The organism is Paenibacillus vortex V453 (genome assembly GCF_000193415.1).
In the GTDB taxonomy this organism is placed as follows: Bacteria; Bacillota; Bacilli; order Paenibacillales; family Paenibacillaceae; genus Paenibacillus_AQ; species Paenibacillus_AQ glucanolyticus.
The window spans coordinates 115344-173014 of record NZ_ADHJ01000023.1 but is presented as its reverse complement, the minus strand read 5'-3'; the positions used below and the strand labels follow the sequence as shown (position 1 = coordinate 173014).

The 57671-nt window shown below is 46.6% G+C and carries 51 protein-coding genes and 4 pseudogenes (2 of these 55 cut by a window edge); 6 read left to right on the top strand and 49 right to left on the bottom strand.

The genetic code is table 11. The annotated features are described in order from the left end of the window. The 8 genes and pseudogenes from PVOR_RS14420 to PVOR_RS14385 all read right to left on the bottom strand — a co-directional run. Positions 1-608, bottom strand: a pseudogene (locus PVOR_RS14420) (glycoside hydrolase family 2 TIM barrel-domain containing protein) (it extends 2861 nt beyond the left edge of the window). A 262-nt stretch (positions 609-870) separates the two neighbouring features. Next, positions 871-1639 (bottom strand): annotated as a pseudogene (locus tag PVOR_RS14415) (ABC transporter permease). Further along, entirely contained in the window at positions 1636-2388 is a 753-nt protein-coding gene (locus PVOR_RS14410) for an ABC transporter ATP-binding protein (RefSeq protein ID WP_006210030.1), read from the bottom strand. The pseudogene PVOR_RS14415 and the gene PVOR_RS14410 overlap by 4 nt, the downstream one beginning before the upstream one ends. 160 nt (positions 2389-2548) lie before the next feature. Continuing rightward, positions 2549-3518: pseudogene (locus tag PVOR_RS14405) on the bottom strand (ABC transporter substrate-binding protein). Between the two features lie 43 nt (positions 3519-3561). Beyond that, positions 3562-4584: a FecCD family ABC transporter permease gene (locus PVOR_RS14400; protein WP_006210028.1), complete on the bottom strand. Its 1023-nt coding sequence runs from the start codon at positions 4582-4584 to the stop codon at positions 3562-3564. 2 nt (positions 4585-4586) lie between these two features. Further along, positions 4587-5591, bottom strand: a complete 1005-nt coding sequence (locus tag PVOR_RS14395; RefSeq protein WP_006210027.1) for a FecCD family ABC transporter permease — start codon at positions 5589-5591, stop codon at positions 4587-4589. Between the two features lie 369 nt (positions 5592-5960). Then, positions 5961-6432: pseudogene (locus PVOR_RS14390) on the bottom strand (GNAT family N-acetyltransferase). A gap of 179 nt (positions 6433-6611) precedes the next feature. Next, entirely contained in the window at positions 6612-7025 is a 414-nt protein-coding gene (locus PVOR_RS14385) for a YugN-like family protein (protein WP_006210025.1), read from the bottom strand. A 128-nt stretch (positions 7026-7153) separates the two neighbouring features. Here PVOR_RS14385 and PVOR_RS14380 point away from each other — a divergent pair, with 128 nt between their 5' ends. From PVOR_RS14380 to PVOR_RS14370, 3 genes are all read left to right on the top strand, one after another. After that, positions 7154-7741, top strand: coding sequence for a TetR/AcrR family transcriptional regulator (locus tag PVOR_RS14380; RefSeq protein ID WP_234972901.1), 588 nt, complete (start codon positions 7154-7156; stop codon positions 7739-7741). Positions 7742-7779: 38 nt separating this feature from the next. Continuing rightward, positions 7780-9141, top strand: coding sequence for an MATE family efflux transporter (locus PVOR_RS14375; RefSeq protein ID WP_006210022.1), 1362 nt, complete (start codon positions 7780-7782; stop codon positions 9139-9141). A 369-nt stretch (positions 9142-9510) separates the two neighbouring features. Further along, positions 9511-11286 (top strand): hypothetical protein, encoded by a 1776-nt coding sequence (locus PVOR_RS14370; protein ID WP_006210021.1) that lies wholly within the window; start codon positions 9511-9513, stop codon positions 11284-11286. A gap of 77 nt (positions 11287-11363) precedes the next feature. On the opposite strand, the gene PVOR_RS14365 is transcribed toward PVOR_RS14370, so the two are convergent. The 20 genes from PVOR_RS14365 to PVOR_RS14280 form a co-directional block, all read right to left on the bottom strand. After that, complete coding sequence (locus PVOR_RS14365; protein WP_006210020.1) at positions 11364-14288, bottom strand: hypothetical protein; 2925 nt, start codon at positions 14286-14288, stop codon at positions 11364-11366. A gap of 177 nt (positions 14289-14465) precedes the next feature. Beyond that, complete coding sequence (locus PVOR_RS14360; protein ID WP_040680619.1) at positions 14466-15863, bottom strand: ABC transporter substrate-binding protein; 1398 nt, start codon at positions 15861-15863, stop codon at positions 14466-14468. Then, complete coding sequence (locus tag PVOR_RS14355; RefSeq protein ID WP_160163998.1) at positions 15850-16167, bottom strand: hypothetical protein; 318 nt, start codon at positions 16165-16167, stop codon at positions 15850-15852. Before PVOR_RS14355 ends, PVOR_RS14360 begins: the two co-directional genes overlap by 14 nt. 88 nt (positions 16168-16255) lie before the next feature. Further along, positions 16256-17233, bottom strand: a complete 978-nt coding sequence (locus PVOR_RS14350; protein ID WP_006210017.1) for an ABC transporter permease — start codon at positions 17231-17233, stop codon at positions 16256-16258. Between the two features lie 5 nt (positions 17234-17238). Continuing rightward, complete coding sequence (locus tag PVOR_RS14345; protein WP_419144511.1) at positions 17239-18348, bottom strand: efflux RND transporter periplasmic adaptor subunit; 1110 nt, start codon at positions 18346-18348, stop codon at positions 17239-17241. Continuing rightward, positions 18311-18439 (bottom strand): hypothetical protein, encoded by a 129-nt coding sequence (locus tag PVOR_RS32535; protein WP_268741793.1) that lies wholly within the window; start codon positions 18437-18439, stop codon positions 18311-18313. The genes PVOR_RS14345 and PVOR_RS32535 overlap by 38 nt, the downstream gene beginning before the upstream one ends. A gap of 14 nt (positions 18440-18453) precedes the next feature. After that, the gene (locus tag PVOR_RS14340) at positions 18454-19380 is read right to left on the bottom strand and encodes a carbohydrate ABC transporter permease (protein WP_006210015.1); all 927 of its coding nucleotides are present in this window, start codon (positions 19378-19380) and stop codon (positions 18454-18456) included. 38 nt (positions 19381-19418) lie between these two features. After that, positions 19419-20309, bottom strand: coding sequence for a carbohydrate ABC transporter permease (locus PVOR_RS14335; protein WP_006210014.1), 891 nt, complete (start codon positions 20307-20309; stop codon positions 19419-19421). Next, positions 20296-20514 carry a hypothetical protein gene (locus PVOR_RS14330; RefSeq protein WP_036642719.1) on the bottom strand — a complete coding sequence of 73 codons (219 nt, stop codon included), beginning with the start codon at positions 20512-20514 and terminating at the stop codon, positions 20296-20298. The genes PVOR_RS14335 and PVOR_RS14330 overlap by 14 nt, the downstream gene beginning before the upstream one ends. Before the next feature lie 527 nt (positions 20515-21041). Continuing rightward, complete coding sequence (locus PVOR_RS14325; RefSeq protein ID WP_006210012.1) at positions 21042-21809, bottom strand: hypothetical protein; 768 nt, start codon at positions 21807-21809, stop codon at positions 21042-21044. Then, positions 21806-22318: a sensor histidine kinase gene (locus PVOR_RS31760; protein ID WP_234972909.1), complete on the bottom strand. Its 513-nt coding sequence runs from the start codon at positions 22316-22318 to the stop codon at positions 21806-21808. Before PVOR_RS31760 ends, PVOR_RS14325 begins: the two co-directional genes overlap by 4 nt. Before the next feature lie 5 nt (positions 22319-22323). After that, a complete protein-coding gene (locus PVOR_RS31755; RefSeq protein ID WP_234972891.1) occupies positions 22324-23247 on the bottom strand; it encodes a HAMP domain-containing protein in 924 nt (307 codons plus the stop codon). Between the two features lie 3 nt (positions 23248-23250). Beyond that, positions 23251-23907: a response regulator transcription factor gene (locus tag PVOR_RS14315; protein WP_006210011.1), complete on the bottom strand. Its 657-nt coding sequence runs from the start codon at positions 23905-23907 to the stop codon at positions 23251-23253. 430 nt (positions 23908-24337) lie between these two features. After that, a complete protein-coding gene (locus tag PVOR_RS14310; RefSeq protein ID WP_006210009.1) occupies positions 24338-25750 on the bottom strand; it encodes a sensor histidine kinase in 1413 nt (470 codons plus the stop codon). A 2-nt stretch (positions 25751-25752) separates the two neighbouring features. Continuing rightward, positions 25753-26460: a response regulator transcription factor gene (locus PVOR_RS14305; RefSeq protein WP_006210008.1), complete on the bottom strand. Its 708-nt coding sequence runs from the start codon at positions 26458-26460 to the stop codon at positions 25753-25755. A gap of 94 nt (positions 26461-26554) precedes the next feature. Next, a complete protein-coding gene (locus PVOR_RS14300) occupies positions 26555-28759 on the bottom strand; it encodes a M1 family metallopeptidase (RefSeq protein WP_006210007.1) in 2205 nt (734 codons plus the stop codon). Positions 28760-28796: 37 nt separating this feature from the next. Then, the gene (locus PVOR_RS14295; protein WP_006210006.1) at positions 28797-29162 is read right to left on the bottom strand and encodes a YxeA family protein; all 366 of its coding nucleotides are present in this window, start codon (positions 29160-29162) and stop codon (positions 28797-28799) included. Between the two features lie 25 nt (positions 29163-29187). Continuing rightward, positions 29188-31119, bottom strand: coding sequence for an ABC transporter permease (locus PVOR_RS14290; RefSeq protein WP_006210005.1), 1932 nt, complete (start codon positions 31117-31119; stop codon positions 29188-29190). Next, positions 31106-31873 carry an ABC transporter ATP-binding protein gene (locus PVOR_RS14285; protein WP_006210004.1) on the bottom strand — a complete coding sequence of 256 codons (768 nt, stop codon included), beginning with the start codon at positions 31871-31873 and terminating at the stop codon, positions 31106-31108. The genes PVOR_RS14290 and PVOR_RS14285 overlap by 14 nt, the downstream gene beginning before the upstream one ends. 217 nt (positions 31874-32090) lie before the next feature. Continuing rightward, positions 32091-32615 (bottom strand): hypothetical protein, encoded by a 525-nt coding sequence (locus PVOR_RS14280; RefSeq protein WP_006210003.1) that lies wholly within the window; start codon positions 32613-32615, stop codon positions 32091-32093. Positions 32616-32828: 213 nt separating this feature from the next. Between PVOR_RS14280 and glsA the strand changes: the two genes are divergently transcribed. Beyond that, the gene (gene glsA, locus PVOR_RS14275) at positions 32829-33770 is read left to right on the top strand and encodes a glutaminase A (RefSeq protein WP_006210002.1); all 942 of its coding nucleotides are present in this window, start codon (positions 32829-32831) and stop codon (positions 33768-33770) included. A 75-nt stretch (positions 33771-33845) separates the two neighbouring features. Further along, entirely contained in the window at positions 33846-34454 is a 609-nt protein-coding gene (locus PVOR_RS14270) for a zinc dependent phospholipase C family protein (protein ID WP_006210001.1), read from the top strand. A 118-nt stretch (positions 34455-34572) separates the two neighbouring features. Here the strand turns inward: PVOR_RS14270 and PVOR_RS14265 are convergent, their stop codons facing one another. From PVOR_RS14265 to PVOR_RS14245, 7 genes are all read right to left on the bottom strand, one after another. Beyond that, positions 34573-35250, bottom strand: a complete 678-nt coding sequence (locus PVOR_RS14265) for a hypothetical protein (RefSeq protein ID WP_006210000.1) — start codon at positions 35248-35250, stop codon at positions 34573-34575. Positions 35251-35302: 52 nt separating this feature from the next. Further along, positions 35303-35605 carry a response regulator transcription factor gene (locus PVOR_RS14260; RefSeq protein ID WP_006209998.1) on the bottom strand — a complete coding sequence of 101 codons (303 nt, stop codon included), beginning with the start codon at positions 35603-35605 and terminating at the stop codon, positions 35303-35305. A 404-nt stretch (positions 35606-36009) separates the two neighbouring features. Continuing rightward, the gene (locus tag PVOR_RS31750) at positions 36010-36426 is read right to left on the bottom strand and encodes a hypothetical protein (protein WP_234972881.1); all 417 of its coding nucleotides are present in this window, start codon (positions 36424-36426) and stop codon (positions 36010-36012) included. Between the two features lies 1 nt (position 36427). Further along, a complete protein-coding gene (locus tag PVOR_RS14255) occupies positions 36428-39727 on the bottom strand; it encodes a non-ribosomal peptide synthetase family protein (protein WP_234972879.1) in 3300 nt (1099 codons plus the stop codon). A 46-nt stretch (positions 39728-39773) separates the two neighbouring features. Beyond that, on the bottom strand, positions 39774-41546 hold the full coding sequence (locus PVOR_RS14250) for a methyl-accepting chemotaxis protein (protein WP_006209997.1): 1773 nt from the start codon (positions 41544-41546) through the stop codon (positions 39774-39776). A 531-nt stretch (positions 41547-42077) separates the two neighbouring features. Continuing rightward, positions 42078-42227: a hypothetical protein gene (locus tag PVOR_RS30655; RefSeq protein ID WP_155984630.1), complete on the bottom strand. Its 150-nt coding sequence runs from the start codon at positions 42225-42227 to the stop codon at positions 42078-42080. Further along, positions 42190-43596, bottom strand: coding sequence for a helix-turn-helix domain-containing protein (locus PVOR_RS14245; protein WP_006209996.1), 1407 nt, complete (start codon positions 43594-43596; stop codon positions 42190-42192). The genes PVOR_RS30655 and PVOR_RS14245 overlap by 38 nt, the downstream gene beginning before the upstream one ends. Before the next feature lie 411 nt (positions 43597-44007). On the opposite strand from PVOR_RS14245, the gene PVOR_RS14240 reads away from it, so the two are divergent. Then, a complete protein-coding gene (locus tag PVOR_RS14240) occupies positions 44008-44445 on the top strand; it encodes a MarR family winged helix-turn-helix transcriptional regulator (RefSeq protein WP_200860827.1) in 438 nt (145 codons plus the stop codon). A 69-nt stretch (positions 44446-44514) separates the two neighbouring features. On the opposite strand, the gene ytxJ is transcribed toward PVOR_RS14240, so the two are convergent. From ytxJ to PVOR_RS14175, 14 genes are all read right to left on the bottom strand, one after another. Next, the gene (ytxJ, locus tag PVOR_RS14235) at positions 44515-44853 is read right to left on the bottom strand and encodes a bacillithiol system redox-active protein YtxJ (protein ID WP_006209993.1); all 339 of its coding nucleotides are present in this window, start codon (positions 44851-44853) and stop codon (positions 44515-44517) included. A gap of 115 nt (positions 44854-44968) precedes the next feature. Then, positions 44969-46684, bottom strand: a complete 1716-nt coding sequence (locus tag PVOR_RS14230; RefSeq protein ID WP_006209991.1) for a histidine kinase N-terminal 7TM domain-containing diguanylate cyclase — start codon at positions 46682-46684, stop codon at positions 44969-44971. 177 nt (positions 46685-46861) lie between these two features. Further along, positions 46862-47836: a hypothetical protein gene (locus tag PVOR_RS14225; RefSeq protein WP_006209990.1), complete on the bottom strand. Its 975-nt coding sequence runs from the start codon at positions 47834-47836 to the stop codon at positions 46862-46864. Further along, complete coding sequence (locus PVOR_RS14220; RefSeq protein ID WP_006209989.1) at positions 47803-48408, bottom strand: RNA polymerase sigma factor; 606 nt, start codon at positions 48406-48408, stop codon at positions 47803-47805. The genes PVOR_RS14225 and PVOR_RS14220 overlap by 34 nt, the downstream gene beginning before the upstream one ends. Before the next feature lie 306 nt (positions 48409-48714). Beyond that, positions 48715-49446 (bottom strand): class I SAM-dependent methyltransferase, encoded by a 732-nt coding sequence (locus PVOR_RS14215; protein ID WP_006209988.1) that lies wholly within the window; start codon positions 49444-49446, stop codon positions 48715-48717. A gap of 169 nt (positions 49447-49615) precedes the next feature. Further along, on the bottom strand, positions 49616-50068 hold the full coding sequence (locus tag PVOR_RS14210) for a hypothetical protein (RefSeq protein WP_006209987.1): 453 nt from the start codon (positions 50066-50068) through the stop codon (positions 49616-49618). A 180-nt stretch (positions 50069-50248) separates the two neighbouring features. Then, a complete protein-coding gene (locus PVOR_RS14205; protein ID WP_006209983.1) occupies positions 50249-51859 on the bottom strand; it encodes a gamma-glutamyltransferase family protein in 1611 nt (536 codons plus the stop codon). Between the two features lie 105 nt (positions 51860-51964). Beyond that, complete coding sequence (locus PVOR_RS14200) at positions 51965-52585, bottom strand: hypothetical protein (protein WP_160163997.1); 621 nt, start codon at positions 52583-52585, stop codon at positions 51965-51967. A gap of 57 nt (positions 52586-52642) precedes the next feature. Then, complete coding sequence (locus tag PVOR_RS14195) at positions 52643-53107, bottom strand: biotin/lipoyl-binding protein (protein ID WP_006209980.1); 465 nt, start codon at positions 53105-53107, stop codon at positions 52643-52645. A gap of 24 nt (positions 53108-53131) precedes the next feature. Continuing rightward, a complete protein-coding gene (locus tag PVOR_RS14190; RefSeq protein WP_006209979.1) occupies positions 53132-54010 on the bottom strand; it encodes a carbohydrate ABC transporter permease in 879 nt (292 codons plus the stop codon). A gap of 15 nt (positions 54011-54025) precedes the next feature. Continuing rightward, positions 54026-54907: a carbohydrate ABC transporter permease gene (locus PVOR_RS14185; protein WP_006209977.1), complete on the bottom strand. Its 882-nt coding sequence runs from the start codon at positions 54905-54907 to the stop codon at positions 54026-54028. Next, positions 54900-55115, bottom strand: a complete 216-nt coding sequence (locus PVOR_RS30355) for a hypothetical protein (RefSeq protein WP_006209976.1) — start codon at positions 55113-55115, stop codon at positions 54900-54902. Before PVOR_RS30355 ends, PVOR_RS14185 begins: the two co-directional genes overlap by 8 nt. Continuing rightward, positions 55084-56292 carry an ABC transporter substrate-binding protein gene (locus PVOR_RS14180; RefSeq protein WP_006209975.1) on the bottom strand — a complete coding sequence of 403 codons (1209 nt, stop codon included), beginning with the start codon at positions 56290-56292 and terminating at the stop codon, positions 55084-55086. Before PVOR_RS14180 ends, PVOR_RS30355 begins: the two co-directional genes overlap by 32 nt. A 253-nt stretch (positions 56293-56545) precedes the next feature. Further along, a protein-coding gene (locus PVOR_RS14175) for a hypothetical protein (protein WP_040680615.1) crosses the window boundary here: on the bottom strand, positions 56546-57671 show its 3' portion. It continues 17 nt past the right edge of the window; 1126 of the gene's 1143 nt are visible here — the last part of the coding sequence; its start codon lies off the right edge, out of view; its stop codon occupies positions 56546-56548.

The following is a 57671-nucleotide window of genomic DNA, read 5'->3' as shown; positions in this document are numbered from 1 at the left end:
GTCGATATGCAATGGGCGGCCGCTGCAACCTTCTCGGATCCCTCAGCTATCTTCCGACCTTCCTTCATGATGGTATGCTTGATAAACACATCAGCCATGGTGTTCACTTCCGTGTCGACTTCGACCTGCCATCCGCTTTCGTGCTGCTTGGTCGTGATATAAATGCCGTCCGTCACGATATGGCTCTGATCCCTGGTTTTGAGCCACACGTTACGATAGATGCCCGCTCCTGAATACCAACGGCTGTTCGGGCTTTGATGCACAACCTTCACGGTAATGACGTTCTCCCCTTCAACGAGCGCCTCCGTGATCTCGTGTTCGAAGGAAGAATATCCGTACTTCCATTCTCCCACCAATTGACCATTAACATAGACGGAAGAATCCATGTAAACGCCATCAAAACACAATAGCACCTGCTGGTTCTCTTTGCTATCCCACGACCATAACTTCCGGTACCACCCGATGCTGTTCTCATATAAATCCATGGTGTTATAGATCAGCCAGTCGTGGGGTACATCCACAGGTTTAAAGATCAGATTATCCGAATCCGTTACGTCCAGACTGCTTTTGGCAAACGTCCATCCGTCATTGAACAAGGCTTTTTTTATTCATGGATGCTGTACTCACTTTCTTCATTTATTGTGATGATGAGAAAACATATTAGCTAATTAAGGCAGTTGATTCTACTATATCATGTTGTTCTATTATCAGAACCCGTATCTGATAAGTTCTAAAGTTTTCAAAGGATTTTCTTTAAGCAAGAATATTCCTGGCCTTCAACGCAACAAAAGAAACCCCGCCGCAATCAGCAGCAGAGCTCCATGGTTGTTCCTATGTATTGCTTCCCAATAGGAATCAGTGCAGTTTGACTCATCGGGTTCCTTCAGGTATCGGCCTCAACTGCAATTCTTTTGTAAGCATCAATCGATAACTTAATATGCTCAAGAGCATACTCGTTATGGCAGCTGAACCCGTGAAGGAGAATACGATCAGAATTTGATAGCGAACGGCTTCCACCGGATCTGCCCCGGCTACAATCATACCTGTCATCATACCCGGTAATTGGACGAGTCCGACTGTTTTCATACTGTCGATTGTTGGAATCATGCTGAATTTAACAGCCCGCTTCCTCACATCCTGCATGGCCTGCGACGCTGTGGCTCCAAGCGAGAGCAGGACTTCAATCTCACCCTTGGAGGATTGAACCTCCCGCCGCATCTGATTCACGTATAAACCGGCTACGACCATGGCGTTCCCGATCGTCATCCCGCTAAGCGGAATGATGTACTGGGGTGTCGGTTCAATAATGTTCAAGCCAAGCAGCATCCCCATCATCAGCAGTTCGGTTGTCAGTATCGACAGCGCAATCCTCCACACGATCCCTCGACATCCCCGGAGCCCGCCGAGCCGCATTCCCATGCCGCCTACCCCAACTCATCACCGAGATGATCATAACCAAATAAATCACATGCTCCGTCCGGAAAATATACTGAAGCACATATCCGATAGCCAGGAGCTGAATGGCTGAACGTATCGTACCCGTCGCAATCTCTTTCTCCAAACCAAGCTTCTGCCATACGGAAATGAGCATGGTCGCGATGACAAAGAGAAGTGTAAAACTAAGCGCCAGTAATGTCATAGTGCAGCCTCGCTAGCCAGGAAACGCACAAATTGCCTTCCCGCTTCTGTTGCCGGCTGACGAAAAAAATCAATCGTTTGCTGATCTTCCAATAATGTGCCCCCGGACATGAACCAGGTCCTGCTGCTGGTCCGTGCTGCCTGCTCCAAATCATGCGTAACCCAGATCATGGTTGTTCCTTCCCTCGCCTGCCATTGTTGCAGCATGTGCTCCACTGCTCTTGCGCTAATATTATCCAGCGATGCGGTAACCTCATCAAGAAGCAGCACGGCTGGCCGCAGCAGCAGCGATCGAATGAGCGCAATCCGCTGCTTCTCTCCACCGGACAGCTCGCTGGCATTCTTCTTGCGATCCAGTCCAGCAAGTAATGTCTCTTCCAGCAATTGCTCGGCAAGCTGCACATCATACACCTCTCCATGAAGACGACTTGCCGTTCCCAAATTATCCTCGACACTGCCTGGCAGCATAACCGCTTGCTGAGCAACGTAACAAATTTCTTTTCTCCACAACCTGGGATCCTTCTCCCGATAGGAGATTCCCGCATAAGATATATCGCCCTGATCCGGCATATCCAGCAGCGCTAACGTCCGCAGCAAAGTGCTTTTTCCTTGGCCCGATGGGCCGATGACAGAGATGCACTCCGGCTGCTGAATGACAGCAGACACTTCTTCAAACAGATAAGGGGATTCCCTGTTGTCTTGGTTCCAGGAATGTTTTGCTAACCGTTGAATTTCCAGAATAGCCGCCAAAATCTAGTAACTCCTCTCATAATCACTCATTTGCCCCTCGCAACAACAAAAAGAGAGCGGGATGGCTCCCGCGCTCTGCGCTACACGTGTCATTCCTATCTACCTATAAAAGCTTATACGAATTCATTACCCCCGTAAAGTATAGGTTCCACTGGATTTATTACTTCGTAAACAATTGCTCTGCATCGTCCATGGCCATGCTCTGACCTAGTGAAGAGTAGTCCAACCATTTTTGACCGTCAAGCGTATACACATGATTGTTCTTTACGGCCTTCAGATTTTTCCTAGAGCGGGTTATTTTCCAGCTCGGCATAAACCTTTTTGGCATTATCATCATTGTTTACGATAAGGAAAATCGCATCGGCATCAAAGTCGGGGAGCACTTCCTTGGATATGACAGCGTACGGCTCTGAGGCAGAAATCTTCTCAACGCCGTTGGCTGGCTTCAGCTTCAAATCCTGGAACATAATAGGTCCAACCGGCCTGCCTGCACTTTGCACCCGGATCTCCTTGGCAGATACCCGGATTGCCATCGCTGTAGCATTTTCTCCCAATTCGCTTGCTATCAATTTACTAACCTGATCCGCCTTCTCTTCGTATTCTTTAATGAAAGCTTCCGCTTCTTTATCACGCCCAACAACGGCCGCAACGCGTTTCAGATGATCCTGCCATGTCCCCTCATCCAGATTGGTGCTAACCACCGGCGCAATTTTCTCCAGCTTCGAGCGTTCCTCACCACCGAAATGCTCATCGATAAAGATGTAATCCGGTTTCAATCCCAACACAGCCTCCATGTCGGAATCCCCGACTACGCCAAGCTTCGCACTGCCTTCAAGAAGATGCGCCACATGCGGCAGAAAGTCCCCTACTCCGCCTCCAATGGCAGATCCGGCAGGCTTAATTCCTAACGCCAGCAAATTATTCGTCATGTGTATCGACATCGAAGCGATTTTGGCATTCGGATCAACCTGCGTGACCGAATCCTTCTCCCCGGCTTTACCGCTATCCCCAGTTTCTTGCGCCGAAGATGAGCTGGCTGAGGTATTCACTGCCTCTGACGCTTGTCCGCCGCAGGCAGACAATATTCCTATACACAGTATAATAGCAAGGGTCCCGCACCATTTCTTCATCATCAATCTATACCTCCGTATGTAATGTTAGTTATAGTTGTACTTATTTTGTTGTGAACAATAAATATAGAAAATAAGGTCCCCCGACTGCGGCTACGACAACCCCTGCCGGCACCGCATTAGGCTGAAACAGGGAGCGGCCGATCGTATCAGCAGCGACCAAGATCACAAGCCCTGTCATGGCCGCTATGGGCAGAAAATGTCGGTGCTGCGGACCTACGAGCCGCTTGGCTATATGCGGCGCTGCTAAACCGATAAAGCCAATGCCTCCGGCCATCGATACGCTGGCACAGGACAAAGCCACGGCAAGCGCAAGCAGGATCAACCGGCTTCGGGTAACGGCACTTCCGAGGCTTGCTGCCGTTTCATCGCCCAATGTAAACAGATCAAGCGTCGCGGAACGATAATATATGATTGGAATTAGTACAACGATCCATGGAAATAATCCCCAGACGTTTACCCAATCTCTGCTCCAGACGCTGCCTGCCAGCCAGCGGGCAGCAAAGGTATATGTATCTTCATCTAATCGAAGAGAGAGCAGCAGCGTCATCGCACTAACACCTGCAGACACGGCGATTCCGACCAGTATCAGTCGAATGGGCAGCAGCCCCCTATAGCGGTCGTATGCAAATAAAAATATTACCAGTGCAATGACGGCTCCTCCCGCAAACGTAAACAGCGGAATCATCAGTGCGGCAGGTCCATCCAGTGAACGGAAGAATGAGATATAGGCAATCAACCCAAATGCCGCCCCGGCATTAATCCCTAGGATACCCGGATCAGCCAGCGTATTCCGCGAAACACCTTGAAATACCGCACCGGCAATGCCAAGGCCGGCTCCCGCCAGCATCGTAATGATAATTCGAGGCAGACGGTATTCGTACAGAATCATGCTCTCCTCCGCCGTGCCATAACCAATTAAAGCCTTCAGAACACTGGTAGGCGACAGCCGGATGGTCCCCGTGTTCAAGCTGATCAAGATGACGGTCAAGGCTACACCAAGCAAGACAATCGCAACACGGATTGTTCTTTTTCTTCTTAAGAGGAATATGGCCTTTCCATCCATGACTACAGATCACTCCTCTCTTTACGCGCAAGATAAAGAAAGAAAGGAACGCCGACCATGGCCACCATGGCCCCGATTGCGAATTCTCTTGGCGGATTGACCATACGTGCGGCAAAATCAGCCCATACCAGCAATATGGAGCCCAGAATGGCCGAGAGCATGATGATCTTCCTGTAATTCGCTCCCACAAGCCTGCGGGCGATATGGGGGACAATTAAGCCCACGAATCCGATCGATCCCGCGACTGACACAGAAGCTCCTGCTAGTACAACTGCAGCAGTCATTCCGAGAAAACGAACCCTGCTGGCTCGTACGCCCAAATTGGTCGCGGATTCATCCCCTAGTGACAAAAAGCTGATGGATCGCCCCATCATGCAGGCCCATATCGTTGCAATCAAAATGATAGGTACCAGCAGCTTGAGATGGGACCAGGTTACACCGGCTACACCTCCTGCATACCAGAAAGCCAGGTCCTGACTCAAAGCGAAATAAATCGCAATGCCCGTGCTTAACGACTGGAGTATAGCGGCAACGACAGCTCCCGCTATCGTTAACCGAATAGAGTTCAGGCCGCCTGGCGTTAGCGAACCCAGCAGCACGATAAAAACAGTAGTCATAGCTGCCCCTGCAAATGAAATAGCCATCAAGGCCGAATAAGACAAATTCGGTAAAAATGCAAAGCATAACGCCACCATGAAGGTAGAACCCGCGTTGATGCCCAGAATGCCGGTGTCGGCCATGGGATTGCGGGTTACCCCCTGCATGATTGCTCCAGCCACGGCGAACGCCATTCCGGTTATTGCTGCGCCTAATACGCGTGGCAATCGGATCTCATGAACGATCTGATGCGCCGTCAATTCCGCATCGTAATGCATGACGGCAGACCATACCGTGCCCATGGTGAGATCTTTAGCGCCATAGGAGACAGACATGAACAGGGTAAGCCCCAAGCACAGCAATGCAGCGAATAACAGCAAGATAAAGATGATATGTCTACTTCCACTCATAACAATAGATTTGAACCCCTTCTCTCCGTCCACATTGATCGATTCGTACCCAATATGATAATAATAATCATTATCATTGTAAACTATCTACCGAATATGTACATGATCTTTTTTAAGGATTGGAACTTGCAATCGTTCTTTGTGATGACCTGATGATTTCATATCCCTATTTCTCCAACCTTTTGAACTGAGAATCGTTATCATTTATATGTTCATTGTAGTTCCAGGCCCTTAGTAAGTCAATGAATTCCTCTATCAAAGAGATGCAGACTGTACCCCATTCATGGAACGCAAAAAAACCACTCCATGACCATGGAGCGGTTTTCCCATAACTGCAAAGAGAAAGGCCTATAATGTACATGATGGCGGTTATGATCCCGAAGAATTATCAGGCTGCAGATTGAGTTCCAGCCATTCATCCGTATCTTGAAAACCAAACTTCTTATATACCGGCCTACCTAGTTTGGAAGCACCGAGCCATATTTTCGAAATCCCCGCTGTTCTCGCCTCATCCACTAGTATAGATAACATACCTGGTTGCAATCCCCTGTCCGCGGTAATCTTCTCTCGTATACATATTCGTAATATAAGCCTTCTTGCCACTCTTATTCGAGTATGAAGGCGGGAAGTCATAGAACATGACGGCCCCCGTAGCAATGATCTCTTCGTTATCCTCTACGATCCACTCTATCAAAGAACCATCACTCATTTTATGGTTAAAAAAAGATAGCAATTCTGCATCGATATTCTGATAAGGCTCTATCCCCTCATCAATTAACTGCTTTTTCCTTAATTCGATCAATTGATGGATTTCATCCATGCTTGCTTTCCGATAATTCAAGCTCCCACCACCTCTGTATAATAAGCAGCCTCACCTTATCACTAAATCCTTATATATACGAACGGATAATCGAACTTATCTGTACGGAGTTTATCATATTTGAAGATCGAAGTCACCGGCAACAGCTTCAAACGTACAAAAGAGACCAAGCAAGCTTGATCTCTTAGCGTAACCTTACATTAATGCAGATACCCTGTTTCTACCTCGTTCAGCACATTTCGAGCCTGCTCCACCCACATATCATCCACAGTCGCGTCAGGGTCGATCGGTGATTGGAATTGATCAAATAGGGCACCTAACAGATGAGGTGCTGCGTGCTTATCGGTGCCTTTATTGTAAATATGACGGAACACGAACGGGCGTCCGAGTTTGATGGTCGCGTGACATCCTCCGCATTCACCATCCAGACTCCCCTTGGTTACGCGAAATGGAATCCGAAGCCACACCATCCGGTCCTGATCCAGCCTCTTATCCAGATAGCCATGCTTGTAATCCCAATTGCCGGCCAATGTAAAATCATGCTTGCATAAATAGGTGTCGATATTCACAAAACGGTCTTCGATATTCTCAAGCCTCGATTCCAAATTAATCAAATCGCTTACCTCCGGTTTTAGTTCTAGGATGGACGTGAATTCCAGGCTTTATACGGAGCGCCCCTGGGTCATTCTTGCTTTTTCAGCCCACACTTGTTATGATTACTGACGAACGTTCGTAAGGGAAGGTGATACGATTGAAAAGTGACGATATTAAGCAAGCAGCGCTCAGGCATTTCTCGACTCACGGTTATGAAGGAGCTTCTCTCTCAAAAATAGCTGAGGAAGTTGGACTGAAAAAACAGTCCCTGTATTCTCATTTTAAAAACAAGGATGATTTGTTTCTGCAGGTTCTGCGAGATGCGGGCGAAGTTGAACTGCAAACAAAGCTAACGTTTTTCAACAATCGGCAGGACCCGTCACCAGAAAAATCGTTGTATGCGTTTTTAGTTATGGTCAAGGAGCTGTTTCAGTTGGATGAGCGCATGAAATTCTGGCTGCGCATCTCCTTCTTTCCTCCGGAACACCTCTATCACCTGATCGGAAATGAAGTCCTCGCCATTGAGGATCAAGTGCGGAAGATGCTGGAGGCGAAGTTCGCAGAATGGATGAGCAAAGAGCAAATATTTGTGGAGAAACCCCGCATTCCCGCCAGTGCATTTATGGGCATTGTCGATGCTCTGATGATTGAATTGGTATATGATTCAAGCCCGGAGCGAATTAATGAGAAGTTAGAATCGGCTTGGACCGTCTTTTGGCGGGGCATTTCAAAATAAATCAAATTGTTATTCGCAATGAATTAGGAGAGTACATCATGTCAACCACGGAGCAACAGCAACAGAATATTCTTGATACACAGTCAACAGGGAAGGTATTCCTGCGTTATCTGATCCCCTCTTTAGTCGGGATGGTATTAATGGCCGTTAACATCGTTGTGGACGGCATCATGGTTGGAAACAAGCTTGGTGCCGCGGCTCTTGCAGGAGTCAATATTTCCGGGCCGGTATATACAATCTTCGTCGCGATGTCGATATTGATCGGGATCGGGGGAGCAACCCTTTATTCCCAGAGCATGGGCGCAAGGAACCCGGATCGGGCCCGCTTCATTTTTACCCATTCCGTTACGCTCATCTTATTGTTTACCATCGTTGTTGGTGGCATCGCGTTTTTATTCCATGGTCAGCTCGTTTATCTACTGGGAGCCAACGCGGAAACGGCTCCATTCGCATCGGACTATATGAATGTCTTTCTTACACTCGGATTTATCTTCACATTGGAAAATGCCTTGAGCATTTTCATCCGTAACGACGGGAATCCAACACTCGCCATGCTGGCCCTTATCGTTACGGCCGTCTCCAATGTTATCTTTAACTTTGTCATTCTGTACGTGCTTGAGCTTGGCATTCGCGAGATTGCTTTCGGCACCATTGCCGCAGCCTTCTTGGGGCTTTTGGTGTTAGGCACTCATTTTTTCAAAAAGAGCAGCAATTTGAAGCTCCAGAAATTCCGCTTCGATAAAAAGCTGTTTATCCTAACGCTCACTTTCGGTTTCCCGAGTTTTCTTGCGGAATTGGGTATTTCCGTCTTCACCATAGCCCACAACATTGTTTTCTCCAGACTTGCCGGAACCGAGGGTGTTGCCGCTTTCTCGATTGTTAATTATGTGCACGGAATTATGCTTTTGCTGTTCCTTGGCATGGGTTCTGCCATTCAGCCGCTTGTCAGTTATTATCATGGTGGTCAGAAGCATGATCGAAAGCGGGAAACGGTTCGAATTGCGACCTGGACTGCCATAGGTACGGGGGCAGCCTTTACGATGATCGGTCAAATAGCCGCAGCCCCCATTGTGAATATCTTCGGCGATTTCTCAGCCGATATTCAAAATATGGCCACTTCAGGGATTCGTATTTTCTTCATTGCTTATCTTGTTATGGGAATAAACTTTATTATGATGACCTATTTCCAATCGATCGGCAAGGTGAAAATGGCAGCATGGATCACGGCGGGCAGAGAAATCTTTTTCCTGCTTATCTTCTTATCGATCCTTCCCGCCTTATTCGGGATTCAAGCGGCGTGGCTGGCTGTTCCGATCTCGGAATTCGTCATGCTCATCACCATCATCATCTATGTGAAACGCCAAGGACATTACTTCGGTAAGCAGGGCACAATCTTATAAAGCAGGATTGTCGTCTCCCTTTTATTACAAGCCAAATTCTATGGAATCGATCGTAACCATAATATTCAAGGCAGCATGAAATTTTTTACTGCAAATTGTGATACTAGGGCAGACCAAGACTGCAAACCGCAACTTTATTCCTGAGCAGTTAGCCTTAAAATCGTTAATATTCATATAATTTATATCATTTAGTAAGATAATTCCAAATAAGAAGTAGTTCCTTTTATACCGATCATCCGTTCGATGCGTGGAATTCAGCTTGTCCCGTAAGAACAAGGGCTCATCTTTTTTTGAAACATCAATGCTATAATAACTCCGTTTACTAAATAGAGAATGGGTGGAGTTCTCACAGAGAAACGGAGGGAAAACATGAAGGTGAAAGGTTACCAGAATCTTGCCGGCCTGTTGGTTGTCATGCTTCTGGTGGGGCTTCAAACCCCGGCATACGGAGATAGTACTACGGTAAAAGCAACTTGGATATGGCAAACCGATCTGATCAAGGATGGCGGAGAAGAACTGCTGGATTTTTCCCGTGAAGAAGGAATAAATCTGATATACCTGCAGATCAATCGTCAGATGCCAGCAGAAACATATGAAGCGTTTATACAGCGTGCGCATGACGCGCAGATTGCGGTGCATGCCTTGGGAGGAGACCCCCGATGGGCATTGACCGAATATCGCAACGATATGCTCGGTCTTGTTACTTGGGTTAACGTCTATAATAATAAAGTTTCAACCAGCGCCCGATTTGACGGAATTCATCTGGATATCGAACCCTATGTGCTTGCTGAGTGGGGAACCGCGCAGGATCAGATTATCGCGGCCTGGGAACAAAACTTAACGCTGTTCCTAAGCCAGGCTTCCGGAATGGGATTAGAGCTTGGAATCGATATCCCCTTCTGGTTTGATCATTATACTTTGCCAAACGGAGTCGGCTTTAATGAATGGCTGATCGGTGCATTTGACCATGTGACAGTGATGGCGTACCGGAATCAGGTGGAATCCGAGCACGGTATCCTCGACCTGACGCGGGATGAGCTTGAGCTTGCCGGCAGGCTTGGGAAGCAGCTTCTCATTGGGGTTAATACCAAAGAGATGCCCGGTCAGGCCCATACTACCTTTTATGGACATGGAAAAGAGAGAATGAATCAAAAGCTGGAGCATCTGTCCAGCGTGCTCGATTCCTACGAGTCCTTTGGTGGAATCGCTATTCACGATATACGGAACTGGCAGAGCATGTCGGATGGAGAGGTTATCCCCCCTGGAGGAGGAAACCCAACACCTGATCCGGATCCTGACCCGGGAGAAGGCGAACGCGTCCCGGATGCGGATCCTGTTACCCGGGATCCGGTGGTAAGAGGCACTTACATATGGGAAGCCCATGAAGTGGTGCAGAACAGCCGGGAGATTCTTGATTTTGCCAAAGAAAAGAATTTGAACTGGCTCTATGTCCGATTGGATCTGGAGCAGCCCTACAGCTCTTATTCCTCTTTTGTCAAAGAAGCGGCAGAGGCCGGCATCGAGGTTCATGCTATGGGCGGCCATCCGATATGGGCGCTTGAAGAGAACAGGCCCAGAATGCTCAGACTGGTCAATTACGTGAAGAATTATAATCGTGCCGTGGAAGGCAATGAACGTTTTCACGGCATTCATCTGGACATTGAGCCTTATGTGCTGCCAGCATGGAAGGAAGATTCGCAGCAGGTCATATCCGAATGGACCGCGAATCTGGACGCCTTTGTTACGGAATTGAAGAAGGACTCCAATCTGGAAGCCAGCATGGATATGGCCGTTTGGCTGGATAAGTATAAAGTGACGGGCCAAGACATATCCCTCAGCAAATGGATGATAAATCGTATGGATCATGTATCCCTTATGGCCTTCCGGGATTCAGCCGAAGGGTCTAACGGTATCATCGCGGTATCCAGAGAAGAAATCGCGTTTGCGGATGAACTCGGCAAGCCGCTCCTGATCTCAGTGGAGATCAAAGAGAGCCATGAGGGCGACCATATTACCTTCTATGAGGAAGGCGCAGCCTACATGGAGGCAGAACTTGCGAAGCTGCCTGAATTATTGAAGGATTCTACCTCCTATACCGGAAGCATTGTTCATGCTTATACGTATTGGAAAAATGCTAAACCCTGATTAATTAAATGGATAATAGCCCTGCTGCTCTTATTGAACAGCGGGGCTATTTTTTTATGGCATATGTTATAACTCTTTTAGAATCGTCCCTCACCCCCATCGTTATCGGCTTGATTTGCTTCCGTAATTAGTGGATACGACTGGCTTCCCAGCAGTACTCTACGGCCTTGGAACTCATCGTAGAGATTCATTCGAATCGTCCCTCCGCTCAACACCTTGTGGAAGTTATTGTTGAACGTTATGGAATATGATTTATGGTTGCCTATCGTAAGGTCGGTTCCCAGCGTTAATGATGTTTCCATGGCTTTCCCTAGCGGGTCTATCATCTCCAGGATAAGTTTATGATCGTACGATCCCACGTTATATTCGCGATTTAGAGTCAGGTCGTAAATAAAATCAAGAGCAACCTTACTTTCGCTAAGGGTCCCCTCTGCTCTCGTAATGGATAGGTTATACGGGAACAATTCCACATTCCTTAAATTTGTCGCAGGCTGAATCATTCCAGGACTAAGGGCTAATCCAATCGTATTAATAGATCCCGTTGACTCCTTGCCTGGTTCCGTCAGCTTGCCGTCGGCTACGCCTTCCCCAATATGCAAGACAAGCTGTGAAGTGTTCACATCCAGCGGAATTTCACTCCACACGGTGACCAGATTTTTTCCGCCAGGGCTTACTGAGTTGGACGATTGAGTAACTTCGGCTTCATAGTATTGATTCTCAGTTGTTTTGTAGTAAGCCACCAGCTGCGATGGCTTGGATTGACGTGTTTCTGCGCTGGTCATGGCCAATTCCGTATATATCAGATTTGAGCTGCCGTCACGGTAGACGGTCGTTAGACGTTCGCGGACTTCCGCTTTCCTGCCTATCGTATCGATTTGATATGACTCGCCTGCAGCAACATGAGCCATTTCATAATCAAGTGCGCTCGCATTCAAAGTAAGAAATTTAACAGCATCCTCTCCCGTATTTTCCTGCAGCACAATCCTTAGCTGATTGAAATGGTAAGAGTACGGGACTTTGGTCAGCACATATAGTTCCACCGTTTCATTAGGAGCAAGTACCGTTATATCGTTCGGAGCGACGATTTGGGTAGTGCCGCTGAGATCCCGCATTCCCGCGTTCACCTGGGCTTTAAGGACTGGCAGTTGCACAGACGATGATGTCGTATTTCGAATTCTGATTTTAGCTGCAATTTGATCTTCATCCGTCCATGGCAGCCGGTGATAGGAACTGAGCTTTACCCCGAACGTGCCATACTGGTTCTCGACAATGCTCTCTAATCCTAAATGGTTTTTTCCTTCCTGGGCATAAGGAATTTTATAATACGCAGTAGGAAATATAATCTTATCCGTCACAGCAGGTTCTGATAATTGCAGCTGCAGCGCATTTTGTTTCAGATGTAAGGGCACATCGGCACTTAATTCAACGATCTTCTCCTCCAGTGGCTTCAAGGTAAGGTTAGCAAGTGCCCTGCTATTTACTGGAATGCTGTACCCTTCGGAAGCATTGATGGACAACTCATAAGCGGGAATCGTTATGGATTTTTCACCGATGTTTTTCATACGGAATTGAAGACTCCATTTTGCAGAATCGTTCTCTGTATAGACCGAGGCGTTTTTCAGCTGTGTTTCGATTGAATGATGGTTGATCGTAATTTTCTTGACGCCATATTCGTTTACGGGAACATAAGATGCTGCTGCCGGGAGCTTAAAGGTTTTTACTGGAAGATTCATCTTCAAGACTTCGTCTTGACGGGTATATTGCAGCATCATATTGTCGGTTCTCAGATTGGAGGGCACCTCTGCCACGTAGTAGATGGTTTTCGTTTGTTGCGGCTGTATCTTATAAAGACCTTCCGTATCAACTTCATCCTCAGGCAAAAGTTCGAATACCGAACCTCCTGCCGATCTCAGGTATGCTTTATGACCGGGATCACCGAGCACCTTCGTCCCCCTGTTAGAGAGATTAACCCCTACCTTCAGGTACACCTTCCCATTCAGTTTCAGTCTCTGTAAACTCTCTGCCCTGGTCATTACAGGCAACTGATCCATCATGATCTTAATGCCCTGGCCTTTGGCTACAGGATTGTCAGGGGCTGCCGCAGGAAGCTTGAAGGATCCGACCGGGAGATTTATATTCAAGGCTGCCTCTTCCTGGGCAAATTGAAGGATCATACGATCCGTTTTCACATAGGAAGGAATCTCCGTCCAATAGTACATCATTCTCTTCTCCCGAGGCTTGATTTGGTAACGGCTGCTGGTTTCATCTGGCAAGAGCTCAAATACCGAACCTCCAGCTGATTTCAAGTATGCCTTATAACCGAGATCTTCCAGTACCTTCGTCCCCCCGTTCGTGAGACTGACCCCTACCTTCATGTATACCTTCCCATTGTATTCCATTTTCTGCAGACTTTCCGCCCTGATCAGGACAGGCAGGTTATTCATGGAAATTTTCTTGCTTTGGCCTATTGGAACGATGGATGAATATTGGTTAGGGATCGTAAAACTCCCCAATCTTTTCTGGTAATTACTGCTGCTGAAATCCCACCCGAATAGGGACACCTCCACTCCGCTTGTCTTTGTGGACTTGCCGATATTCACATAGTACGTTATGGATATGCTCCTCTTTGCAGGCACTATCTTTGGGGTTGAGTCACTCGAAACAGGTTTGCCTTGCATGGTCGATCCGCCTGTCGTGGTAACCTCCGAGAAATAATCAATGAGATCCACATTACTTCCGCTACTGTTACTGTAACGAAGTGTATATATGAGGATATTCCCACTCGGCTGTGCAAAAATGTCCATATCCATCAGTTTCACGGTGACATTGCGCTTTAAACTGACCGGGGCGAGTTCATCCAGCGTGAACAATGACGCTGCTGTAATAGACTTGGAAACGGACGAAGCTGACATGGATGCCCCGTAAACTCCATTGGCCGTGAATGGAATTAATACCGCAGCGCTAAACAGAATGGCCACATACGTCTTTCTTGGCTTGTACATAAAGATACCTCCAGTTGAAAACAATGAATGAAATCAATTTTCGATTTTCCCTCTTACTTGAAACATGAAGCAGCGCACGATGTGGGCTGCTTCATGTTTCATCAACCTGTTCGTTTAAATAGATTGCCGTCCGGTGTTGACTTGCCCGTGACCCATTGAAGTCATTGGCCAATATGATTATTCTTCCATGTACAGTGTAATTTTGTTTTGTAGTGTTTTGGCTACGTCCTCAGCAGTTTTTTCGCCTTTAAAGAATAGTACTGTTTCTTCCATCACAAGGTCGTTGATTTTGGGTTCGATTCCGCCATAACGCGCCAGCTGAGGTATAATCTCCTTCGCTTTTGCGACTTCTTCCGTTGACAGCTTATTCTCTCCCGCTGTCTCAAGCGCGCTGATTTGCGTCTCGGCGGTTTTTTTGTTGACCGGCAGACCTTGCAAATCCTGCTCTGATTGCATCTCTTCCGATAGAAGAAATTTAAGGAAGTCCCATGCCTTGTCCTTATTATTCGACTTTTCATTCATCGCAAGCAGCATGCCTACTCGAAATGAATTACCTTTGCCGCCGTCCTCTATAGGCGGCATGAACACCTGTGGGTCGGCGAACAGCATTTTCCCAAAGTTAAGCGACTCAAATCGTTGCAGCTTGGATTTAACGAAAGCTTCCTTCAAATTCAGACTCTCGCCCGCTTTGCCCGATCTGGTTCCGTATGACTCAGGTTCCTGAAGAATCTCGTTGTCGTAATAGGATTTGATTTCGTTCAGCAAACCGATGAATTCAGGGCTGTCAAAACTGGCTTTTTTCTCGTTCAGGTTCATAAACTTGTCGATATTTTCACCAACTCTTTCACTGGTGAAATATTCAGGCACAACGTATTGTACAACTGGATCTTCGCCTTGCTTGGCAAGCTCTCCCAGCTTTTCGGAAAATTGAGCCCAGGTCCATGAATTCGGATCAAGCTCCAAGTCAATAATCCGTTTTTTATTCCCAAACCATATATCCGGAACGACGTTTGGAGCAATCGCATACAAGCCATCCTTATATTTAAGCGCGTCAAAAATGTTCATGTAATAATCTTCGTCGTTAAAACCCTTTTCTTCTGTCATATAAGACTGCAAATCAACCAGCAGATTTTTATCAGCGTATTTGGTATACGCCAGCGAATCAACCATAATAAGATCGGCAGCATTGCCGTTCATCAGCTCCGTATTGACGGTAGTGACATGCTTCTCCACTGCAGCCGGATCGTATCCGACCGGACGCGAGGGCGCCATAGCCCCGCCTTGTGGTTTGGGAGTTTCGTAGGATTGTTTCAATTCAATCGTAACGCCGGGATTGGCCGCTTCATATTTCTCTTTCGCCAGCTCCAGGAATCGGTTGGACGTAACGACCGATACGGTAATGACATTGGATCCCGAGCTGCTCTCGCCTGAACCCTGCTCCGCGCTTTGAGAACCGCTGGCAGAGCCCACTGCCGGGGTATTGGATCCCGAGCTGCAGGCCGATAAGGCAACTGCACTTGCCAGAATACATAAGACTATACCTTTTTTGCCAATCTTCCATCTAATGCTCAACATAATCATCCTCTCGATTCGGCTGCCTATAAGCTGCCATGAATAAACTAAATCCGAACAGTGAACCCCATAAGCCGGGCGAAATAAGCTGTGGCAAGCCAAGCAGCAGCAGGGCTAGACCCAGCACCAAATAACATGCAGCGATACAGTAAAACAAACGGATAAATCGATCCGAAGAGGGGAGGGCGATCATTCTCCATTCTCGAATTCCAAGCAGGAATAAGGGTAAGCCAAGCAGCAAGCCGATTGCTGCCACAACCGGGATATAGGAATTAAGCCGGTCCTCCATCAATTGATAGGGAAGCATATGTCCGAATAAAGCGGGCTGCTCCTGCCAATGCTGGAAGAGCTTTGTTTTGAAAAAGCTCAGATCAATCCATCGGCCGGGAATATACTCAGCAGGGATAGAAAAAAGAAAATCGAGCAAGCAGCACTAACACGGCTGTGCTGACGCCAATTGCAAAAAATGACAGCATCTGCTTCAGCATATAAAACCTTTCCCGTTTCATTACCTCGTTGGAGTCGCCGATCTGCAGCGCCAGCTTCATTCGGCTGTATGTGCCACCGGCGATTCTCCGCATCCACATCAGACCTAGTACAAGAGTGAGAATACCCGTCAGCGCCGGAAGCAAGCGCGGAAGCTGCTGAATCAGCCTTAAGCTTTTTTCGCCGATACGAATTTTGTAAGTTTCAACGGACAGGTTGTTATCCATCAACGCTTTATGGACTTCCGCCTCCCCGTTCAGCAGCGCATCCCCGGACGCTTCAAGCAAAATGGTTCCTACCCGAGATTCCGGGCTTAAATCGGCAAATACGGTTGACGGCAGCAGCGCCTCCGGCCTGACACCCTTGGTCATCCATTCCATCAGGTTATTTTCGGAACGGTAAATGCCAATGATTCGAAACTTCTTGTCTCGGATGAAAAGCTCTTTGCCCAAAACATCCGCAGAGCCGAACAGGTAGTCGGCCAGGCTGTCGCTAATGACAACGACCTGATCCCTGCGTTCAATAGACGCTTTTGAAATCATGCTGCCCCTATCCAGCAAGATGGACGTAAAGTCGCTATAATCCCCGCCGATTCCGGCAGTGTTAACCTCTTTCTGGCGGTTATCCGCCTTCAAAGGGAAACTTCCTTTTATGGAGTAAGCCGCTTTTCCATTCCAGGACTCGATCAGCTTATTCACCTCTTGGTCGGTGTAGCCGGCAATCCCGATTTGACCCGGAACAGAGCTTGCCTGCACCTGCAGATTAATCCGCTCGGAGCCGATCGTCCCGCCCGACTGCTGCCATGCCATGACGGCGGCTTCGGAGAACACGCTGCTGAAACACATCAGAAACATGCCGATGGCCACCAGAAAAGTAGCTAAACGCATTATCCTCACTCCGTTCCGTCTCCGTTGGATACCAGCACCCTCTTGCCTTCCTCAATCGGCTTATTGCTGGAAGTGACTACCCTATCGGACGGACCGATCCCGTCCTTGACCACGGTGTATTCCGCATCAGACTCCTCAACGGTCAGCTTGACCTTGCGAATGAAATACTCCTTGCCGAGAGAGCCCTCTCTTTCGGAAACGAGGTAGACAAATTTCCCATCTTCATTGCTCTCCCGAATTGCGCTGTTTGGAACGAGTGTTTTACCATCCTCCTCTGAACCTGCTTCTTTTGTCCATTCGAAATCCCCGGCCTCACCCCCTTCAAGTCGCTTGTCCTTAATAACAGCCACCATTTCCTTCTGATCCGCGGTCTGCTGCAGGCCTCCGCCTGGAGTGTTGTTCTGCGGGCCTTCCGGCTGGTCGAGCTTTTTTGTTTGAATGGACTGGATTTTGACCTCGAATTCGGCATCGTCCAGACTTGGAATCGTAATTTTAACGAGATCTCCAGCCTTCAAGCGTTTCGCCTGTTCATTGGTTACATCGGCTTTGAACTCGAAGCTTGTCGTTGCTACTTGGAGATTAACAACAGCAGTCCCGGGAGAGACAAGCGCGCCAACTGTGGCGAGAACCTCGGAGACAACGCCTTCCTGCGAGGAGGTCAGCACCGCGTAGTTGCTGATTTCCTCTCTCAGGCGGTCGACTTTGCGCTTCTGGGCGTCCAGATCGAGCTTGGCGCTCTCGATATCGCGGGCAAATCCGGCTGCCAGCTTGTCATCCGCAGCCTGCTTCGCTTCCTTATAGCTGGTCTGCAGCTTTTCTAGAGTGATCTGCTGTTTCTCGTAGTTCAGATGCTCCGTCTCGATCTGCTCTTCCGTATCCGACGTATCGAATCGGACAATCACCTGGCCCTTTTTGACCTTGTCACCGACCTCCACCTCCACTTTCTTCACCGGCCAAGCGCCATTCTCGGATATCACCTTGACCTCTTCCGCCGCCTCAACCGAGCCGGAGCCGTTTACGGTGAAGATGAGGCTGCCGAAGGTCGGGCTAGCAGCTGAAACCCGGGGTAGAGAGTATTCAAGGATCGTATTGGAAAATAACGTAAGCACGAGCATCATTAAAATAAATGCGACCATGATTCCACCCGTTTTTCTTTTTTTTGTATTTGCCGGAGGATCTCTCTTCGGTTAAAACTGCAGCTTCCATATCGATTCTCCTTTCTATCCTTTAACGCCTGAAAGCTGTACACCCTCGACAAGCTCCTTCTCCGCATGAAGCATAAGCAAAATCGCAGGCAGCATGTAGATGACTGATGCCGCGAACGCGAGGCCTATATCGTCCTCGCTGATATAAGCGAGATATACGGACAAGGGCTGTTTAATGGCATCTTTCAGAAAAATAAGCGGCTGTTCGACCATGTTCCAGTTGTCGATGAAGGCCAGAACCGCAAGCGCGGCTATTCCGGATCGGCACATGGGCAGCACAATCGTAAGCAGAATTCTCAAATGCCCGGCTCCGTCCATGCGGGCTGCTTCAATGTAGCTGTAGGGAACAACCTGCATGAACTGCCGCATGAGAAACACCCCGAATGCGTTGAACATGCCCGGCAGAATAATCGACCATTCCGAATTGAGCAAACCAAGTGAATTCGCCATAATATAGTTCGGCACAAGCGTAACCTGGAACGGCATCAGCATGACGACAATATAAGCGAAAAACAGCGGCTCCCTAAGGCGGAAGCGGAGCTGGGAGAAGGCGTATGCGGCTAGGACCGATAGGATGACCTGCCCGGCCACAATCGGCGCCGTCAGCCTCATGGAATTCCAGAACAGCATCAAAAACTGCGGCTGAGCTAACAGAATGTCGTAGTAGGCGTTCAACGTCGCTTTTGACGGGATCAGCTTAAGCTGGACGTACTTGTTCTCTTCCCCGATTGACTGCTGATTGTTTTGCTCCTCTTCATCGGAACTCTTGATAATCGGCTTCAGCTCGCTTTTTATTTCACTAGGCGTTTTGAAGGAATGGATCGTTGTCATCACGATTGGGAAAACAAAGACGACGACAAGCAGCGCCAGGAATGCGGTTAACACTCCTTTATATAATTTGCTGCCAAATTTCCCGCGCAGCATAATTCCGCCTGACTTCATTCGGCTCCACTCTCCTTCCAAGGCATCGAGTCGCCCTTTTATAACCACCGATTGAATCGGCGTTCTACGGTAAACAAAACAAGAACCATCAAAACAATTGCGCTTGCCATCAGAAACGCCGCAGAAGTCATTTTCTGATAATCTAGCTGCTGGAACATGTTGTTCATAAAATGCTGGAGCATGTACAGGCTTTGATGCGGATAAGGCCCTGCAAGCATATACGTTTCTCGGAATACCTTAAACGAGTTAATGATGGACATAACGAACACGAAGAAGGTCGTCGGGGTAAGATAAACGATGGTGATCGAGCGCCATTGGCGCCATCGCCCCGCTCCATCGATGCGGGCCGCTTCATAAAGATGCTCCGGTATGTTCTGCAGGCCCGCCAAAAACAGCAGCATGTTGTAACCGACATTTTTCCAAATATAGATCAAGATGACGATGAACATTGCCGACTCGCTGTCCATCCAATCAACCGGCTCCATCCCCCAAGCCTCCAGCCAGCCGTTCAGCGTCCCGTTCCGTTCGAAAAAAATTTGCCAGATCAGCACAACGGAAGCGACCGGAATGACGAGCGGCGAGATGAACGACAAGCGGAACCAGCGCTGCCCGTACACCTTGCCGTTCAGCAAGCCTGCCAACAGAAGGGAGAGCATCATATTGATCGGTACGCATAATGCGGTGAATAAAAACGAATTCCATAACGCTCGTTTGAACGAATTGTTGCTGAGCAGATCGATATAATTGCGGATACCGACGAGCTTACCGTCGATCGGCGTATCCACTAGCGAGTAATAAAAGCCAATTCCAAAGGGCAGGAAAAAAAACAAGGTCACTCCCGCTACACTCGGAATCAAAAACAAAGCGGCATATGATCCGTCGGAGCGGAAGACTCGAAGGAGACGACGACCGAAATTAATCCCATCCATCGGATGATTCCTCCTCCGGCAGCGTGATCCTAGATGCAACCCCATCTTGTTGCCCTGAATGGTCCAAATCAGCACATCGAACGTCGCTCTTCATCCATAACGGAGTCGTTGTTTCCATGTTGTTGTATGAAACGAGCGGATCAGACCGCTGAACCCTGCCGATTATAGTAATTTCCGTCAGCGATTTTCGAATCCAGTTGGGCATAGAGTAAACTTCCTTTCAAATTCCAAAATATTGTGAGTTTCTGCCCTTGCTCATCTATCGCTATTACGAATAGATTGAGCAAGATATGAAGCATAGGCCTGGGCTCCATCCCGTTACAGATGAACGCTGTTCTTTGCGGACCATAATAAGTTAAAATTGACCAGATATCTCCACTAAATGCAGTCGATCCCCCGGTACCTGTCAATAACAAGAAATATAGGCAGGCAGCAACGATCCCTATGGCTTGAAGCAATCTGCGGATGCGTCTTCCTCAGAACCGTCCTTGTGATTACATCAAATCCCCGTCATATAGCATTGTTTATAGTCTGACATTGGTGAGCGCTGTCTGAGGAAGGTTAAAACTTCTCCGTAGGTTAAACAACTTTTTAAATCTCCTCTCTATCACTACTTCGCTTATATGGACAGTATAAAACTGCGATATATGATAAGTGAGATGGAGTTGTAATGAAGTTGTAATTGTTGAAAATAGTCCGCACGCACAAAAAAAGACTAGCTGCTTTATGCAGCTAGTCTTGGTTTTGAAGGTTGACAGGCGATCTCGGATAATTCTTGAGCATTACCATCAGATCTTTGTTGAAGCCTGTAACTTTCATGCTGGTTAAATTAACTGTAATTTGATATTTCAATGAATTGTCTTTCTTACTCCTGTAATATATCTCTGCTTCATCTGCCGAGCTAAACGAGCCAAAATCCGCACTCAAATCTGATAAAGAGTAACCTTCCTTATCTTGAATAAACTTGCCCGAGGTTTCAGTTATTTTAGAAGAAGGTATATTTTTATTTATATCTACTGTTGTTTGATAGTCCGATTTCTGGAAATTAGAGATTTTCAGGACATTGCCATCTCTTGCATTCAATACGATATCGTATCCTTTTTTGCGAGTGGGAGTTATGGTCATCGTAACATAGTACAGGCCATCGGGAATATCATTCAACTCTGTTTTGGCATCCTCCCTATCCTTCTGAGATGCACGCGAGGCAATGTTTTGTTCGACCAGCTCTTTCAACTTGTTTTGATCTGCCGCCATTAGCTCAAATTGAACTTGGTTCAACGTTAATTGTTCATTGAAATACTTGTTGACCGCATTTATGCTTAATGTTTTCACGGCCTCTTGTGAAAGCACGCCTTCGTAGTTCACTTCATTGCTTTCTCGCTCATTGCTTATTTTTTTAACCATGACCTTGTCCTTCTCGATGCTGTTATAGAATCCACCGCAACCCGTCGTTAAGATCATGAACACAGCGAAAATAATAAGAAAGCTGAGCTTGTTCATTGTATCCCCCCGCCTTCTCGTTCTCCTTGATCGAAGATGAGTCTGAATGTCGTACCCTGATTCTCTTCACTACTCACTTCAAAGATGGCATGATGTATACGAGCTATGCTTTGACATATAGAAAGGCCTAAGCCCGCTCCATTGTTTCCTCTCGTTCTGCTTTTATCCGCCACATAGAACGGTTCAAAGATTTTGTCTTGATGCTCTTTGGGAATCCCGATACCCTGGTCGATGACTTCCAGCACGTATCGACTGCCGCGCCAGTATGCACGAATCGTAATGATTTGTTCTGCAGCAGATGCCTTGAGAGCATTGTCCACGAGATTGAAGATCACGATTTTTATCAAATCCTTTTCCAACAACAGACTGCCTTTTTCGCAATCGATAGCAATCGTAACGTGCTTCTCCCTAGCTTTCAACTCCATCGTAGATTTAATCTCAGCAATGATTGCTACCAGATCATGTTTTTCTAATTGATATTGATCCTCCTGAAGCAGGATCAAATCCATCAGTTTCAACGAAAGTGACTACCAACCGTTTTCCTTCGGTAGTAAATCACATTCAGTCCGTCTAGAAGCTGCTCTTTGTTGTACTTGGATATCCGAAGAAAATTCGCATATCCGATTATTGATGTCAACGGTGTTTTTAATTCATGAGTAAAATTGTTAATGAATCGTTGCTTCTCTTGATTATGCAGCTCCAACTCATTGATTTTATCCTCGACAACGGCGGCCATATCATTGAAATTACGTGCCAGAACGCCAATCTCATCCTTTGATTTCAGCTGCACACGTTCCGAAAAATTTCCTTTTGCAATGATTTGAGCCGTTTGGTTAAGTTGTTTGATCGGTTTTGTCAGTCCTCTGCTTATGAAAAACATAATAATCATATAGAGTAAAACTGCGGCCATATCCACTCTAATGAAAAAGCTATACTGAGCCAGGCGCTCCTGATACACAAAAGAAATGTCTTTGATATAGGTGAACACATAATTTTTATGATTGATATCCGTAATATTCGTTGTAAACAATAAAGTACGTCCGTCGATATCCCTCAAAATATATTTGATTTCATCCGCGGCCAGTTTGTCCAATTCCTCGCGCTGCGATGGCATCTTAAAGTCCATATTGCTGAAGATAGACTGCCCCTTGTCATTCATAATATCCATGTATGTGTGCTGATCAACGTTTTTCTCGACAAATTCTTTGGCAATATTCGTTAACACGGTTTTCTCGTAATCAATGGAATCATAGATGCGAAGAGTCGGAACGATCGCGTTGACACTAGAGTGAATGTTCATGTTCTGGCTGATACCGCTGTTGATTTCCTGCTGCAGCATCTTGCTATGATTTCTCTCAATGACCATGATACAGGCAGCATTAAAGATAAAAACGAAGGATAGAATCGAAGACAAATAAATTTTATGCCAAAACTTCATCGATCAATCCTCCAGCCGGTAGCCGATTTTGTATATGGTTTTGATATTTTCCTGCAAATGAAGCTTTTTGCGCAGCGATTTGATATGCATATCGACCGTTCTTGTTTCACCGAAATAGTCGCCGCCCCATACTTTATCGAGAAATTGCTCTCGTGAGAGGGCGATATTCTTATTTTTCAGCAACACAACTAACAAATCGTATTCCTTCGGTGTCAGCTCTACAGGTTGGCTATGGATGGTCACTTCCCTTTTGTCCATGTTGACTTGAACGTCTTGAAATTGCATCATGGATTCTTCTTTGCCGTATCTGCGTAGCACAGTTTCAATACGGGCCAAGAGCTCGATCGCCTCAAAAGGCTTGACCATGTAATCATCCGCCCCTAATTTGAGTCCGGTGACTTTGTCGTATACCGAGTTTTTTGCGGTAAGGAAAATAACGGGTATACGATGGCGTTGGATTTTTGACATCAATTCAAAACCATCTATCTTGGGAATCATAACGTCTAACAGAATGAGATCAAACGTCTCACGTTCTATTGCCTCCAGCGCCGCCAATCCATCATATACCTCCGTGGTCGCATAGTTCACGATGTTGAGATTCATTTTAATGATATTGGAAATGTGAATATCGTCTTCGACGATCAATATCTTCTTATTCATTTTCTTATTTCTCCTGACCTGACGTTCAATACGTATTTATTAACTCAAACCATAACAAGCATAGTGTGCTGCTAACTTCAACGCCTCCATCATAAAGCTAATACCATTATAATTCTGGTCTAAGTCGTACAGTTTGACAATACCCAATGTTATTTGCCCTCACGAAAGATCAACCAGTTGTGAAGCCTCTTAATTTCTATCTCCCTCTGCTGTCTGTTCCTCCCATTGATTAGAGATTAGAGACCATTTGTTAAGAAAAAGTGTGAAAAATATTAAAAATTCCTTAAGTTCACCAACACAAAAAAACCGCGAATTCTCGCGGTTAGTTAATATGCCGTTCATGAATCCTTTACCAGCGCTCTTTGCGCTCGCTTCGCGATTCGCTGCCTATCCTTGTTGTTAGGATAACCCGCTTGCATCTAATTAATTCCTATAGCCGGATTTCAATCGTGGTGCCTTGACCGACCTCACTCTTGACCTGGATATCTCCTCCATGCGCAATAATAATATCATGCGTTATCGCCATGCCGAGGCCTGATCCTTTGTGCAATTCACCTGTATTCGTTCCCCGGAAATACCGATCGAATATTCGCCCAAGCTCCTCCTGCTTAATGCCCTTCCCATTGTCTTCAACACGGATCAGGGTATGAAGCCCATTCTTCTCCACCCGGACCTTAATGACGATATGTTCTTCATTGTGGACGATAGCATTGTAGATCAGGTTGCTTATGGCTCTGCGAATCAGAATACCATCAACCTCGATGGATATGAACTCGTCACTGCACTGAAAATCGATGGTTCGATTGGAATATCGAGCATCATTGAGTGTATCAATTACAACATTTCGAACCAGACGCACGATATTGATATTTTTTTTATTCAACGTCAGCTCCCTATTCTTTAATCGCGTGGACAGATTCAAATCCTCAATGACGTCTTTCAAGTAGATGGATTTGCGTTCAATGATCTCGGCGTAATCCCTCATCTCATCAACGGAGAACTGATACTCCGGATCCTTCATCATCTCGGCATACCCTTGTATCGAAGCGAGAGGTGTTTTGATATCATGCGAGATATTACCAATCCATTCTTCCTTCATGGCATCCAATTTCTTTCTTTCCATTTCGCTTGACTTCAGTTCCTGAGATAGATGATTGATGTTGGAGAAGACGTCCTTGTATACCCCTTTAGGTCTATGGTAGACGTTGTAATTCTTGTTAGCCAGGCTCTTGATGCTGTCTATCAGAATATGCAGTGGTTTGGTCAACCGCTTGCTAAAAATATAAGCGATGCATAAGGCGATAATTCCATCAACCGCGATGATTGTCAGGCTAAACACCTTCAGCACCTGTCCTAGATTACGGGAATCGAAAGTTAATACTTGCCGCTCCAGGTATGGAGTCGTGAAACCTACCAAGTAGCTGTATCGATGGTTCGGCACTGTTTTCTCGCCAATGAAGACGGTGGAGAGAACTTCCTTCTCGACATACTTATAGATCTGCACGATATCGATGGGGGTATATTTTGTTCTGGCCGCTTCGGGTGCGAGATACCGATAGATTTCCCTGCCGTTCTCATCTAATATTTGTACCCACGCCTGATTATCCCGAAGAATCTCCTTGCCTCTTTCGGTAACTGACGGACCTGATTCTGCTATAAGGATATGTTCCTTAAAGGATCGGGCTATTGCCTCTGCAGAGGTTTCACTCTCAGCTAGCGGGAAATCCTCGTTCATCGCCTGCAAGACAAATAACCCGAGTACCACCATGATATTCATAATAATGACGATAACGACAATCAGAACAACGGAGAACAGATACCTGCCGGTCAACCTCCATTTCATACCTATTCATCCTCTGCGACAAGCTTATATCCGAGACCCTTTACCGTCAGCAAATATCGGGGTGCTGAAGGATCATCTTCTATTTTCTCCCGCAGCCTCCTTACGTGAACCATGACCGTATTATCAAATCCGAAGAATTCCTCACCCCATACCTGATCATACAGGCTTTCCTTACTGATGATCTGACCCGGATGTTTAAGCAGCAGTGTCAACAATCCCAGCTCCTTCGGTTTAAGCGGAATGACCTTGCCATTCTTCTTCAGCTCCACCTTCTCCTCATCTAACTCAAAAGGGCCTACTTTAATGAGACGATTAGCCTTATCCTCCAGTTGAACAGGATCAGCCCTTCGGAAACGCGCCTTAATCCGATAAGCCACTTCCTTAGGACTAAACGGTTTGGTGATATAATCGTCGCCACCGATGGCAAAACCCAAGATTTTATCAATCTCCTCCGCCTTGGCCGATAAGAAAAATATGGGGACATTGGAGACAGCACGGATTTTCTTGCATACCTCGTAACCTTCTCCGTCCGGAAGCATGATATCCAAAATGACGATCTCGGGCTGGCATCTCTGGAACTCATCCCACGCCGCTTCCGCAGTAGCTGCTGTATATACCTGATCTATGCCTTCCTTGACCAAGACAGTCTGAAGCAGTCTGACAATATCGGCTTCATCATCAACGATCAGTACCTTCTGATCAAATCCCATTTCGTTCACCCCCTGCTATAAACAACATCTTTCCCACCTTAAAAGCCGCTATACCCAAGCGGCGGCTCCAAGAAATCGATCCCGAACCTCCAGCTTACTCCTCCGCGAAAAATTGGGAAAGAGGGTTCTCCACTTTTTTATCCGACGTCACCTTGCCCGTCTTGTCCAACACGTAATACTGATAATAAGCACTCGTGAATCCGATGGATTCCTGCATCTTCATCAGGTAAGATTCAAATCCTCCGTCGGCTACCTGATCTCCATTCCAGAAGAAGTGCAGCATCAAGCGATTCTGATTATATGGATGTTTGATAATGTAGGCACCGGCGGCTGAAGGTTGATTCATATTCGCTTTCCATGCAAACCCTATTTTGTTGGCCCGTTCGATGATGCTGGATCTTAAAGCCTGCACAAAACCGTTTGTCTTCTCATTGCCGATCACAATCAGGTTGCTGGTCCCCAGCTCCTTCTTCATTTTCCTCTTCAGCATTTGACGATCCCTGATTACGTCATAGTCGACTCCGCTTAAATCCAGAAACATCGTCAATTGGTTTACCATATCTTCCTGCTGCTTGCTTGCTGACTTGTTTGCTTGATCGCTGAGAACAATGGTTAACGCTTCACCCTGAAGCGCTTTGTCGATCACGCGGCTCATGGTCTCGTAAGCCAAACCCGGAATCTGGGTTAAGGATGATTGATACAACAGTTGGAACTGATCGTGCAGATATGCAGATTTCTCCTTATCCGACATTTGATATTCGGTCTTCAGTTTAAAATTCGGTTCATACAGGGCCGTTCTCATTTCATTACGCGCTTCTTCGCCAAGCACATCTTCAATGGTTTGAAGCAGTCCGTCCATTGTAGCATTCTGATACACATAGCGGGTGAAATATTCTCTCATAAATTCATCAAACTTCGCTTCTCCGACGGTTCGGTACAATTGATATATCGCTTGACGGCCTTTATCATAATAAACCGGACTGGCCCAGTCTCCCACCTCTTCATTGGTTGACGCTATGGCGCGATCGATGGAGGAGTCGTCAAATTGAATGGATTTAAAGCCATTCATCTTATCTCCCTGCTTCTCGGCGAAATATACCTTGGAAAAGTCCGCAAATCCTTCGTCCAGCAAGGATTCGGTCTCGGAATCATTTCCGATCAACGCATGGAACCATTGATGTGCGATTTCATGAACGAAGACGGTGTCTTGTGCGGGATCGGCATTACGTTTGATCTGCCCCATTTGAATCACCCGTGCGTACTCGACTGCCACACCCTCCACGTACGATTCGACAATCCGAAACTCAGGGTAGGGATAAACACCGTATTTATCACTGAAAAAATCAATGGCTTTGAATGCCTCATCCATGTATCGTTCAACAAGCTTATTCTTCCCTGGCTGGTTGTCAAAATAATAATATTCCACCGTAAGACCATCACGGGTAACACTGTCCACTTTGAAATTCGGACTGGCAAAAAATACGAACTCTCTTGTATTCCGGGCCTCAGTGGACACCACTTTGCGTCCGTTCACCACATCATTTCGTACCGAGATCGTGCCGGGCATCGCTACCTGATAATCGTCGGGAACGTTTAGCGAAACCTCATAGTCTGCCGAGGTGTAATAATCCGTCTCGAATGTACGGCTGTAAGGAGCTGTATTCCACTGATGCTTGTCCTCGTCATAGACAGACATGACCGGGAACCCGTGGGCTCCGTTAATGATATCTTTATAATACGATAAGCGCTGTGAACCGTAAGGTATTTTCAGATTGAAGTCAATCTGAACCGAGACCGATTCTCCCGGCTGAATGGGATGCTTCAATTGCACCGTCAGGGCCTGGTCTTTGTTCCTAAACTCAAGAGCTTGGCCGTTTGCCGTCACTCCTTCAATATCAATGCCACCAAGAAAGTCTTCCGGCTTCTTGTCCGGGTTGTTACTGCTGATTTCTTCATTGGATCGCTTGAACATGGTTGTCTGAGTAGACTTCGAGCGGTTGGCATCGGCATAAGTATGAAAAACCAATTGCTTCAATGTATCCTTGCTTGTGTTCAGATAAGTAATCCATTCACTCCCCTGCATCGTCATTTTCTTCTCATTCAACCGGGCTTGAATTTGGTATTGAACAGGCGCTTGAGCCTCCACATTCGCTGCACGCTGTGAAATCGTCGGAACAAGCGCTGCGCCCGCCGCAGCGCTGCCCGCATTGATGAGTGGGCATGCTGTCAAGATCAGTGCAAGCGAGCTGAAAACTGTTTTTTTGAATAAGGTTGATATAGCTTCTCTGGATGGGTTCATATGATTCTCTCCTCTGAGTTTTGAATTCTTTTCGGTCTTATTTCTCTAACATTTCAAGCTTTGCCCTGGCTTGTTCCGGCAGCTCGTTAGCCTGAACTTCCTGATAGGAGCCAACACCCGATTTTTTAACATACACTCGCAGATAAGCTTCCTTGCGGAGCTCTTTTTGCGCCGTAAAGGTTAGCGTTTTGGCTGCTCCCTCTTTATCAAATCCTTCCAGGGTATATTCATAATAAATATACTTCTTACCATCATCTGACTTATCTTCCACTCGGGTGCCCTCTTGGATTTGCACATAATATTGGTCCGTACCCAGACGGTTGATGTTCACATTTTGAATAAAAATGATAAATCCAATGAGAAGTGCTGCTAAAATGCCTCCGAAAATCATCACTTTTTTCATGGTTATTCTCCTCTGCAATTTAAGTTTATTTATTTTTGGTTACGATTTTATAGTAGGCATTCACAGTGATAACGTAGTAGACCAGATAAATACACGTATACACGCCCATGCAAATCACAACCGGAATCACAATATTCATATGGAGCAGCTTGGACAATGCGGACAGCGCGACAGCACAGTGGGTTATGCCGGCTATCAGCGGCAGAGCAAAAATAAACATCACCTGCTGGGCAATCGTTTTTCTGACCTCTCGTTTATGCACACCGATTTTGTTCAGAATCTGATACCTCGCCTTATCCGAATTCGCTTCCGTTAACTGCTTGAAGTAAATGATGCTGCCCGTCGCCGTCAAGAAGACGAGTCCAAGGAATCCTCCCATAAAAATCAACAGTCCCGTAGACTCCATGCCTCTGGCATAATCGCGATAATAGCTGGACAGTGATGCGCTATCCGGCAATATCGCCTCGATATCCGCCGTCAACTGCTTCGCTTTATCCTGATTCGTGATCCCGTAAGCTTCTAACTGAATGGATTGGGTCTGCTGTTCCAATTGGGAGAACAGCTCATCACTTACAACAATGCTGGAATAAACGGTGGCCGGATTCAGCACACTGTATTTCTTCAATTCCGTAAAGGTGATATTCTCCCGGAGCTTGTTCTGCTCAAGTTGAACTTCCGCTCCCACATACTTGGGTGAGATGCCTTCATAATAAACAGGGTCCAGTGCAGCAGCCTCATTCCCCTTTAATTCGATGGTGTCTTCACTGCCCTGCAATTTCGCGAGCTCATTAAAATCACGGTTAGAAATCACGGTATATGTCTGCATATCACCAGCAAACAGATCACCAAGACCGCTGACATCCGCATCCACTTCAATGACCGGAACGGTAGTGTGATACAACAGCTTATGGTCCGGGGACGAAGATATCATCTCGTCAACCCGCTTCGTTGTACTGTTGTCCCCACTGATAAACATCATGCTGTTTGGGTTCGCTTGCAGCGCGTTGCTTGCATTGCTGTAATAGAAGCTGTAGGCCGTTCCTACAGCAGTCAGTGTTGTAGCACTGAGCACCGCTATAATCGTAAGCGTACGTGCATTGCCTTTAATCCGGTATAGAAGCTGGGAAATGCCGATGATATTCATCCCGTTCCAGTACCGCTTCTTATTTCTTCTGGATAGTCTCAACAGCGTAACGGTCAAGGTACTGAACAAGAAATACGTTCCAATAATGACCGTGACCAGAATCACGAGCGGGGTGAGCATGTATCCGAGTTTAGCCCATACGCTGGATTGCAGCAGGTTCTGCAGGGCAAGCCAGTATCCGGTACCGATTAACACCAGAGACAGCAATGCCGTGATCCATGACGCTTTCGGTTCTTGCTCCCCCTGCTGATCCGCATGAAACAATTCAATTAACTTGAAGCGGTAAATCAAGCGGTAACCTTGCAGTGAAGTAATGAGGGTTATGATCATGAACACAATGGCTGTGTTGAGAATCGCGGCAGGCGAGATCGAGAAATTCGAAACCGCATCGTAACCCATTATCTTCATCAAGAGTGATACGAAGAACCTAGCGAGCACGGAACCAAGTGCAATTCCTATTAATAACGCCAGAGCACCCATCAGAAAATTTTCATAAAATAACATGCGCCCGATCTGTTTCTTGCGCACACCGAGCAAAGAATACAGCCCTACTTCCTTCTTGCGCTTGCGCGTAAAGAATGAGTTTGAATACCAGATAAAGATGGCCACGAAAATAATAAGCACCACTGCGGCTGCGCTAAAGGCTGAGCTGATTTTCGTGGAGGCCTCCGATGCGGATTGAATCGTATGGTCGTATTTTAATGAAACAAATGTGAAGTAGATGACTATACTAAAGATCATCGATGCGAAGTACAGAAAATAATGGGTGAAGTTCTTGCGGATGTTTTTTCTCGCGATGCTAAACAGTGTCATCATGCTCACCCCCGAGTTCAGCCAGTACCTCCAGAATCTGTTCAAAAAACACTTTGCGCAGTGGATTCTCTTTATGAAGTTCCTGATACAATTGACCGTCCTTAATGAAAATGACGCGTTTGCAGTAGCTTGCCGCATAAGCATCATGAGTGACCATCATGATCGTGGAATGATGAAGCTCATTAAGCTTGCTTAAGCTTTGCAGCAAGCTCGTTGCCGATTTGGAATCAAGCGCCCCTGTCGGTTCGTCTGCCAATATTAAGCTAGGATTTGCAACGATGGCGCGCGAAGCTGCGGTTCGCTGCTTCTGACCGCCTGATATATGGTACGGGTACTTATTTAATATCTCGCGAATGCCGAACGTATCGGCGATTTCGTTCACCCTCCGTTCAATCTCGGCTGCGGGTACCTTGGACAAGGCCAAGGGCAGCAATATATTTTCTTTGACCGTGAGTGTATCCAGCAAGTTATAATCCTGAAAGATAAATCCGAGTTTATTCCGGCGAAAATCTGATAGCTGCTCTTCGTTCATCGTCACGATATTCTGACCGGCAATCGTGATCTCGCCCGCTGACGGCGTATCAATGGTTGAAAAAATATTCAGCAGCGTCGATTTGCCTGCCCCGGAAGGACCCATAATGCCAACAAACTCGCCTTCTTGAATCTCAAGATTAATATCCTGCAATGCTGTATATTGATTTCCTTTTAATCCGAATGTTTTTCCTACATGTTTGGCTTGTAAAATAGTTGTCATCTAACGTTCTCCTTCAAGTCGTGGATTGTTAAGCACAGATGTAATTATAGATGGCGAACCTTACACTATATTTATACGAACCTTACATAAAGCTTAACAAAGTGAGGGCAAACACTTTCAACGATATAAGGCTTCAGACCAAACGAAAAAACCCGCACAGGGTATGGTTCTATGCGGGTTGCAGCGTTATATGAATTCTGCATGCCTAACATCAGCGTTACTCTTCTACGATCAAGACAAAGTCCTCATGATTCGATCGGATGAACATACTGATTCGCTTCAAGCTATCTGGAGCGATATCCTGAAACCTTTGATATAAGTAATCAACAGCTTGGAGTAGCTCATGATCCTGCTCGAGATCCTCAAAGGAAGCGTCCTCTAGAGGCACGTTAAGCTTACTGCTTCGCTCCTCAATCACCTGCCTCGTATCTTCGAGCAGCTGCAGCATGGAATCATCTCCGAAATAACGCATTCCCCCTGTCACACCTGACCAATATCCCGGCGTGTGAAGCAGATAAGCTATCCAGGAATAATACATACTTGCCGAATCCTTGGCATGATCATAAAACACCCTGAACATGCACAGTGCCTGCTGACTCTGATTCAGACTTGTAATCGCCTGCGCTTTGATAGCCGCATCTTTGCCGCGAATCCCTGCAAGCGTCCTCTCCACACAAGCCCATCCCAATCTCTCGTCACTCAGCGTATCAAAATCCGTTTGTTTCATCGTCACTAATGTCATTAAACACCTCTTCTTTCTAAGTCTCATTTTATCATAATGTTCTACATTGAAAATCGAATAATAAAACAGTTGATGAATGATGAATCGATCGGATAGAATAATCTCGACTATCCTGAACAGCTGTGAATCGGGTGATGATTGCACGAGCTCCGAAAAATGAGCGTTAGAAACAAGTTGGTTTGATTTTCTGAATTCCAGGAAGGAGCTTACTTTATGGCATCGCCCGAAATGAAATCCATCCGGCAGCAGCTGCCCCGCTGGCTGGAGACAAGCTTGCCCTGTGCTACGAGAGGCAACGTCGCCTCCTATATCCCGGAGCTCTCTAAAGCTCCCCATAACGCCTTAGGCATTACCCTGTTGAGTGCAACTGGAGAATCCGCCTCCGCTGGAGATTGCGGGCTGCGCTTTACGATGCAGAGCATCTCCAAAGTGTTTACGCTGATATTGGCTCTGATGGACAATGGCGAAGATGAAGTGTTCAGCAAGGTCGGCATGGAGCCGACAGGAGATAACTTCAATTCCATGCTGAAGCTGGAGTTAGTGAGACCAGGCATTCCGTTCAATCCGATGATTAACGCGGGTGCGATTACGGTTTCTTCCTTGATCCGCGGAAGCAGTCCGGAGGAGAAATCCGAGCGGATCCTTCATTTTTTTAAGGACCTTGCGGGAAACGACCGCCTGGACTATGACATGGGGGTATACCGCTCGGAATCGGATACCGGCAATCTGAACCGTTCCATCTCATTTTTCTTGAAGGAGAACGGGGTTCTCAGTGGGGATGTTGAAGAGGTGCTGGATGTGTACTTTCGTCACTGCTCGATTGTTGTCGATTGCGCCGATTTGGCCAGAATGGCGTTGGTGCTGGCTTCCAATGGTACGAATCCGCTGACGGGCAAGCAACTAATCCCTCGAAGATACGTCCAAATCGCCAAGACGTTCATGACAACGTGCGGAATGTACAACGCATCCGGGGAGTTTGCCATCCAGGTCGGATTGCCGGCCAAGAGCGGTGTCTCGGGCGGTATATTAACCCTGGTTCCAGAACGTTATGGCATTGGCGTTGTAGGCCCGGCACTTAACGATAAGGGCAACAGCTACGCCGGTGTCCACCTGCTGCAGACGATCTCCCGAGAGCTCGATTGGAGTATGTTCTAACTTGTATCTTCAACGCTCGGATGTCCTAGCTAAGAGAGACGCACAGTAAAAAGATTATGAAAGGGTGAGAGTGCTATGGGTTCGAGAATTATGCACTTGATCATTGCTAATCGAATGGCAGATATCCTTTCGATAGGAGAGAGAACAGCATTCTTACTTGGAAGCGTTGCTCCGGACGCCGTCTCACCTAAAGACTTGTCGCATTTCTTTCGAGGTGAGGTACTGGATCATTCAAGACACATTGATTATAAAGGGTTTCTGCATAAATATCGCTCGCAAGCAGACAGCCCCTATATACTCGGATATTTTACACATTTAATTGCGGATGATATCTGGCTGAAGGGCTTTAATCTCCCCTGGTTGAGAAACCGAATGGAAGCCAATACGGAATTATATCGTTTATACCATCATGATTTTCATGTACTGAATGGAAAATTATTAGAATATTACGGTTTTACTGATAAATTGGGCAGCATACTCCGGTATCCTTCTGCCATACTTGATTTGGAAGAAGTCAAGTCGAGTGATGTGGAAGAATTCATTCCCTATGTATTAGGCGATATGGAGTACGATAGAGAAGTTTTAAACGAAAGCCTTCAGGTCTTTACGCTTGATCAGATCATTGGTTATATCGAGACATCCGTTGATTTAGGGTTACTGAATATCAAACCTATGCTTTCTTAAAATATATGCAAAATATATGATCTTCATCTAAATGGCTTTAGTAGAAAATGAATGGGAGCCGTTAAATACACGACTCCCCATTCGTTTGTTTCCATATGAACAATAAGAATTAGCATGGTTATTTTCTGAAAAACAATCTGCCAATTCGATCCGCAAATTCCTGCATATTTACGCTGGATGGATCCAGACGGTAATATCCGTTTTTTACAGCCTCCAGTACCCAAAGCGGCAGCTTCTTGCCCTCCAGCAGCGGGTAGACATTGTCGTACGCCCATACGAGATGCTCCCACCTCTTGTCGTTCCCGTCCTGAATATACTCTGACACGTCGAGCACTTTGCCTCTCCCCTCCTGCAGCAATACATTCTTTAAGTGAATATCGCGTGGGTTAAGACCTTTGTCCCGGACAAAAGCTCGAGCTGCTTCGACGTCATCAATTGCCTGCTTAGGGATAGATACACCATAGAGCAAACAGTCATACAGGGTTAACCCCGATTCATGGCTAATCACGACATAGCGCTCACCTGCTCCACAAAACACCGGAAAATAGGGGCTGCCCGTAAGCTTATGATAAACTTCAATCTCCGCTTCCTTCTTGGGAAGCGCCTGACTTGCATACAATTTGTATGCGTAAGAAGGCAAGGGTTCGTAGACAAATACAGCGGCATCTGTACCTATTCCGATACAGCGCAGATCGTCCGATTCTCCTTCAATCGTCACAGGATCATTGTCTCCGCTTTTAATAACCTCCATTCGAGATAATGCGGTTTCAGCCTGCTTCCATTGTTCGTTACTCATGAGCCACCTCATCGTTACTGGATAAAATCAGTATGATCGTACCATACTCGCATCATAAAAGACATCTTCGGATCAAGTGGTTCTCCTTAATTTTCTTGACAGCCTGCACCCTGTTTTTAACCTCTAACTTTTGATAAATATTATGAATGTATCGTTTCACGGTTCCGGTTGAGATCATGAGCATTTGGGCAATTTCCTCATTGGAGCTTCCTTCCATTATGAGGACTAGCAATTCCAGTTCCCGCTTTGTGAAGTGAATCTCGGAAATACCCGCTCCCATGGACTGACTTGAAATCATCGCATTCCGGATCACGTTTAAACGTATCCAGCAAATGATTGGCGTAACCAAACTCATACGATTTATGATCTCCCTGAAACTGTTTTGTCCACTACTGAAGCAATTGGAGCATGGGGCGGCCTTCATCTATAAAGATACGGACATAATCCTCGGTTGCCCGATCAATATGGCCCTCCCGATAGCACTCAAGGAAGAATCCGGAAGTTCTTGTAATGCGTAGGCCTGTCCCAAGAGAAGTAAAATTTCTAACTGGCTGCCGATCCGTGCCGTTCTGGTGGCTTCGCCTTGGTAATGAGATTAGGCTGTGACGAAGAGTTCATCGAATCATTCCTTTATTTCGTGGCATCGTTTACATAGCTCCATTATCACGGAAAATGTCGAAACGTTCAATCTGTTTGTATATTATCAAGAAAGGAACCGCGAAGAGGATTCGCGGTTCCTTTCTTGGATGTATCTACATACTAGGGCTTAACAAAATATCCGATATCAGAAGCATAATTTACCATTTTTCTGAAGAACTGCTGATCTGGCACAGCGCATTTCACTCCGGATTGTAACAGGAACTCCGTCGTTTGAGGACAAGTATACCGATAAACAGAATTCTTCGCCCCATCACCTTCAAACTGTGCCATTGCCAGTTCCAGGCCTTCCTTGTCTTTCGGCTGCTGTGGATCCAATAGCCATGTCTCATATTCCTTCCAATGCATCAGGGAAATATCATAGCCAATGGCCTTAAAGTGCTCCACCATCTCCTCATAAGGGATAGCGACCGGATTGCAGATATGGAATACTCGCCCGACGGTTTCCTGCTGCAGAACCAACGCGGTAATGGCTTCTCCTGCATAATTAATCGGCGTAATATCCACTTGCCACTGCACGTCAGGTGCTTTCTTTAAGAGCAGCATACCTTTGAGCATTACGGTAAAAAGCATTGTTGTCGATATTCTTTTGGAACATACCGCTCTCGGAGTTACAGGACAAGTTACCGACTCTATAAACGGCTGCCGCAATCCCTCTCTCCATACCCGCTTTGATGACCAACTTCTCTGCTTCGAGTTTGCTGTTCGTGTAGACATTCTCGATATACGACTCTTCATATCCTGATCCTGCAACGATAGCATCCCACTGGCCACCAAGTGCCAAATCCTCAGGGATACCGAGCGTAGATATAAAATGGAAGCGGATGTGAGGTCTGCTCTGAGCTAATGTCAATAGACGATCCGTACTCTCTACATTGACTCTGGCAAAATAGTCGGAGTCGCCAAAATGCTTCACTTCTGCACCGCAGTGGATAATGGAATCGATGTGCTGCTGTGCCCATACCCAATCTTCTATGCGCAGGCCAAGATGTTCTTGTTCCAAATCTCCCTGAATAGCCACAACCCGTTTATCCATCAATGACTTAACGCCTTCTCCGAAATAGCCGGTCATGATCTGCTCAAGGCGGGCGTAAGGTTCCATATGCTGCGAAGGACGAACCAGGCAATACACGGTTGCAGTGGATTGACGCAATAACTCATGCAGTAGATGTGAGCCCAAATATCCTGTCGCGCCGGTCAGCAGTATGTGCTGCTGGGTGTACTCGCAGCCTATGGAAGCATTACGAATAGGGAAAGCGAGCGGATACTCAGCCAAATCCTGAATGGGCTGACCTGAAATGTCCATAAGTTCAGCTGGGGTCTCTGCGCTGCCCAATTCCTCAATTCTCTCCGATAATTTAGCAATCGTCGGATAGACAAAGAAGTCATTGATTTTTAAATGGGGATAATGCGGTTTGAGTTGCACCAGAATCTCCAGTATTTTCAATGAATATCCGCCAATATCGAAGAAATCGTCGTGGATGCTGATTTTGGTTTGGCCGAGCGCTTTTTCCCAGGCAGCACTCACGTTCAGCTGTATTTCATTAACCGGTGCTTCATACTGGGAATCATCCGCTTCCAGATCCATCGACAACTCGTATAACGCAAGTTTCTTACGGTCGATTTTACCTGTCGGGGATAACGGCATCTCATCCAGAAAACACATATACTTAGGAACCATATAACTTGGCACCTTCTGACCTAAGAACTGCGCCAGCTCTTTAGCGGAAGCTGCCTGTCCATCATTCGATGTATAGAAAGCCGCCAATATCTTAGTTCCGTCTTCATCCGTTCTCGGGATAACCGCGATGTCCTTCACCGATTCGTGTTTAGCCAGGTTATCCTCGATTTCACCGATCTCAATACGGAAACCTCTGATCTTCACCTGGGAATCTTTTCTTCCCCGGTATTCCACTTGTCCATTCGGCAGCAGGCGGACCAAATCGCCAGAACGGTAAAACTGCTTTCCGGATTCCGGCGTTATCGGATCCTGAATGAAGGCTTCCTTTGTCTTCTCGGGCTGATTTAAATACCCTTTGGCTACGCCTACCGAGCTGATAAGCAGTTCGCCGGTTACACAGGTTGGACATAATGCGTTGTGTTCATTCACGATATACAATTCATAGTTCGCAAACGGCGTCCCAATATACACGGTAGCCAAATCATCAGGGACTGGATAATCCACGATATGTCCTGTTGCCACTACCGTAATTTCAGTAGGACCGTATAGATTCACAATAGGAATCTGGAGTTTCTTCTGGAACATCCGAACAGTTTCCCCGGCCAAAGCCTCGCCGCCGACCACGATGCTCTTAATGTTACGATACTTCTGAATCTCCTCCAGAGGCAAATAGGCCGCCAATTGATTGAAAAATACGGTGGGCAGTATCGCTACACGCGTGGCACTCGTATTTTCCACTGCCTCTGTGAAGGCATCGATGGAGAAACGCTGCTCATCGGACAGCAGGTGCAGTCTGGAACCACAAGCCAGCGACCCAAAAATATCATATACCGACGCGTCAAAGCTGAATGTAGAATACTGCAGAATAACGTCCCGTTCATCCATCTGTAATTTCTCTTGATTGGCCAGCGCCAGGTTCACAACGCCCTGGTGGGCGATTAGTGCGCCCTTCGGTTTGCCTGTAGAACCCGATGTATAGATGATGTACGCCAAATCTTCAGCTTCAACCTGGACGCCGCAGGAATCGGTTGGATACTGAAGGAACTGGTCATCCAAACAGAAGAATTCCGGCTTCAAATTAAATCCAGCCAATAATCCATCCAGCTTGGCTGTAAAGTTCTGATGCGTCAGAATGATAGCCGACTTGGTATCTTCGATAATATAAGCATTTCTTTCATCAGGATGCGAAGGATCAAGCGGGATGTAGGCACCGCCGGCTTTGAGAACGCCAAGCATGCTGACGATCGTATCCAGCCCTCTTTTCATAAAGATGGACACAAACTGGCCTTTACGCAGACCCTTGCTTATGAGCATATGGGCAATTTGATTCGAGACATGGTCAAGCCGTTCATACGTCATTTGCTCCTGATCGGAAGACAATGCGATCCTCTTCGGAAATCTCTCCACAATGGAAGCCAGCATGGCTACAATGGTCGGGTTATCCGGAAGATCCCTCTTCGTATCATTGAGAATGGTATAGGCGTTCCAATCCTCTTCAGTCAGCATAGGCAATTGACTTATCGGCATATCCATATCATCAATAGCAGCGCTGGCAAGCTGCTCGAAATGCCTGCTGAATTTTAGGATCGTCTCTTCTTGATACAATGCCCGAGCATAGGAAACATGCAGTATCCACTGATTCATGGTCTCCTCATGAACCATCCAGTTCAGCCAGCTGTGGCCCTGAGTATGAGCATGGCCATAAACCGTTTGTAGGCTGATCGGCTGACCGTGCAGCCCTTCTATTTCCTGAAGCGATAGATCGGAAAGCTCAATCTGCTCCATTTTGGCTGAGATCTGTTTATAAACTTGTGTAAATGTATCACTCCCGCTTAGGTTGATCCTGAGCGGAAGCAGATTCCCCTTCCGATTGTTTACGCCGATCAGTAAATCGGTATCGTGGGTCATTCGATATAGAAAAACCGCATAGCTTGTCAGCATCCATGTGTTGATGTTGTAAGAATCACGAAGCAGCCTCATCTTATCGGTCTCGATATGAAGATGAATCGCCATGCGATTGAGCTCATGCTGCTGAAGATGCGCTGGACCATCAGTGTACAGATAGAATCCCGGTAAAGGTAGCTGCAGTTCGTTCAACCAATATTCTTTGCCTTGTTCGATCATCAATGTTGTATTCAAAAGGTTTCAGCTCCATCTTTTTCTCTACATTTTCTGTTACATCACACTATACACGCAATTTGTTAACAAGGACCTCCAGCTCAGCGGATACCTGATTGATCTGCTCGGCAGACTCGAAGATTTTAGTAAAGGACGCCTGCTGTTCTTGAGCACTGATCCGGATCTCGCCGGACACAGACGAGTTTCGCTCTGCGAGCTCAGCCAACTGTTTAATGGCAGCGGTTATCTGTTCGGTCTCGGCAACCATCTCCTGGGTAGCGGCAGACACCTCTTGGATCTGGCTGGTCACCGTGTCGGTTGCAAGCAGCATTCCTTTAAACAGCTCGCCGGTTTCTTTAACAACTTCAATTCCCTTGGCGACGTTATGCTCGCCTTCGCTGATGGCTTCTACCGCAAATGCCGTTTCCTCCTGAATGTAACGGACCAGCTCGATGATCTGGTCTGCCGATTTTCTGGATTCTTCTGACAGCTTCTTCACTTCGTTCGCTACAACCGCAAAGCCGCGCCCCTCTTCACCCGCTCTTGCCGCCTCAATACCTGCATTGAGTGATAGCAAATTCGTCTGCGAAGATATTTCGGTGATAACCTGAACGATCTGACCAATCTCATGTGAGCGGTTTTGCAGCTTCTCAATGATTTGGACTGAATTTTTGACCGAATGATCGATCGAATTCATCTGCTCGATAACCTGCTCTACATTTTGATTGCCTCGCTCCGACTGTTCCTTCATCTGCAAGGAGATTTCGGAGAGATCCGACGTATTGCCGGCAATGGTCGACACCCCTGACGAAATTTCTTCGAGCGAAACCACGCTCTCGGTAATGGACGTGCTCTGCAGCGCTACTCGTTCAGACATCTCCTCCATATTCTTGGTGATGACGGAAGAGTTGTTATTATTGACCTCCACAGCGGAGAAGAGGAACTTGGATTGCTCGGCGGATTGCTCAGATACGGATTTGATCGTTGTCACGAGTTCGTTGATATGACTGACCGTGGTGTTGAACTTGGCATTCACTTGCCCCAATTCATCGTCTCCGGCTTGCAGTTTGACGGTGAAATCGCCTTTGCTCAGCTTGTCCAACGCCCCCATCAGCGCTTGAATCGGAGCGAAGGTGCGTCTGATCGTAAAATACTGTAAAGCTAACACAACAAGCAAGGTAATAAGCAAAGCCATGACCGTTCTCGTTATTAATTCCTGTTTACCGGATGAGATCAGGCTTGCATCCACGTCGATACCCATGTAAGCGAAAACCTCGCCGTCGGCGCTCAGGAAAGGATGGAGCACGGTGATCCAGGTACCGTAATTGTCTGTGTACGCTTTGGTATGAACGAGCTTTTTCGTCTCCAGCATTTCTCTGACGGCATCAGCATGGATTTTAGGCTGTTCGTATAAATCACCAAGGTTCAGATTCTCTTCGGCAAACATGTCGAGAACCGCTGTCGGCATAGCCACTATCGAAGTTTTGTTGCCATCCTCTAACTCCGGTCCAAAAATATAGCCCTGCGCAACATTCGGGTAAAGTACAGATAATTCGTCGAAAATGCTAATTAATTTCTTCTGGATATCGGCGTTACGGTCCGTTGCCCCTTTTACCGCCACTGCATCCTCAACTGAAACCTTATTGACCAAGGTGCCCATGATTTTACCCGAGTCTGACTGGAGCTGCTTAGTCAGCACGTTGTCCTGAATATAAAAGCTGGAACCAATAACGATTGCACCCGTGATAATAATATAGAGACTCGTCCATAACATATTTCTTGTAACGATACTAAGATTCTTAAATCTCAATCCTTTTGAGAACGTTTTAGGCTTGCTCACTCGGTGTCTCTCCTTTGATATCTCTTATGTATTTCATTTTGGCTAGGGCTTTCTCTATCAGGCTTTTTCACCACCTACTTTCCTAGACATCGTGAATAATTTCGGTGCTTTTCATGAATTGATTACATTTTTCATAAAAGGTCATATGTAAAGATCACTTCCCTCCAATGTTCTTCTGGCTTTGCACATTTCACTCTTTATTTGTGTTAAGTGAAAAATCCGTTCAATAGACAGAACTACCGTATAAACTCATAAACCTTACATCTTTTGTACTATAATAATCGGCTTATATGCGTAAAATCTTAATACTTTAGTAATATAAACTTACAAAAAAAGTGTTATTTTCGACAACGGTTCGAATTTTATAGATATTCCTATTTCAAAATAACCATGCTGTCTCCGTCTGCCTGGCAAACAGAAAAAGACCGCGATATACGCGGTCCCGGGTGTTGGATTACAATCTTGGAATGGAATCCTCTTTTCAATTTTCCTTTTATAGCCTGCATATGCTCGATAGACGAATATTAAGTATTACCAGCCGCCTTCACCATGCTGTGGACTTGCAGCAGTATAAGGCTTCTTAATAATCGGACTCGCTTCATTCCCTGAAATCATAACATTGGGTAATGTAACAATGACCAGACTAGCAATTAACAACAGTGACACTAACTTTTTCTTCATCTTGATCGTAGACCTCCTTCATGAATGCAGCGTATTTTTGAAGATCAGAATAATCTATTTGGGATCGAATTTTCTCGATTGTGCTGCAGCACCTTACGATATTTGCTGTATTATTGATTTTATATGAAACTGCCAAACTATCCAATATATATCGAACGCCATTATGAATATTATTTCTTCGGAGATAATATAAACCTACATCTGTCAAAAAGTTTGCAAAGCGATCATCAAAAAATTGAGTCGTATAACTTCCAACATTCTCACTTCTTTCGAGCTGATCCATGATGATGTTCTTGAACCGTTCAAGATATTTATCGATATCGAATCGATAAATATTTGCGGCTTGAACAATTTTAAATAAGGCCATCAGCACCTCGTTCTTGCGAACCGAAACATAATCTACGTACTCTTCCAATACATCCGTATTCCCAGACATTAACTGGTAGAGATACTTGTTTCCAATGGCCCAGTCCTTGAATTGTTTCTTGGTTTGCTCGGATTCTTCATCCGTTTCTACAACCCAGCTAAGATCTTCATAAGAGGAAACGTAATACAGAGCTTTTTCATAATCAGCATCTTCGGCTGAGATAGCCCCTAGCATTAAGTTTGCATATAAAATGTAACCAAATAGTGGCTTTGCAGGCTCTATGGTCTTCTTTCTCTGGCTCTTTCGGTTTACTTTCTGTTCATATAGATTTTTTGAAACATGACCCATCAATTTTGCATAATATCTTGCTTTTGTCCATTTTCGTAAAGATAAAAATAAATTCGCGAGATCCTTTAAGGCATCAAGTTGCTCAGCTTCTCCTAAGCGTAAAATGTAAGATTCAAGTTGTAAAGCGCACTCTAAATTATGCTCTTGATTCTTAGTTAATGAGCATGTAAAGATTCTGTACTGGCATAAGGCTAATCTCTCAGCATGCTGGTACCTTTCACTTTCAGCCACTTTCCGGTAGATAATCACTGCAGCATCTTTATAACCTTCTTCAAATAAATGTTCTGCACAATCAAAAAGATGCGATGCATAACTAAGACTGTCCATCATGAGGCTGACGACTTGGTCTACAATTTGTAATTTCCCGAGCTCGGCGCAACTCTGGATAAAAGGCCCGAGCCGTCGCCAGTCAAGTGAAGACAAGCTGCAGCTTTCTGTCGCATATAATGAATAAAAATATCCTTTTTCAAGATTCATAGCCTTGGTTATTAAATCAAGACTTGATACAGAAATCGTTTGCTGTCCATTTATGATTCTGCTGAGTGTTCCCGAGTTGATTCCCGATTTATCTGCAAAGAAGGAGATTGTCAGATTCTCTTGCTTTAAATATCTTAATAATTCTGCACTAATCGTCTTGTTGTCTGTAGGTTCCAATAAGATCCCCCCAGATCTATAATTTAATGTATAAATATACCAATGGTCAATATTATTTAGATATATATCTGAGACTCTTATTACTAATGATCGGATTCATTGTCATTATCATTAATATCACAAACCCTACCGATTCTCTAAACTCCAATATCGTTAAAACGTTTACCCTACCTGCAAATCTGTGCTAACAAAGCTTCAATCGCAATTCCTGCATACAAAAAACCACCACAAAAACCATGGGTATGTGGTGGTTGTATACATATGGGATTAATATCTTAAAGTTTACATATTGAGTAACCTAACGAATATCTTTATAATCAAGATACCCACATTTAAGAAGGAGGTCTCGGGCTTTTGTCAAGCAAACAGCAAGATCAACCAACAGATCTGCAGGAAAATCTCACCTTGCGCATGCGGAGACTCGGAACCCGAACGGTACTGTACCAGCAGCAGGTAGCTTCCTCCCTCGGGTTATACAATAATGACTTTATCTCCATCGATATCCTTCATGAAAAAGGCCCCATTACAGCCGGGGAACTCTCCAAACTAACCGGGCTTACGACAGGCAGCGTAACTGCATTAATTGACAGGTTAGAAAAAAGCGGGTATGTTCGCAGGGAAAATGATCCCAAAGACCGCCGTAAAGTGATTATTGTTCCCTTATATGAAGATAAAGAAGACGTCAGCGAAACTTATCTGAAGCTTTATGCGTCCATGATGGATCTGGCTTCCAGTTATACGGAAGAGGAGCTTGACCTCATTACACAATTCCTAGGCAAAGCAAGCACGGTATTGGAAGAGCAGATCCAACATCTCAGTTCCACCGCACGCAGCAAATCTTCTTCCTGAGCGCATGAGGCAAGAAGAAGGGCGATACTCCGACAAGTCATGGTGACTCTGGAGTATCGCCCTTCTTATTTAGTCCAATACAGCGGTTATATGCTCGGTCGTAATCGCCCAGTGCGAAGCCGTCCAATACTTGGCCTTGTCCTTCACACAGATAATTTGTGGCGACTCGTGCTTTACGTTCAGATCTTCGGCAATTTTATTGGAAACCGGGCGGGATTCGATGACTTTAACCAGAGTATAATCGACATCACCATTCGGTGTCTTTTTCAAATAAGAATCGTATTCCGCAAGAGCATTGGAGCTAACCGGACAAGTTGTACTGTGCTTCAAAATAACTTGACCGCGCTCTGAGGATTTCTCCAGAATCGCATTCCATTCTTCCAGTGTCGTGATTTCATTCCATTGCATGTATTATTCTCCCCTTTGATGATATTCTTGCAAGTATTTCTTCTATTATATAGCCAAAGCTATTATAAACATAAACCGCCCAGTCTCTCTTGTCCAGAATTACAACTCTTATCCGCTATGATTCTTCATCCGCTACCCGAATCGTGTCACGGCCGGAACGCTTCGCTTCATAGAGCGCCCGGTCGGCCATTTTCAAAAGTCTCTTCAACTCTGAATCCCACCATATCTCTGCTTCGCCATCAGTCGCTATAGGTTCAAGCTCCACGGACCGCTGCAGGTTAAATGGAGCAACCGTTCTTACCGCTTCTGAACCGCCGTCTTCTTCATTCTCGGTCCCAGAGCGGCTCCTAGAGCTTGAGTTCACCGAGGCGATGCCAAAGCTGGCTGTAATCTGCAGCGGACCTTCCGGTGTAACCAACGGCTGCGCCACGAGTTTAGTACGAATACGCTGTGCTGCCGCTTCAGCCTCAGACGGTGTCATATCCGGCATTGCGATAGCAAACTCCTCTCCGCCATAACGGGCGAATAAATCCTCAGGACGAAGTGCCTTCCGGGTCACCATAACTACATGCAGCAGCGCCTGATCGCCAATATCATGGCCAAACACATCGTTAATCCGCTTAAAATAATCGATATCAAACAGCAGGAAAGCCAATGGCTCCCGATGGAGGACAGCACGGCTCAGGATCGCTCGACTCAGCTTCATGAAGTGTGCCCGATTATAAATTTGGGTTAGTCCATCATAATATGCCATCTGCAGGAGCTCCTCCTGGAGCCGCGCCCTTTCCGTGACGTCGATGAGGACAATGAGTCGTCCTGCCTCCCGTCCCCGCTGATTGCGTACAGTGGAAGACCTGATCTGGTACTTGAACATTTTGCCCCCGACCTGCCACTGGATTTCCTGAATATCCGCATCTCCATTGTCGCTGACTCTGCTGTCCTCCAAACAGAAGACCGGCTCCACGGTTGCGTGATGCTGCCATAAATCATGTAAAGGCTCGCCGATTGCTGATGCACTAAGTTCAGGCATCATGGATGCTGCCGCAGGATTGAAATCAACCAATCTGCTGTCCAGATCCAATACGAGCACACCGTCACGCATACTCGCAAAAAGATTGTCCCTTGCAATCGGCGCTACATGAAACAAACCTTTAGAGGTGAGCGCCCAGAGATACAGTGCGGAAGTTATGGTCATGATGACCGGAATCGGGTCTATTCCATCTGGCGTAAGACCGCCAAGGTAGAGGAAATCGCCGATCAAGGGCAGGATAAGACCGATGAGCATGGTGCCAAGCTGTAACCGGTAGGATGGCATCCTGCGCCAGCTGCGCAGCAGCAGTATCACTCCACCGATCAAACAAGCGAAAGTATATGCGCCCTGGATGATATACCAAGGCCCTGCGATCACATCCACCTTCAGGCCGGAGATACCTGTGCGGAGCACGATATCTCGGTAATAAAGATGATGCCATTCGTTTGTCATGACCAGCAGCATCGTCACGACGGGAATGGCAAACATGGCAATCTGCAGATCACGCCTCAAATATCGTTCCATGCCCAGATAGGACAGAATGATTAACAGATTAAGGGGTGGCAGAAATGGCATGCCCAAGTATTCAATCTTGATCCAGAATTGAATTTCCTGAAGCGAATCGCTTGCCAACTCCAGAGCAGCACCAAACGTATAAATCGCCGCCATCATACTGAAGACAAAGAAGGTTTTGACTGTTGCCAGCTTCGAACGTCCCGACAGCGCGTACAGACTCATAATAATATTCAATACGCCTGCAGCGACAATAAGGGTAATGATAGCCGAGTAAGGTGTTCCCATTTATGTAGGCTCCAAATCTGCATGTGGTTAACCGGCCAGATGACAACCGATCGACTCTTAATCCGATGTTACCATAGTGTACCTATCGGAACAATATTCCTTCCATTAGCAGCTTGATATCATACCTGCAATTTTGGTACATCCTAACCCCTTTTATAATCAGCCGCGGCATTCACCCTACTCGTCAATGAGACTCTCGGCCATTTTAAGAAGCTCATCTTTATTCACAAGCCCTTTGACGTTGACCATAATGGCATATACAATACTCCGATTAGGATCATACCATGAGACCAGGTCGCCGTTTGCCTCGTGTTGAAGGTAAATGCCCTCCATATGTTTCAATTGGACCTTCTCGGGGGAGGTATCCGGTAATTTCGTGAAACTTGCCTTTTTCCCGTAACCCGCGGTAATTGTAATAGCTGTACTGCTCTTGCCATCAGATAGATAAACAACAGAATTGGAAGCCTTGGACCATGCCAGCTTCTCCACAAACAACTTCTCTTGGCTGGTCGATGACTGGGCTTGATGCATCAATCTTTGCTTCAGGGCATCGTACTGCGCACGCTCTTCTCCGTAAAGCTGCGGCCCTAGAGGAAAGACTTGTCCATATGCAAACTTCACCCCGTCGGGCAGACTTCCAGGTTTCTTAATGGGAGGCGCCGAAGTTCGAGCCTGCTCTTTTTGAAAAGCTTCATAGGAGTGGTAGTCCGTCGGTCGATACTCGAATTTGACGGGATTCAAGGTGTCATAGCCATTGCCTTCATTGATGTAGTCATCCTTGATATAGTAGGCAGCGAGCTCTCCTTGCTGCAGTTTGGACATGACGCGAACTCTGTATTCCTCAAGCAAACCGCTTAGTTTGGCAGGGAGGCTCCCCGGCGGATCGATGGTTTTGACCACTACTTCCCCTTTATTGTTCAATATCTGGATATGCCCAGATGCTGCATACGCAGTGAAGGAGGCTAATAATAGGCACGGAATAACGATCGACATTACCGTTTTGCGTGTAAAGGATCGGTGACCTGAAGTATTCTTGTACGGGTTTATCTCCATATTTTGCTGAAGCCTGGACGTAATATCTATCTCGCGAAAATGATCATCTGTTACAGAATGCTGCTTCAGCTCTTCGATTGGATCAAGGATGGCTCCCATTGTTCTTCCCCCTGCCATTTCATCATAGTTTCTTTTACTTTTCTCCTGATTCGGGTCAGCTTTTTGCGAACGGCTTCCGGCGTTTTGCCGATGATTTCACTCAGTTCCGCATAGGTCTTATCATGAAATACGTACAGAACCAATAAACTTCTTTCTTCTGCGGGCAGACTGACAAGCGCTCGGGATAAGGGTTCGCTAAACGCCCCTCTTAAAAATTCCTGTTCGGCGCTTTCCGCGAAAATTTGTCCCTTCAGCAATCTCCCCAGCTTCTCCGATAACTGCCGTCTATGAAGCAGATTTAAACAATGATGATACGCGATTTTGTACAACCAAGCATTAAAGCTGACAGTGGCCTTATAACCGGAAATTGATTGATAGGCCTTTAGAAAAATCTCCTGTACAGCGTCCTCTGCATCCTGTTCACTTCCAAGCAGCCGACAGCAATATATGTACAACTGACGTTGGTACTCCCTTGCAATGGGAATAAATGCTTCCGCATCCCCATCCTGAACCTGGTGAACATACTCCTCTAATACGGCCGCGTCGATTGTCCCTTCCCCCTCTCTTTTCATGAATACCTATATAACAAAGCAGCACATGCAAAACGGACTCCGTTTAAAATATTTCGAACAAAAGAAACCGCGATTTACGCGGTTCCTGATTAATCTATATGTGTTTCTCCCCATCTGGAGCTGTTTTCAGATGGATTCTGACTCATGTTTCTTCCAAGGGTAAATAAATATTTATTTTGCTGTCCGCTTGATCCAGCGCGTCGATGTTAACCCAGTACTCAAAATCAAACGATCGCAAACTCGCAACACAAGTATGTTACATGACCATGAATGGTAAGCCGTTAGGATCATGGTTCAATTCATGCACTATGACGATTTCTCAGCCTTCACAATCAGAAAATGAGGATTAGCCATAAGGCGATCATACCATTTGCCATACCATTCCCTCGCTTCCGGGTGATCCTTATACACGGGACTCGGCTGCGGCTCGACGATTTGTTTTATTCCAAACCTGGAGGAGGTAGCGTTTATAATTTCCTGCATGGGTCTTCTATAGAAAGTGACCTCTACAGGGCCGGATTCCTGCTTGTTCCAAACCTCTGACAGTAATTCATGGGCAAAGTAATCCGGACGATTAAAATGTTGAAAGTCCATGAAGGGGTGATGGACGGAGAAAATCAAAGTCCCTCCTGGCTTTAACACACGCTCAAATTCACGAAATGTCGGTGCCCAATCGTCGATATAGTGAAGCGTCAATGAACTGACAATAAGATCAAAGGTTTCAAACTCAAACGGCAGTGCTTCTGTTAGATCGCACGTCAATACCGTCGCTTGATCACCGACACGCCTTTTGCAGGCTTCGACCATGGCCGAGCTCAGATCAATCGCAGTCACCCTGGCCCCTTGCTGGAGCATATGCTCCGTATACCAGCCTGCTGCACATCCCGCATCAAGAACCGTCATCTGACTCATGTCCCCCGACAGCAGCTCAATCATCGCGGGCCGCTCATAATATGCATTATGCCCACTCTGCTTATCGACATGTCTCTCGTAATCTCCTGCCAGCTTCTCGTACGCCTGCATAACCTTCTCCTTCATGGTTCTGAACCCCTCCTCGAAATTTTGGGCACGTCCATTCGGTGATTCGTTTACCAAGAGATAACCAACCTGCGTACACACATGCTCTCTTCTTTTTGATAGAGCGACAGATTGGGTATACAAACAGAGAAACCGCGAATTCTACGCGGTTCCTATGCACTTTCTTCAGCTAGTTGAACAGGTCTTCAATGATGGAACGATCGAATGGGCTTGCGATCTTATAGGTCCAGGAATATCTTTTATGCTGGGTGCCTTGATTAAGGTCGATCCGCATATTATCAGGTTCCGTATACATTATAGTAAGGAGAGTGTGTTCGTAATTAATCCTGATATAGTAATACGTACCTATCGTGTAATTCTCTGTTCTTATTAATTTCACTTCGGAAAAATTGTTCATGATGCGATCAATCATGTCAGGATCCGTAATTTCCACCCTCTGGATGTCATCCCAGCGGTCACCGAATTTCCCAATACTGATATCCCTGATCTTCTGGGTATCGCTGTACCGGTCAGGCACCAGCTCCCGAAAAGAAGTTACCGATTGAAGTGCTGAGTAGAGAACCCCCGATAAAATAATCAGAGCAACAACCATAATAAAAATACGCCAAGATTTGTCACTCATCACGAGCCCCTGCTGAATGGCTCAGCCATTGTGGTCTGTCACTTAATCTATCCCTCATGTCTCCCTCCATGATACGGATCATTTGTTTCCATCATTGTATCATAATCCAGGAGCAGGAACGCCCATAATTGTTAAGGTATGTAAAATGAAGCAATCATGCGCCGATGTTCATGAAGCTTACTACCATCCTGCAACAAAGCCATCCGTTCGGGCGTCGCTTCCTCCGCAAAGAACACCGGTTTTCTCGTCTCGCCAGATGATTTGTCCTCTGCCAAAAGAACTGAAATCAGCAGCGACCTGCACCTCATGCCCCATCCGCTCAAGCCTTCTAGCCATATGCATCGGAAAATGCGGCTCAACCATGACGGTCTTCCCCTTCACCCACTGCCATCTCGGAGCATCCAATGCCGCCTGCGGATGGAGCCCGTAATCAATCAAGTTCATGGCAACCTGCACATGTCCCTGGGGCTGCATATAACCACCCATGACCCCAAATGCTCCAATGGCTTGGCTGTTCTTCGTAAGAAACCCCGGGATGATGGTATGATACGTACGTTTGCCCGGCTCCAGCCGGTTTGCGTGGGTATCATCCAGAGAGAACTCCAGTCCCCGGTTCTGCAATGAAATTCCGGTTCCAGGGACAACCAACCCTGAACCGAACCCTGTATAATTGCTCTGAATGAAGGAAACCATGTTTCCCTCTCCATCCGCAGTCGCCAAATAGACGGTTCCACTGCCTCGGGGTTCCCCGGCTTCCGGCCATAAGGCCTCGCTGCCAATCAGCCTGCGGCGCTGTTCTGCGTATTCCTCGGTGAGAAATGCATATGGATCGCAGGACATCCTGGATGGATCCGTAATGTAGCGGCTGCCGTCAGCAAACGCCAGCTTCATCGCTTCGATCTGCCGATGATAGGCTTCAGGCGATTCCTGGGAACTAGCGGGATAGCCTTTCAACATGTTTAAAGCGATAAGTGCAATAAGTCCTTGGCCGTTCGGGGGAATCTCCCACACATCGTAGCCGCGATAGGATACCGATATTGGCTCCACCCACTCCGGTCTATATCCAGCCAGGTCTTCCTTTGTCAGAAAGCCGCCGGAACGTAAGATGCACTCGCTGATCGTATCAGCCAGCACGCCCCGATAGAACTCCTCTGCTTCTGACGAGCCGATGAGACGCAAGGTGTTGGCATGGTCAGGCGAACGCCATACTTCCCCTGCCTCAGGCGCTCTTCCATTCGGAGCAAACAAGTCAAACCAAGGTTTAAATTCCGTACCAGTTAATGCGGTGCTGTACCGCCGAAAAGCGGAATTCCAGTTGCCGGCTGCCGTCGGCGATACCGGATACCCTTCCTCCGCATAGCGGATAGCTGGCTCCAGCGTCTCGGACAGCGGCAGCCTGCCGAATGTACGGGAAAGCTCTGCCCAGGCTGCAGGCGCGCCCGGAACCGTGACAGGAATCGCCCCATAGCGCGGCATTTCGGTATGTCCAAGCGCCTTCACGGCATCAATCGAAATCCCGGCAGGCGATGGACCGCTGCCATTCAAACCGTGCAGCTTGCCTTCCGTCCATACTAGGGCGAAGGCGTCTCCGCCAATCCCGTTCGAGCATGGCTCAACGACCGTTAAGGCTGCCGCGGTTGCAATAGCTGCGTCAATGGCATTGCCGCCGCGCTTAAGAATGTCGAGCCCCGCGCCGGCGGCGAGCGGCTGTGAAGTAGCGACCATGCCCCGGTTAGCATACACGGGCAGGCGATAGGTGGGATAGGGATGGTACAACGGATCAAAGGACATTCGCGCGTCAGCCTCCTGTTTTCCATCTTTTTGCCGGATAATTTATCATCTCTGTGTAACGCTGTCAATCTTATTTTTAGGATTGATAGGCAAGGCGCCCCATTCTTAGAACTGGTTATACATGTTGACACGAGTCCCATCTATGATGAGTCCGCTGCTATCCACTACGATTTCCTGCTGATCAAACAACCCTTCGCTGACGGCCGTTGTATGGTCATTGGAATCAGAGATCTGAATCGGCGTACGTACAGCATAATAAGTATTTCCGAGAGGGCCCTGCGATTCGTTTAGGGTGAATACATAAGCGCCTTCGCTGTCTTTATGCACCGCTTGATTCGGTATGAGGAACTGATCCGTACTCGTTGTTGTTAAATTCACGTTCACTTGTTCCCCTCCGGTTAACCCCTCTTCTTCAAGCTTAATCCACATTCGAGACATCGTACTGGTTGAATTCTCAGCAGCATCGTCAGCATTTGCAAGTGGTGAGTTGATTCCTTCCGCTATCCTTTCTATCTCGCCTGTAATCCTTCTCTCTTCCTTATCATCCAACATGATATGATCCAGAACATCACCGACGTCAAACATGGAAGCGATTTGCAACGGGATCGACAGTTCGAGCCCATATCCTTTTGCCAGGTTGGTCATTGTTATATCGGGTGCTCCGGTGGAATTTAAACCATCCATTGCACCGACTTCTACAACAATGCCGTCAAACGGAGCCTCCATCTGCTGATTGACGGAAAGGGTATGCTTAAGGTTCTCGATATGCTGCGCTTGCGCTGTCTATATACGATCTTTGCTGTTTACGAACGCGGTAGAGGCGCTAATACGAAGAGCTTCATCTTCCTCCTGCATCGCATGCATGATATTGTATTCAAGCAGTTCGATAGACAGTTCCAGCTTCTTCAGAGCGGACTGCTCCACAGCAAGCTGCTGCTTAACCTCACTGCCGTCATATTGCACAAGAATCTGGCCTTTGCGCACGGTTTCCCCTTTTGTAACAAGCACCTTCTCAACTTTCCAACCGGACGGGTTTACGAGTTCTCTCACCTCCTTCGGATGTACCGTTGATCGGCTGCTATAAGAATGATCCAGCGAGCCCTTGGTTATCACCGCAGTCACTACATGAGGAAGCGTTAAGTTCTGTATGGTGTTACCCGCAAAAGTAAGCACAAGCAGCAGACCTGTAAACAAACCGGCAATCAGGCTGAGTTTGCGTTTTCTCGCTTGGGTCGTTCCTTTTTCCAATATGAATCACTCCTGCCACTTAAACTAACCTTTGATGCCAGACAATTGAACGCCTTCAATAAAATAGGACTCCGCATGCAGGAATAGCAGGATCACGGGGGCCATGTACAATGCCGATGCCGCAAATCCGATGCCAAGCGCCTCTTTATTAATCTGTGCAAGATATAGCGACAGCGGCTGTTTATAAGCATCTTGCAGAAAAATAAGCGGCTGCTCGATCATATTCCAGTAATCCACAAATAATAGAACCAGCAGCGCTGCCAGTCCAGGCCTCGCAAGTGGCAGAATGATCCGCCAAAAGATGACCCATTGTCCCGCTCCGTCCATCATGGCTGCCTCGGAATAAGCTCCCGGGATATGCGCCATAAATTGCCTCATCATAAAGACAGCAAACGCTCCAAAGATGCCCGGCAATATGATCGCAGAAGTATGATTCATCAGCCCCAGCTTGTCTATAACCATATAATTCGGAACCAAAGTCACCTGAAACGGCATGAGCATCGTCATCAGATAGATCATGAACAGCTTGTCCCTGCCAGGAAATCGGAGCCTGGCAAAGGCATATGCGGCAAGTGAGCCAACCATTGTCTGTCCGACCACGATCGGTACCACCAAGCCGACAGAATTCCAGAACATGTTTAGAAACTTCGCAGAAAAGATCAGTACTTCGGCATACTGGCCGAGAGAGATCCAATCCGGAACGATTTTCAGATTGATGAATCGATCTCTGCCGCCTTGGCCAACGTCAATCATCTGACCGATCAGGTCGTAATTCCGCCCGATTTCTTGCTCCGTCATCAGGGAGTTTGTCAAGGTAAGCAGGATTGGCACAAGCATCAGGATGGCTGTCCCACCGAGCAGCAGCGTCAGCAGCAGCTTGGACATCCACTGTATTTTATTCATGATGATCCTCCCCGCTCAACCCAAATTATCGCGAAATCGTCGTTCTATGCTAAGCAACCCTGTTACCAGAATCACGATGCAAGCAACCATAACTGTAGCAGCAGTTGTCAGCTTCTGAATATCCAGAGAGAAGAACATGTTGTTCATGTAATGCTGCATCATATAGATGCGGTCATATGGATATTCACCTGCAAGCAGATAAATCTCTCGAAAGACTTTAAAAGAATTGATGATTGAGATAAGAACAACGAAAAACATCGTTGGCGTCAAATAGATAAGCGTAATATGGAACAATTGACGTAATTTTCCTGCACCTTCGATTTGCGCCGTCTCGTAGTAATCTTTGGGAATGGCTTGGAGTCCTGCCAAGAATAAAATCATGTTATAGCCGATATTTTTCCATACATACATCAGGACAATGATGCTCATAGCCCCATCCGATTGCATCCAATCGATCCGTTCTTTATGGAAATGATGCAGCCAGGCATTCAGCGTCCCATTCCAGTCGAAGAAAATTTGCCAGAACATGACGATGGAGGCGACTGGTACAACCAAGGGCAGGATAAACGAACTGCGGAGCCAATTGCGCAAGTACAGGGACTTATTCAACAGCAAAGCCAGAACCAGTGAGGACATGATGAGCAGCGGGACGCCAACGCCGGTAAAAAGCAGCGTATTCATGGAGGCTTTGCGAAAAGAAAGGCTTCCCGTTACCTCCTTATAATTATCGAGTCCAACAAAAGCACCGCCGTGCGTTCCATCCGTAAAGGATTCATAGATGCCCATCAGGAACGGAAGGAGATAGAAAATCGCGAAGCCGATCAGGCTTGGAGCCAGGAACCCGATCGCCTTGAAACCATCGCTCCGCAGCAGCGTTCGTACCGTTTTCTTATTCATTCAAATACGTAGTCACTTTATTCTGAATAAGTCTGGCAACATCATCGGCCGATTTCTGACCGGTGAAGTAGGCAACGGCATCCTGAACGATGATATCGCGTACTTTATCCGACTTGAAATCCACTTGGTGGATGGCGCCGTTAACAAAGCTCTCCAGTCGATCGAGCATGGCGCCGTCAACTTCGAAGATTTCTCCTTGCAGAGGCACTTCCTTGTATGCCTGCACCTTTCCTTGTTCCTTCAACTGGCTGATCCGTTGGGTGAATGCTTTTTTGTTTAATTGGAAAACCTGCCGCCTCCAGTGGTGTCTGTGTTGGCTCCGACATCATGAATTTGATGAAATCCCATGCCTCTGCTTGCACCTTGGAGTTCGCGTTGATAGCAACATCCCGATAGGTTCGGAAATAACCTCCCGCCGGTGTATCCGAGGCATGCGGTTTGATGAACAGTTTCATGTTTTCGCCATATTCCCGTAAGGTTACAAGGTAGTCCCACGGTGAATTGATTTGGATGTTTCTAAAATAAGATTTGCTGCGAAAGTCTGTATTCACAATCCTGTCATCAAACATCGTCTTGACCTGATCCATAAGCGATGTAAAAGCGTCGTCCTCAAAATGAGCTTCACCGGTAACCCGGTTTATGTATAAGGAGTAGTTATCCAATATCATATCGGCGAGCAAATATTCAGGGCCCTCATACACCAATGCCGTTGAAAAACCGTTTGTTTTTGCAGCCACCAGCTGATTCGCGGTTTCCGTAAACTCTTCCCATGACCATGTCTTGTCGTCTACCTTTATGCCGGATTCGGCTATCGCTTCCCCGTCGCCAGCAAAACCCATTAAAAAATACGCAAGCGGCATGCTGTAAAGTCCGTCCCCTATCCGAGTGGCATCGAGGATATTCATAAAGTATTCTTCCTTCTTAAAGGTTGGATCTTGATCCAACATCGTACCAAGATCCGCCAGCAGCTTATTCTTCACGTAACTGTCCGTAGGCAGCATATCCATTTGGATTAAATCGGGTCCTTTCCCGGCCAGCATCGCCGTATTGGTCGCTGTTACATACTTCTCCATCTCAGCTTCCAAATGGGCATCATCGATTTGCACATATTCCAGTTTAATTTCAATCTTCGGATGAAGTTTCTCATATTTCTTCTTAGCAGCTTGAAACCGTTCATCCGGAAAAAAAGTCGAGAACACAATGGTCTTCTTGCCTCCTGTATCGGAATCCTTCTCTTCTCCGGCACCTGGTACAGTCTCTTTCGATTCCTTTGATGTTTTACTTCCGATACTTGTCCCGCCATAGCTTGAACCGCCGTTTCCGCATGCTGCTAATGTGAAAACAATCATGCAGCATACCGTCAACCATAATCCAAATTGTTTCATCTTCTCAACTCTCCCTCTTCATTCAATAAATCGAAGCCATCTTTGTCCTAAGGTACTGACCGCTCCTCCACTCCACAAATGGCATACCCAATCCCCAATCCTTCGGACTCCTATCAATATAGGACGATCATGTCGCCAAAACTTCATCTACTTGTAAACAATTTGTCAACGAAAAAAAGCGAAAAACCGAACGATATTGTTCGGTCTTCCGCAGCATGGAGAAGATGCTATTACATTCCTATCCGTCTTTGCCTTACTCGAATTCTATTATAAAAGGACGAAGATCCATAGGTTTTGCCTCCTTGACCACTCGTGGTTTCACATAGGTCTTCCGGCCATTCACAAGAAGACGGTTATGGTCTGGACTCCAGTACATGTCCGACGGGATGATCCCATGATAAATGGGTTCAGCGTGCAGGATGTTTTTACCCTGAAGCTTGCCTGCATAAAGCGTATCCTTTCCGTTCAGGGAATAGGCAATATACTTGCGATCCTGGGAGAACTCGAAACTGTCTGCTCTCTCTAACAGGATGGACAGCTCCTGATTTCTGCGATCATATTCGTACAGCGTTCCTTCCATTCCCTGGAATACAAATTGGTCATGATTCAGCCAGTCGATCTGATCACTTCCTATTTCATGCTCATACTGAAACTCAATCACGCTTCCATTGATTGTCCCCATCGCAACGATGCGCCCATTGCTGGACTGATCCAGCACAATGAGCATCATCCGGCCATCATCCGAAATCTTGGCTTTAATCGGAATCCCTGCCATGTCAAACCCTTTCAATCGATAAACCTTGGCCTTCTCGGCTTGTGTATCATAAACGCCGATGCTCGCCAGCCTTCTGCCTTCTTCCATGACGAGATAACTCACGTATTGGCTATCAGCAGACCAGGTGGGTTGTTCAAACAATAGCTGCTGCGTAGAATCCGTCGTAGCTTCCACCATCTCTTCTTCGCCACTCGGATACGTAATCAACTTCAACGAAGCACCTTCAGCTGATTTGGCTACCCCTGAAATGGTCTTGCCATCCGGAGATAAATGGTGATACATCGCATTGTTGCCCACGGCTTGAAGCGTTTCGACACTTTCATACGGGGCGGAGAGACGCTGAAACTGCAGACTTAATCCCTCTGACCGACTAGCCTCCTCAAAGAGACCGATCACAGACTCCGGTGTTGCCCAGCCGAGCAGTTCGCCTTGATCTGTGATGGAATCGGGAAGACGGTATATCGTCTTCACCTGAAATGGCCGCCTCTCTTCGTCCACCGTATGATTCTCTTCCTTGCTCGGTATAATGATGGTCTCCGATCTCGGTCCATTCGCACAGCCGGTCAAGAGCAGGATGGCGAGAGTCACACACCATAACCCGGTT

Bases quoted from the DNA above. Each gene is read 5' to 3' on its own strand.
- PVOR_RS14400 (WP_006210028.1), bottom strand. From the start codon at position 4,584: ATGGATGGAAAGGCCATATTCCTCTTAAGAAGAAAAAGAACAATCCGT.
- PVOR_RS14395 (WP_006210027.1), bottom strand. From the start codon at position 5,591: ATGAGTGGAAGTAGACATATCATCTTTATCTTGCTGTTATTCGCTGCA.
- PVOR_RS14375 (WP_006210022.1), top strand. From the start codon at position 7,780: ATGTCAACCACGGAGCAACAGCAACAGAATATTCTTGATACACAGTCA.
- PVOR_RS14370 (WP_006210021.1), top strand. From the start codon at position 9,511: ATGAAGGTGAAAGGTTACCAGAATCTTGCCGGCCTGTTGGTTGTCATG.
- PVOR_RS14365 (WP_006210020.1), bottom strand. From the start codon at position 14,288: ATGTACAAGCCAAGAAAGACGTATGTGGCCATTCTGTTTAGCGCTGCG.
- PVOR_RS14360 (WP_040680619.1), bottom strand. From the start codon at position 15,863: ATGTTGAGCATTAGATGGAAGATTGGCAAAAAAGGTATAGTCTTATGT.
- PVOR_RS14355 (WP_160163998.1), bottom strand. From the start codon at position 16,167: ATGCTTCCCTATCAATTGATGGAGGACCGGCTTAATTCCTATATCCCG.
- PVOR_RS14350 (WP_006210017.1), bottom strand. From the start codon at position 17,233: ATGCGTTTAGCTACTTTTCTGGTGGCCATCGGCATGTTTCTGATGTGT.
- PVOR_RS14345 (WP_419144511.1), bottom strand. From the start codon at position 18,348: ATGCTCGTGCTTACGTTATTTTCCAATACGATCCTTGAATACTCTCTA.
- PVOR_RS32535 (WP_268741793.1), bottom strand. From the start codon at position 18,439: ATGGAAGCTGCAGTTTTAACCGAAGAGAGATCCTCCGGCAAATACAAA.
- PVOR_RS14340 (WP_006210015.1), bottom strand. From the start codon at position 19,380: ATGAAGTCAGGCGGAATTATGCTGCGCGGGAAATTTGGCAGCAAATTA.
- PVOR_RS14335 (WP_006210014.1), bottom strand. From the start codon at position 20,309: ATGGATGGGATTAATTTCGGTCGTCGTCTCCTTCGAGTCTTCCGCTCC.
- PVOR_RS14330 (WP_036642719.1), bottom strand. From the start codon at position 20,514: ATGCCCAACTGGATTCGAAAATCGCTGACGGAAATTACTATAATCGGC.
- PVOR_RS14325 (WP_006210012.1), bottom strand. From the start codon at position 21,809: ATGAACAAGCTCAGCTTTCTTATTATTTTCGCTGTGTTCATGATCTTA.
- PVOR_RS31760 (WP_234972909.1), bottom strand. From the start codon at position 22,318: ATGGATTTGATCCTGCTTCAGGAGGATCAATATCAATTAGAAAAACAT.
- PVOR_RS31755 (WP_234972891.1), bottom strand. From the start codon at position 23,247: ATGAAGTTTTGGCATAAAATTTATTTGTCTTCGATTCTATCCTTCGTT.
- PVOR_RS14315 (WP_006210011.1), bottom strand. From the start codon at position 23,907: ATGAATAAGAAGATATTGATCGTCGAAGACGATATTCACATTTCCAAT.
- PVOR_RS14310 (WP_006210009.1), bottom strand. From the start codon at position 25,750: ATGAAATGGAGGTTGACCGGCAGGTATCTGTTCTCCGTTGTTCTGATT.
- PVOR_RS14305 (WP_006210008.1), bottom strand. From the start codon at position 26,460: ATGGGATTTGATCAGAAGGTACTGATCGTTGATGATGAAGCCGATATT.
- PVOR_RS14300 (WP_006210007.1), bottom strand. From the start codon at position 28,759: ATGAACCCATCCAGAGAAGCTATATCAACCTTATTCAAAAAAACAGTT.
- PVOR_RS14295 (WP_006210006.1), bottom strand. From the start codon at position 29,162: ATGAAAAAAGTGATGATTTTCGGAGGCATTTTAGCAGCACTTCTCATT.
- PVOR_RS14290 (WP_006210005.1), bottom strand. From the start codon at position 31,119: ATGACACTGTTTAGCATCGCGAGAAAAAACATCCGCAAGAACTTCACC.
- PVOR_RS14285 (WP_006210004.1), bottom strand. From the start codon at position 31,873: ATGACAACTATTTTACAAGCCAAACATGTAGGAAAAACATTCGGATTA.
- PVOR_RS14280 (WP_006210003.1), bottom strand. From the start codon at position 32,615: ATGACATTAGTGACGATGAAACAAACGGATTTTGATACGCTGAGTGAC.
- glsA (WP_006210002.1), top strand. From the start codon at position 32,829: ATGGCATCGCCCGAAATGAAATCCATCCGGCAGCAGCTGCCCCGCTGG.
- PVOR_RS14270 (WP_006210001.1), top strand. From the start codon at position 33,846: ATGGGTTCGAGAATTATGCACTTGATCATTGCTAATCGAATGGCAGAT.
- PVOR_RS14265 (WP_006210000.1), bottom strand. From the start codon at position 35,250: ATGAGTAACGAACAATGGAAGCAGGCTGAAACCGCATTATCTCGAATG.
- PVOR_RS14260 (WP_006209998.1), bottom strand. From the start codon at position 35,605: ATGAGTTTGGTTACGCCAATCATTTGCTGGATACGTTTAAACGTGATC.
- PVOR_RS30655 (WP_155984630.1), bottom strand. From the start codon at position 42,227: ATGAAGAAAAAGTTAGTGTCACTGTTGTTAATTGCTAGTCTGGTCATT.
- PVOR_RS14240 (WP_200860827.1), top strand. From the start codon at position 44,008: ATGCGGAGACTCGGAACCCGAACGGTACTGTACCAGCAGCAGGTAGCT.
- ytxJ (WP_006209993.1), bottom strand. From the start codon at position 44,853: ATGCAATGGAATGAAATCACGACACTGGAAGAATGGAATGCGATTCTG.
- PVOR_RS14230 (WP_006209991.1), bottom strand. From the start codon at position 46,684: ATGGGAACACCTTACTCGGCTATCATTACCCTTATTGTCGCTGCAGGC.
- PVOR_RS14225 (WP_006209990.1), bottom strand. From the start codon at position 47,836: ATGGGAGCCATCCTTGATCCAATCGAAGAGCTGAAGCAGCATTCTGTA.
- PVOR_RS14220 (WP_006209989.1), bottom strand. From the start codon at position 48,408: ATGAAAAGAGAGGGGGAAGGGACAATCGACGCGGCCGTATTAGAGGAG.
- PVOR_RS14215 (WP_006209988.1), bottom strand. From the start codon at position 49,446: ATGAAGGAGAAGGTTATGCAGGCGTACGAGAAGCTGGCAGGAGATTAC.
- PVOR_RS14210 (WP_006209987.1), bottom strand. From the start codon at position 50,068: ATGAGTGACAAATCTTGGCGTATTTTTATTATGGTTGTTGCTCTGATT.
- PVOR_RS14205 (WP_006209983.1), bottom strand. From the start codon at position 51,859: ATGTCCTTTGATCCGTTGTACCATCCCTATCCCACCTATCGCCTGCCC.
- PVOR_RS14200 (WP_160163997.1), bottom strand. From the start codon at position 52,585: ATGGAGGCTCCGTTTGACGGCATTGTTGTAGAAGTCGGTGCAATGGAT.
- PVOR_RS14190 (WP_006209979.1), bottom strand. From the start codon at position 54,010: ATGAATAAAATACAGTGGATGTCCAAGCTGCTGCTGACGCTGCTGCTC.
- PVOR_RS14185 (WP_006209977.1), bottom strand. From the start codon at position 54,907: ATGAATAAGAAAACGGTACGAACGCTGCTGCGGAGCGATGGTTTCAAG.
- PVOR_RS14180 (WP_006209975.1), bottom strand. From the start codon at position 56,292: ATGAAACAATTTGGATTATGGTTGACGGTATGCTGCATGATTGTTTTC.